Annotated in this window: 52 protein-coding genes and 1 riboswitch (1 of these 53 only partly in view); of the genes, 38 read left to right on the forward strand and 14 right to left on the reverse strand. The window is 36.4% G+C overall.

All coding sequences use genetic code 11. The features are described from left to right. The 10 genes from EGT49_RS00550 to ribH form a co-directional block, all read left to right on the forward strand. Positions 1 to 397, forward strand: partial view of a Cof-type HAD-IIB family hydrolase gene (locus tag EGT49_RS00550; protein ID WP_135371012.1) — the 3' portion only. The gene continues 374 nt to the left of window position 1, outside the view; 397 of the gene's 771 nt are visible here — the last part of the coding sequence; its start codon lies off the left edge, out of view; its stop codon occupies positions 395 to 397. Further along, the gene (locus tag EGT49_RS00555; RefSeq protein WP_135371013.1) at positions 397 to 1,209 is read left to right on the forward strand and encodes a Cof-type HAD-IIB family hydrolase; all 813 of its coding nucleotides are present in this window, start codon (positions 397 to 399) and stop codon (positions 1,207 to 1,209) included. Before EGT49_RS00550 ends, EGT49_RS00555 begins: the two co-directional genes overlap by 1 nt. Before the next feature lie 66 nt (positions 1,210 to 1,275). Beyond that, entirely contained in the window at positions 1,276 to 2,268 is a 993-nt protein-coding gene (dhaK, locus tag EGT49_RS00560; protein WP_135371014.1) for a dihydroxyacetone kinase subunit DhaK, read from the forward strand. 15 nt (positions 2,269 to 2,283) lie between these two features. Further along, on the forward strand, positions 2,284 to 2,868 hold the full coding sequence (gene dhaL / locus EGT49_RS00565; protein WP_135371015.1) for a dihydroxyacetone kinase subunit DhaL: 585 nt from the start codon (positions 2,284 to 2,286) through the stop codon (positions 2,866 to 2,868). 4 nt (positions 2,869 to 2,872) lie between these two features. Continuing rightward, a complete protein-coding gene (gene dhaM / locus EGT49_RS00570; RefSeq protein WP_135371016.1) occupies positions 2,873 to 3,241 on the forward strand; it encodes a dihydroxyacetone kinase phosphoryl donor subunit DhaM in 369 nt (122 codons plus the stop codon). Positions 3,242 to 3,477: 236 nt separating this feature from the next. Continuing rightward, the gene (locus EGT49_RS00575) at positions 3,478 to 4,257 is read left to right on the forward strand and encodes a gamma-glutamyl-gamma-aminobutyrate hydrolase family protein (RefSeq protein WP_135371017.1); all 780 of its coding nucleotides are present in this window, start codon (positions 3,478 to 3,480) and stop codon (positions 4,255 to 4,257) included. Between the two features lie 101 nt (positions 4,258 to 4,358). Next, positions 4,359 to 4,494, forward strand: a riboswitch (FMN riboswitch). Between the two features lie 115 nt (positions 4,495 to 4,609). Further along, positions 4,610 to 5,635, forward strand: a complete 1,026-nt coding sequence (gene ribD / locus EGT49_RS00580; protein WP_135371018.1) for a bifunctional diaminohydroxyphosphoribosylaminopyrimidine deaminase/5-amino-6-(5-phosphoribosylamino)uracil reductase RibD — start codon at positions 4,610 to 4,612, stop codon at positions 5,633 to 5,635. Further along, positions 5,635 to 6,228: a riboflavin synthase gene (gene ribE / locus EGT49_RS00585; protein ID WP_135371019.1), complete on the forward strand. Its 594-nt coding sequence runs from the start codon at positions 5,635 to 5,637 to the stop codon at positions 6,226 to 6,228. Before ribD ends, ribE begins: the two co-directional genes overlap by 1 nt. Beyond that, complete coding sequence (gene ribB, locus EGT49_RS00590) at positions 6,221 to 7,417, forward strand: 3,4-dihydroxy-2-butanone-4-phosphate synthase (RefSeq protein WP_135371020.1); 1,197 nt, start codon at positions 6,221 to 6,223, stop codon at positions 7,415 to 7,417. The genes ribE and ribB overlap by 8 nt, the downstream gene beginning before the upstream one ends. A 1-nt stretch (position 7,418) precedes the next feature. Next, positions 7,419 to 7,892: a 6,7-dimethyl-8-ribityllumazine synthase gene (ribH, locus tag EGT49_RS00595; protein WP_135371021.1), complete on the forward strand. Its 474-nt coding sequence runs from the start codon at positions 7,419 to 7,421 to the stop codon at positions 7,890 to 7,892. A 119-nt stretch (positions 7,893 to 8,011) separates the two neighbouring features. Here ribH and EGT49_RS00600 read toward each other — a convergent pair whose 3' ends face one another. After that, positions 8,012 to 8,857, reverse strand: coding sequence for an aldo/keto reductase (locus tag EGT49_RS00600; protein ID WP_135371022.1), 846 nt, complete (start codon positions 8,855 to 8,857; stop codon positions 8,012 to 8,014). A 148-nt stretch (positions 8,858 to 9,005) separates the two neighbouring features. Between EGT49_RS00600 and EGT49_RS00605 the strand changes: the two genes are divergently transcribed. Continuing rightward, a complete protein-coding gene (locus EGT49_RS00605) occupies positions 9,006 to 10,208 on the forward strand; it encodes a NupC/NupG family nucleoside CNT transporter (RefSeq protein WP_135371023.1) in 1,203 nt (400 codons plus the stop codon). Between the two features lie 109 nt (positions 10,209 to 10,317). On the opposite strand, the gene EGT49_RS00610 is transcribed toward EGT49_RS00605, so the two are convergent. Beyond that, the gene (locus EGT49_RS00610) at positions 10,318 to 11,043 is read right to left on the reverse strand and encodes an alpha/beta hydrolase (protein ID WP_135371024.1); all 726 of its coding nucleotides are present in this window, start codon (positions 11,041 to 11,043) and stop codon (positions 10,318 to 10,320) included. Between the two features lie 137 nt (positions 11,044 to 11,180). Here EGT49_RS00610 and EGT49_RS00615 point away from each other — a divergent pair, with 137 nt between their 5' ends. The 7 genes from EGT49_RS00615 to EGT49_RS00645 all read left to right on the forward strand — a co-directional run bounded on the left by EGT49_RS00615 (position 11,181) and on the right by EGT49_RS00645 (position 17,716). Then, positions 11,181 to 12,326, forward strand: coding sequence for a glycerate kinase (locus EGT49_RS00615; RefSeq protein WP_135371025.1), 1,146 nt, complete (start codon positions 11,181 to 11,183; stop codon positions 12,324 to 12,326). 47 nt (positions 12,327 to 12,373) lie between these two features. Beyond that, positions 12,374 to 12,706 carry a hypothetical protein gene (locus EGT49_RS00620; RefSeq protein WP_135371026.1) on the forward strand — a complete coding sequence of 111 codons (333 nt, stop codon included), beginning with the start codon at positions 12,374 to 12,376 and terminating at the stop codon, positions 12,704 to 12,706. Positions 12,707 to 12,900: 194 nt separating this feature from the next. Continuing rightward, complete coding sequence (locus tag EGT49_RS00625) at positions 12,901 to 13,233, forward strand: PTS sugar transporter subunit IIB (RefSeq protein WP_135371027.1); 333 nt, start codon at positions 12,901 to 12,903, stop codon at positions 13,231 to 13,233. Then, complete coding sequence (locus EGT49_RS00630) at positions 13,226 to 14,449, forward strand: PTS sugar transporter subunit IIC (protein ID WP_135371028.1); 1,224 nt, start codon at positions 13,226 to 13,228, stop codon at positions 14,447 to 14,449. Before EGT49_RS00625 ends, EGT49_RS00630 begins: the two co-directional genes overlap by 8 nt. Further along, positions 14,439 to 14,756 (forward strand): PTS sugar transporter subunit IIA, encoded by a 318-nt coding sequence (locus tag EGT49_RS00635; RefSeq protein ID WP_135371029.1) that lies wholly within the window; start codon positions 14,439 to 14,441, stop codon positions 14,754 to 14,756. Before EGT49_RS00630 ends, EGT49_RS00635 begins: the two co-directional genes overlap by 11 nt. A 419-nt stretch (positions 14,757 to 15,175) precedes the next feature. Further along, positions 15,176 to 15,742 carry a hypothetical protein gene (locus EGT49_RS00640; protein ID WP_135371030.1) on the forward strand — a complete coding sequence of 189 codons (567 nt, stop codon included), beginning with the start codon at positions 15,176 to 15,178 and terminating at the stop codon, positions 15,740 to 15,742. A 24-nt stretch (positions 15,743 to 15,766) separates the two neighbouring features. Continuing rightward, a complete protein-coding gene (locus tag EGT49_RS00645) occupies positions 15,767 to 17,716 on the forward strand; it encodes an isopeptide-forming domain-containing fimbrial protein (protein WP_135371031.1) in 1,950 nt (649 codons plus the stop codon). A 91-nt stretch (positions 17,717 to 17,807) separates the two neighbouring features. Here EGT49_RS00645 and EGT49_RS00650 read toward each other — a convergent pair whose 3' ends face one another. The 3 genes from EGT49_RS00650 to EGT49_RS00660 all read right to left on the reverse strand — a co-directional run bounded on the left by EGT49_RS00650 (position 17,808) and on the right by EGT49_RS00660 (position 21,697). Continuing rightward, positions 17,808 to 18,803 carry an Abi family protein gene (locus tag EGT49_RS00650; RefSeq protein WP_135371032.1) on the reverse strand — a complete coding sequence of 332 codons (996 nt, stop codon included), beginning with the start codon at positions 18,801 to 18,803 and terminating at the stop codon, positions 17,808 to 17,810. Between the two features lie 271 nt (positions 18,804 to 19,074). Beyond that, positions 19,075 to 20,040 (reverse strand): AEC family transporter, encoded by a 966-nt coding sequence (locus EGT49_RS00655; RefSeq protein ID WP_135371033.1) that lies wholly within the window; start codon positions 20,038 to 20,040, stop codon positions 19,075 to 19,077. A 34-nt stretch (positions 20,041 to 20,074) separates the two neighbouring features. Next, complete coding sequence (locus EGT49_RS00660) at positions 20,075 to 21,697, reverse strand: malolactic enzyme (protein ID WP_135371034.1); 1,623 nt, start codon at positions 21,695 to 21,697, stop codon at positions 20,075 to 20,077. Between the two features lie 230 nt (positions 21,698 to 21,927). On the opposite strand from EGT49_RS00660, the gene EGT49_RS00665 reads away from it, so the two are divergent. The 6 genes from EGT49_RS00665 to EGT49_RS00690 all read left to right on the forward strand — a co-directional run bounded on the left by EGT49_RS00665 (position 21,928) and on the right by EGT49_RS00690 (position 26,112). After that, a complete protein-coding gene (locus EGT49_RS00665; RefSeq protein WP_135371035.1) occupies positions 21,928 to 22,797 on the forward strand; it encodes a LysR family transcriptional regulator in 870 nt (289 codons plus the stop codon). Positions 22,798 to 23,372: 575 nt separating this feature from the next. Continuing rightward, complete coding sequence (locus tag EGT49_RS00670; protein ID WP_135371036.1) at positions 23,373 to 23,639, forward strand: helix-turn-helix domain-containing protein; 267 nt, start codon at positions 23,373 to 23,375, stop codon at positions 23,637 to 23,639. Further along, positions 23,639 to 24,091 (forward strand): low molecular weight protein-tyrosine-phosphatase, encoded by a 453-nt coding sequence (locus tag EGT49_RS00675; RefSeq protein ID WP_135371037.1) that lies wholly within the window; start codon positions 23,639 to 23,641, stop codon positions 24,089 to 24,091. Before EGT49_RS00670 ends, EGT49_RS00675 begins: the two co-directional genes overlap by 1 nt. Positions 24,092 to 24,197: 106 nt before the next feature. After that, the gene (locus EGT49_RS00680) at positions 24,198 to 24,743 is read left to right on the forward strand and encodes a PTS sugar transporter subunit IIA (RefSeq protein WP_135371038.1); all 546 of its coding nucleotides are present in this window, start codon (positions 24,198 to 24,200) and stop codon (positions 24,741 to 24,743) included. A gap of 19 nt (positions 24,744 to 24,762) precedes the next feature. Next, a complete protein-coding gene (locus tag EGT49_RS00685) occupies positions 24,763 to 25,464 on the forward strand; it encodes an MgtC/SapB family protein (protein ID WP_179949602.1) in 702 nt (233 codons plus the stop codon). 141 nt (positions 25,465 to 25,605) lie between these two features. Continuing rightward, positions 25,606 to 26,112, forward strand: a complete 507-nt coding sequence (locus tag EGT49_RS00690; RefSeq protein ID WP_135371040.1) for a hypothetical protein — start codon at positions 25,606 to 25,608, stop codon at positions 26,110 to 26,112. Between the two features lie 298 nt (positions 26,113 to 26,410). Here EGT49_RS00690 and EGT49_RS12370 read toward each other — a convergent pair whose 3' ends face one another. After that, complete coding sequence (locus EGT49_RS12370) at positions 26,411 to 26,557, reverse strand: SPJ_0845 family protein (protein WP_167849707.1); 147 nt, start codon at positions 26,555 to 26,557, stop codon at positions 26,411 to 26,413. 99 nt (positions 26,558 to 26,656) lie between these two features. After that, the gene (locus EGT49_RS00695) at positions 26,657 to 27,214 is read right to left on the reverse strand and encodes a hypothetical protein (protein ID WP_135371041.1); all 558 of its coding nucleotides are present in this window, start codon (positions 27,212 to 27,214) and stop codon (positions 26,657 to 26,659) included. Positions 27,215 to 27,386: 172 nt separating this feature from the next. On the opposite strand from EGT49_RS00695, the gene uvrC reads away from it, so the two are divergent. Beyond that, on the forward strand, positions 27,387 to 29,204 hold the full coding sequence (gene uvrC, locus EGT49_RS00700; protein ID WP_135371042.1) for an excinuclease ABC subunit UvrC: 1,818 nt from the start codon (positions 27,387 to 27,389) through the stop codon (positions 29,202 to 29,204). 11 nt (positions 29,205 to 29,215) lie between these two features. Further along, positions 29,216 to 30,052 (forward strand): type I methionyl aminopeptidase, encoded by an 837-nt coding sequence (map, locus tag EGT49_RS00705; RefSeq protein ID WP_135371043.1) that lies wholly within the window; start codon positions 29,216 to 29,218, stop codon positions 30,050 to 30,052. A gap of 57 nt (positions 30,053 to 30,109) precedes the next feature. Here the strand turns inward: map and EGT49_RS00710 are convergent, their stop codons facing one another. The 4 genes from EGT49_RS00710 to EGT49_RS00725 form a co-directional block, all read right to left on the reverse strand. After that, the gene (locus EGT49_RS00710) at positions 30,110 to 31,828 is read right to left on the reverse strand and encodes a hypothetical protein (RefSeq protein WP_135371044.1); all 1,719 of its coding nucleotides are present in this window, start codon (positions 31,826 to 31,828) and stop codon (positions 30,110 to 30,112) included. Between the two features lie 418 nt (positions 31,829 to 32,246). After that, a complete protein-coding gene (locus EGT49_RS00715) occupies positions 32,247 to 34,178 on the reverse strand; it encodes a PTS fructose transporter subunit IIABC (RefSeq protein WP_135371045.1) in 1,932 nt (643 codons plus the stop codon). A 19-nt stretch (positions 34,179 to 34,197) separates the two neighbouring features. Then, entirely contained in the window at positions 34,198 to 35,118 is a 921-nt protein-coding gene (pfkB, locus tag EGT49_RS00720) for a 1-phosphofructokinase (RefSeq protein WP_135371046.1), read from the reverse strand. Then, complete coding sequence (locus EGT49_RS00725) at positions 35,119 to 35,871, reverse strand: DeoR/GlpR family DNA-binding transcription regulator (protein ID WP_135371047.1); 753 nt, start codon at positions 35,869 to 35,871, stop codon at positions 35,119 to 35,121. It abuts the gene before it with no gap. 194 nt (positions 35,872 to 36,065) lie between these two features. On the opposite strand from EGT49_RS00725, the gene obgE reads away from it, so the two are divergent. From obgE to EGT49_RS00760, 7 genes are all read left to right on the forward strand, one after another. Next, a complete protein-coding gene (gene obgE, locus EGT49_RS00730) occupies positions 36,066 to 37,346 on the forward strand; it encodes a GTPase ObgE (RefSeq protein WP_179949604.1) in 1,281 nt (426 codons plus the stop codon). Positions 37,347 to 37,358: 12 nt separating this feature from the next. Continuing rightward, positions 37,359 to 39,287, forward strand: coding sequence for an acyltransferase family protein (locus EGT49_RS00735; RefSeq protein ID WP_135371049.1), 1,929 nt, complete (start codon positions 37,359 to 37,361; stop codon positions 39,285 to 39,287). A 14-nt stretch (positions 39,288 to 39,301) separates the two neighbouring features. Further along, positions 39,302 to 40,228, forward strand: a complete 927-nt coding sequence (gene rnz / locus EGT49_RS00740) for a ribonuclease Z (protein WP_135371050.1) — start codon at positions 39,302 to 39,304, stop codon at positions 40,226 to 40,228. A gap of 14 nt (positions 40,229 to 40,242) precedes the next feature. Further along, positions 40,243 to 41,040, forward strand: coding sequence for an SDR family NAD(P)-dependent oxidoreductase (locus EGT49_RS00745; protein WP_135371051.1), 798 nt, complete (start codon positions 40,243 to 40,245; stop codon positions 41,038 to 41,040). Positions 41,041 to 41,054: 14 nt separating this feature from the next. Then, positions 41,055 to 41,375: a lipopolysaccharide assembly protein LapA domain-containing protein gene (locus tag EGT49_RS00750; protein ID WP_135371052.1), complete on the forward strand. Its 321-nt coding sequence runs from the start codon at positions 41,055 to 41,057 to the stop codon at positions 41,373 to 41,375. An 88-nt stretch (positions 41,376 to 41,463) separates the two neighbouring features. Then, the gene (gene rpmF / locus EGT49_RS00755; RefSeq protein ID WP_135371053.1) at positions 41,464 to 41,646 is read left to right on the forward strand and encodes a 50S ribosomal protein L32; all 183 of its coding nucleotides are present in this window, start codon (positions 41,464 to 41,466) and stop codon (positions 41,644 to 41,646) included. Positions 41,647 to 41,709: 63 nt separating this feature from the next. Then, complete coding sequence (locus EGT49_RS00760) at positions 41,710 to 42,444, forward strand: hypothetical protein (protein ID WP_135371054.1); 735 nt, start codon at positions 41,710 to 41,712, stop codon at positions 42,442 to 42,444. Between the two features lie 82 nt (positions 42,445 to 42,526). Here EGT49_RS00760 and EGT49_RS00765 read toward each other — a convergent pair whose 3' ends face one another. Next, entirely contained in the window at positions 42,527 to 42,724 is a 198-nt protein-coding gene (locus EGT49_RS00765) for a YjzD family protein (protein ID WP_135371062.1), read from the reverse strand. 102 nt (positions 42,725 to 42,826) lie between these two features. Here EGT49_RS00765 and dnaE point away from each other — a divergent pair, with 102 nt between their 5' ends. The 5 genes from dnaE (at position 42,827) to EGT49_RS00790 (ending at position 50,488) form a co-directional block, all read left to right on the forward strand. Beyond that, entirely contained in the window at positions 42,827 to 46,150 is a 3,324-nt protein-coding gene (dnaE, locus tag EGT49_RS00770; RefSeq protein ID WP_135371055.1) for a DNA polymerase III subunit alpha, read from the forward strand. A 100-nt stretch (positions 46,151 to 46,250) separates the two neighbouring features. Continuing rightward, positions 46,251 to 47,210, forward strand: a complete 960-nt coding sequence (gene pfkA / locus EGT49_RS00775; protein ID WP_135371056.1) for a 6-phosphofructokinase — start codon at positions 46,251 to 46,253, stop codon at positions 47,208 to 47,210. 81 nt (positions 47,211 to 47,291) lie between these two features. Further along, entirely contained in the window at positions 47,292 to 49,061 is a 1,770-nt protein-coding gene (gene pyk / locus EGT49_RS00780) for a pyruvate kinase (RefSeq protein WP_135371057.1), read from the forward strand. 122 nt (positions 49,062 to 49,183) lie between these two features. Beyond that, positions 49,184 to 49,981 carry a DUF4931 domain-containing protein gene (locus EGT49_RS00785; protein ID WP_135371058.1) on the forward strand — a complete coding sequence of 266 codons (798 nt, stop codon included), beginning with the start codon at positions 49,184 to 49,186 and terminating at the stop codon, positions 49,979 to 49,981. A gap of 111 nt (positions 49,982 to 50,092) precedes the next feature. Then, positions 50,093 to 50,488, forward strand: a complete 396-nt coding sequence (locus EGT49_RS00790; RefSeq protein WP_135371059.1) for a hypothetical protein — start codon at positions 50,093 to 50,095, stop codon at positions 50,486 to 50,488. Between the two features lie 98 nt (positions 50,489 to 50,586). Here EGT49_RS00790 and EGT49_RS00795 read toward each other — a convergent pair whose 3' ends face one another. After that, positions 50,587 to 51,192, reverse strand: a complete 606-nt coding sequence (locus tag EGT49_RS00795; RefSeq protein WP_135371060.1) for a DNA-binding response regulator — start codon at positions 51,190 to 51,192, stop codon at positions 50,587 to 50,589. Between the two features lies 1 nt (position 51,193). Continuing rightward, positions 51,194 to 51,589 (reverse strand): sensor histidine kinase (locus EGT49_RS00800; RefSeq protein ID WP_342772212.1); only part of this gene is annotated, 396 nt, incomplete at its 5' end.

The raw sequence follows: 51,589 nt of genomic DNA on the forward strand, positions 1-51,589 counted from the left end.
ACGAATGCTTGATCCGGAATTAGGTATTGTAAAGTTTTTGATGCACACAAGAAAGCACAAATTAAATGCATTAGCTGCAAAATTGCATCAAAAATTTGATCAAAAATTCTTTATCGTTATAACGAGTCCACGAGATATTGAACTATTTCCGAAAGATGTTAATAAGGGCCTAGCCTTACAAAAACTAGCTAAGCGTCTAAAAATTAATATGAAGCAAGTATTGACGATTGGTGATTTGGATAATGATGTACCAATGTTGAAATTAGCTGGTATGGGAGTTGCCATGGCTAATTCACCACAAAGGATTAAAGATTTCGCTGATGACATAACGCTTGATAACAATCATAGCGGCGTTGCAGCGGCAATTAAAAAATATGCATTAGATGAGGATAAGTAATGGATTATAAATTGATAGCACTAGATATGGACGATACGCTCTTGACTTCTGAGAAAACAATCTCAACTAAGAATATTTCAGTAATCAAAAAAGCCTTGGCCAAAGGCATTAAAGTTGTTCTTTGTTCAGGTAGAACTCATAACGCTATAACGGGTTATGCCGAGACATTAGGAATCAGTGGATCAGAACAGTATATGATTACTAATGGTGGTGGCATTATTGAAAATATGGACGGTAAAGTCATTTACCAACAAACTTTAAGTAATCAATTTTATCGAGAATTTGTTGATTTTGCACAAAGAAATCGTTTGAATTATAACGTCGTTGATTCAAAAGGTCAGACTTACACTAGTCATTTTGAAAATATTGATAAATACACTATCACCCAAGCTTTTGAAAATGATAATGGACTCTTGATTCGTGAACCAGATGAATTGCCGGGAGATTTTGAAATCGTCAAAGCAATCATTAATGGGAACGAGAAGAAACTCGATTCGATTTCACAAATGGTACACGAACGTTTTGATCAAGATTACTTTGTGGTTAGAACTGGGGTCGGCTTTCTAGAGATTTTCCCGCAACATGTTAATAAAGGCGTCGCTGTTAAAAATTTGGCGGAGTCTCTTGATATTGATCTCAAGCAAGTTATTGCCATGGGTGATCGGGATAATGATATTCCTATGATCAAGCTTGCTGGCGTGGGTGTTGCGATGGACAATGCCACGGAAGGGGTTAAAGAAGTCTGTGATTTCGTAACGGCTGATAACAACCATGATGGTGTTGGTTTAGCAATAGAGAAGTTTGCTTTGTAATAATTTGGGAAAAATTTCCAGAAATAATATAATAAAATTGTATTGAAAACGTTTAGGGAGGTAATTATGAAAAAAATCATTAATAAAACTGAGGATATTGTTTCCGAGATGATTGCTGGTCTTGTCAAAACTAATCCAAAGCTCGTTAAACAAATTGAGGGAACCACAGCGGTTGTCAGAAATGACGTAAAATTCTCACAAACTAAACAAGTTGGTGTCGTCTCTGGTGGTGGCTCAGGTCATGAACCATTGCATGCTGGTTATGTTGGCGATGGAATGTTGAGTGCTGCGGTTGCTGGTGAGGTCTTTACTTCACCAACTCCTGATCAAATTTATGAAGCAATTAAGGCAGTTGATCAAGGTCTAGGTGTTTTATTGATTGTTAAAAATTATTCTGGTGATGTCATGAATTTTGACATGGCTAAGGAAATGGCTGAAGCGGATGACATTAAGATTGAGACAATTGTTGTCGATGATGATATTTCAGTTGAAAATAGTGAATTCACTCAAGGAAAAAGAGGCGTGGCTGGAACCGTTCTAGTTGAAAAGATTGTTGGTGCTGCAGCTCGCTCGGGTATGAATTTGGCCGATTTAGCGGCTTTAGGTCAAAAGGTGATCGACAATACGAAGACGATTGGAATTGCCTTACAGGCTGCCACAGTTCCGGCTGTCGGACATCCTAGTTTTGAATTAAAGGATGATGAAGTCGAGTATGGAATCGGTATTCACAATGAACGTGGTTATTCAGTCGAGAAAATCAAACCTTCTAAGGAACTGGCCCACCAATTGATTGAAAAGATTATCCAAGAATTTTCTGATCAAACTGGCAAATTTGTTGTTCTAGTAAATGGTATGGGTGGCACACCGTTGATGGAACAATATATCTTTGCCAATGATGTTTTGAATGAATTAGCTGATAAAAAGATTCAAGTCGCCTTTAGCAAAGTGGGCAATAAAGTTACTTCACTTGATATGCAAGGTGTTTCGTTAACAATTATGAAGGCTGAAGATAGCTGGATCGATATGTTGGAAGAACCAGTTAATACGATTGGTTGGTAGAAAGGAAGGTTTTTCATGGAATTAAGTTTAGCTGATACTAAAAAATGGATTGAATTATTTGTTCAAAAAGTTGAGAGCGAGAAATCACAATTAAATGAATTAGATACAGCTATCGGTGATGGTGATCACGGTACTAATATGGATCGTGGCATGAAGGCCATTACTGATGCATTTTCAAAAAAAGAGCCTGAAGATATCGTTAGTTTGCACAAAACGGTTGCTTTTGCCCTGATTCAAAAAGTTGGTGGGGCCTCAGGTCCTCTTTATGGCACTGCCTTTTTAGACATGTCGAAGAAAGCCAAAGACGATGCTGATTTAACGACTTTGATCCAAACTGGCTTGGCTGGTTTGAAACGTCGAGGACAATCCGATGTTGGTATGAAGACCATGATCGATGTTTGGGAACCAGTGGCTAATGCCCTAAAAGCTGATGAATTTAACCAGAGTGTGATTGATGAAGCTTTAACTAGCAATAAAGCTTTAGTTGCTACTAAAGGACGTGCCAGTTATTTGGAAGAGAAATCAAAAGGTCATCTCGATCCAGGAGCTCAATCAAGTGCTTACTTATTTGAAGCTTTACTAACTGTGTTAGGAGCATAATTTTATGAAATACGGAATTCTAATAGTATCCCATTCAAAAGATATCGCTATCGGAGTTAAAAAATTAATTGAACAGGCGGCACCGAAATTATCGATCACGACTGCAGGTGGAACTGACGATGGTGAAATTGGTTCATCACTAGAGAAGATTCAAACCGCAGTTGAAAAAAATTCTGGTGATGAAATATTGGCTTTTTATGATCTGGGAAGTTCCAAAATGAATCTTGAAATGATGATAGAAATGACTGACAAAAAGATTCATAAATATGATGTTGCTTTAGTCGAAGGAGCTTACGCTGCAGCGACTTTAGCAGAAATTGAATCACCTTTAGAGACGATTGAAAAGACCTTAGAACCACTTAAAATTAAATAGTTTTGGTCAAAGACACATTCCAAAAATTAAAGAATGTGTCTTTTTTTGTCCAAAATGTCTATAAAATTAGAGCAACTTTAATATTGATTGTATATATTAGCTCGATTATACTAGATAATATATTAAATTATTAGATATTTATTAGTAATTATTTAATAATATTAATAAAACATTTGACAGATTAATTTAGAGTGTTAATCTTACAATTAAAATTATAAAAAGGGGGTTCAATCTCTATGAGCAAATTGATTGGTATTACTGCAGATGTATTTTTAGAGGCAACCGATGTAATCGATCAGAAATTGATGGATTTTGTGCCAAGACCAATTGTTGATGGGGTATTAGCAGCTGGTGGCATTCCTGTAGGTTTACCATACCTACCAGTAGATAAGATCAATCAATTGGTTGAGAAAATGGACGGGATTATTTTTTCTGGTGGTCCAGATATTGATCCTAGCTTTATGGGGGAAGAACCTATCCCACAATTGCGGGTCACGAATCGTGATCGTGATCTATTTGAAATTGCTCTAATTCGGACTGCAGTCGCAAAACAAATTCCAATTTTTGGAATTTGTCGTGGTGCTCAGATGATTGACGTTGCTTTGGGGGGAACGCTGTATCAGGATTTACCAACTCAATATTCGGGTAAACTGTTGAAACATGAACAGTCTGCACCGGGAGATCAACCGACACATTTTGTCCGAGTTGATTTTAATTCAAAATTATACAAATCAATTGGCGATAACGTTTATGTTAATTCACGACATCATCAAGCCATCAAATCAGTACCTGATCATTTGAAAGTCGTGGCTACAGCTTCTGATGGGGTGATTGAAGCAATTGAAAATGAGGATGCGACCATTCAAGCAGTTCAGTGGCATCCCGAAAACCTTTGGCAAAAGGATTCTCGCCAGTTGACACTTTTTAGTGACTTTATTAATCGGACGGCACCAACATACTTTGAAACGACCGGTAATAAAGCCAATGAAAAGTTGCATAACAATTCCGCAGTTTAATTTTTAAAGGAATGATTTCTAATTTATTAGACAGAAATTAATAAAACTTTATTTGTCAAATATTAATTTTTATTGTAATATTTTTCTTGAAAACTGAATATGGATTTCTTCGGGGCAGGGTGTAATTCCCGACCGACGGTAGCAACTTCTTTGAGGTTGGAGCCCGTGACCCACGAAAGTGGTTGATCTGGTATTAAGCCAGAGCCGACAGTAAAGTCTGGATGGTAGAAGAAAATAAAATTTCATGCTATTGATAAGCCTATTTGGCGTCGTCTCGTATGAAGTCTTATTTAGCTTATCTTAAAAGCCTCGCAATTTTTTGCGGGGCTTTTTTTGTGGGGTGAATAGGATTTTGAATAGATTTATGAAACTAGCTTTTACAGAAGCAAGAAAGGGCAAAGACACGTGGAAAAATCCCCAAGTTGGGGCAGTAATTGTCAAAAATCAGCAAGTCTTAAGTTCTGGACACCATGAAACTTATGGACGGAATCATGCTGAGATAAATGCCTTGAAACATTTGTCAGACATTTCCCAAGCTGAGGGGGCAACCTTATACGTGACTTTGGAACCTTGTTCACATTTTGGGAAGACACCACCATGTGTTCAAAGAATCGTTGAAGTAGGTATCAAAAAAGTAGTCATTGCCGAAACGGACCCTAATCCAATCGTTAGTGGCAATGGGATTAAATATTTAGAGGACCACGGTGTTCAAGTTGAGAATTTGCAACAAAAAAATGATTTGAATGTTGCTTATCGATTTTTTCACCAACACAAACGTCCACTAGTAACGATTAAATACGCCATGACTTTAGATGGCAAAGTCAATCAAACTAAAGGTGTACGTTCAATGATCACTAATCAAGAGGTCTTTAGTGACACCCAAGAATTACGTCGCCAATCGCAAGTAATCTTAGTTGGAGAAAATACTTTTAAAGTAGACGATCCTAAGCTGACCGTTCGAGAAAAAGAGAAGTTCCCACCAATTCGTGCAGTTGTCATTCGCGACGTGAATAGTGTCGATTTGAAAATGCAGATTTTTCAAACTAACGAACCGATTTACTTTTTCAGTCAAGAAAAATCTCAACGAGAGCTGCCAGAAAATGTTCAAGTCTTTGTAGATGAGTGGACACCGACTAAAATCGTTCAAAAACTGACAGAACTTGGGATGCAGTCGCTATTAGTTGAAGGCGGTAGCCACATCCAAGCAGATTTTCTCAAGGAAAAATTGTGTGATCGACTAATCGTGTACTTAGCCAATAAAGTTTTTGGCCAAGGGTTGCCAGCAATCAATGGACCGGTAGCTAATTTGAAATTCTCAAAGCCAGAAATTTTATTGTTAGCAGATAATCTAAAAATTACGACGTGGAGGCTTGATTAATGTTTACAGGAATTGTGAAAGATGTCGGGAGGGTCCAACAGATTAAGCAATCACGCGATAATTTATCGTTGGTCATCTCACATCACCTCGGTCAAATTGAACTTGGTGACAGTATTGCCATCGACGGTATTTGTTTGACGGTTACGCAGATTGAACAAGAACAGTTTCAAGTTGACGTGATGCCAGAAACAGTCAAAAAAACTAATATCAATGATTTCAAACTCCAACAGGAAGTAAATCTTGAACCAGCACTGCAATTGAATTCTAAAATTGGTGGTCATTTTGTCTTAGGTCACGTTGATACGACTGGTCAGCTGCTGGCCAAAGAAAGAGCCAAGAATTCGGATCTGTTAACTTTTTCAATTGATACCAAATATTTACCTTATCTGGTTGAAAAAGGTTCGATCACGATTGATGGTGTCAGTTTAACAATTATCAGTGTTCAAGAGGATAAATTCCAAGTGGGAATCATTCCTTTTACCCAAGAGAAGACGGTTTTAGGAGCGTTGAAGCCGGGTGAAATAGTTAATTTGGAGACAGATATCTTAGGAAAATACGTTTATCGCAATTTGAGGGGGAGTCAAAATGACTAATGCAGTAATTAAAAGAGTTGAACAAGCAGTTGAGGACTTGAAACAAGGCAAGTTGATCATTGTCGCCGATTCAACCGAGCGTGAAGCAGAAGGCGATATGATTGGTCTAGCAGATTTTGTCAGTGGGGAAAAAGTCAATTTTATGATCAAGCATGCTAGAGGATTATTGTGTGTGCCAATGAGTTCAGAAATCGCTGATAAATTGAATTTACCACTGATGGCAAATTCTCATGATGCTTTCAATACGGCTTTTACTATCAGCACTGATGCCAAAACTACTACGACCGGTATCTCAGCTTTTGATCGTGCTAAAACAATCAAAGCTTTGGCAACCTCAGCTGAACCAAATGATTTTTATCATCCAGGGCATATTTTTCCTTTGATTGCTAAGGACGGTGGGGTAATTAGCCGTGATGGACATACTGAAGCAGCAGTTGATTTGGCCAAGATTGCTCAGGCCACACCAGTCGCTTATATTTGTGAAGTAGTGCGGGATAATGGTGAAATGGCTCGTCGTAAGCAGCTCAAAGAAGTTGCCGCTGAAAACCACATGACGATGTTGACAATTGCCGATATTATTCAATACCGTTATTTAACCAACTTCCAAGTCTTAGAGTCAGAATCCGATGTAGATTTACCAACTAAGTTTGGACATTTCCGTCTGCACTCTTTCACTTATCAAAATCAACCCTTGTTGGTCATTTATAAAGGTGATCTCAAAAAACAAGATTTACTCCTCCGAATTCACTCTGAATGCTTCACCGGCGATATTTTAGGTTCTAAACGCTGTGATTGTGGTGAGCAATTAGAGACCGCTTTAAGAAAAATTGAAGCTAACGGCAATGGTGCTTTGATCTATTTGCATCAAGAAGGTCGAGGCATTGGTTTGATCAACAAGTTAAGAGCTTATCAGTTGCAAGATTCCGGTCTTGACACCGTTGAAGCTAATGAAAAATTAGGTTTACCAGCTGATGCCAGAAATTACGAGGTTGTCTTGTCCGTTTTGAATTACTTTAAAGTCGACTCAATTGCGTTGATGACCAACAATCCTGATAAGATCAGCCAAGTGCAACAATTAGGTGTCAGTGTTAAACGCGTACCATTGGAGACGGAACCTAATGACAATGATCGACACTATTTAGAAACTAAAAAGAAAAAATTTCATCACTTACTAAACGAGGTAGACTAATATGAACGAAATTAATGGAAATTTAGATGGAACAAATATGAAAATTGCGATAGTTGTCGCTAAATTCAATGAGATTGTAACTAATAAATTGTTACAAGGAGCTTTGGATAAATTAAAACAACTAGGAGTAGCTGATGCGGATATCACGGTAGTTAAAGTACCGGGAGCTTTTGAAATCCCTCGCATGACTAGAATTATTTCCGAAAATCAAAATTTTGACGGTGTGATTGCTCTTGGAGCAGTAGTCAGAGGCGAAACAGCCCATTTTGACTACGTCTGTGCTCAATCAGCCGCCGGTGTGAGTCAACAAACACTAACCGGTAGAATCCCAGTAATGTATGGAATCTTGACAACTGATAATATGGATCAAGCACTCAATCGAGCTGGCGGAAAAGCTGGAAATAAGGGTAGCGAATGTGCCAGCGACATAGTTGAAGTAATCAATGCCGAAAAGAGGGTGGAACAAGCCGGTTAGACACAAACAGATAGCCTAATTTCACGAATTGCACACCAATTTTGTGTGACTTGGGAAATGTAGCTATCTGTTTGAGTTTGGCTTGTGTAACTTTTTTCAGCCATTGAGATTATTTCTATTTAAATAGTTTCTAATGAAGTTGCTTGATTTGGTTTTGGATAATTTTGGTCCAACAGTTCTAATTCATCAGCTGTGAAACTGACATCAACAGCTTCGAGGTTACTCTTCATATGTTCAACTGAAGAGGTCTTAGGGATGCTCAACAAGTCATGATTGCGAATTACCCAAGCAAGTAGTAATTGATGGACGGTAATGTGTTTGGCTTGGGCCATCTCTTTTAGAATTGGTTTGATATTTAAATAAGCTCCACCGTCTGATCCAAAGGGTGAATAACCAATAAATGACATTTGATGTTGTTTTTGCCAAGGTAAGATGTCGTATTCAATCCCACGACTGCCAATGTTATACAAATCCTCGTTGACCCGACAGTTAGTGCCATTTTTTAATTGTGAAAGTTCCTTTAGGTCGTTGAGATCAAAATTAGAAACGCCCCAGTTTTTGATCAAACCAGCTTGAACCATTTTTTCTAGTCCAGTGACGGTTTCAATCAAAGGGGTATCACCACGCCAATGTAACAAATACAAATCTAGATAATCAGTTTGTAAACGTTGGAGACTCTTTTTCAAACTAGTCTCAATCAATTTTTCCGTTGCGTGATAGGGATAAAATTTAGACACTAATTGAAATTTTTCCCGAGGGTAGTCTTTGATTACCTTACCGACCAAAGTTTCGGACAAACCTTCACCGTACATTTCGGCGGTGTCGATTAAATTGATGCCGTGATCGAGTCCATATCTGATAGCGTCCATTTGGTGTTGGCTTTCATTTGGAGTACCTTCACCAATGTGCCAAGTTCCAATGCCGATTGCGGAAGTTTGTTGTTGGTTGAATCTAATATTTTTCAAATTGAGGCCTCACTTTCAAAGATGTTTGTACTACTATTATAAAACGCAAACATTTATTTGAGAAATATTAACTGATAGTACAAAAAGTTATAGACAACCTTTTACACGCCATGTAATATGAAATAATACCAATACAAAGGAGCTTTTTATGTACCTATTAGTTAATGTTATAGGCCTGCTGGTATTTCTAGGTATTGGATTTCTATTTTCGAAAAACAAACAGGGAATACATTGGAGATCGATTGCGGTCATGGTTGTCTTAAACTTAGTCTTGGCTTGGTTCTTGACTAGTTTTGAAGTTGGACGAGCAATCGTTTCTGGTGCAGCGGAAGGTTTTAATTGGCTAGTTCAAGTCGCTTATGTGGGGATTGAATTTGCCTTACCAAGTTTTGTTCACGTCAAGAGTATGGATTTCTTTACGAGTGCACTGTTACCAATTTTATTGATCGTGCCACTATTTGATATTTTAACGTACATCGGCGTTTTACCATTTATTATCAAGTGGATCGGTAAAGGGTTGTCATTTATTACAGGGCAACCTAAGTTCGAGTCATTTTTTGCCGTAGAAATGATGTTTCTCGGTAATACTGAAGCCTTAGCGGTTTCAAGTTTGCAATTGAAGCAAATGAAATCTATGAGAAATTTGACCTTGGCGATGATGTCAATGAGTTGTGTCACGGCTTCAATTATCGGCTCATACATCCAAATGATGCCTGGTCAATTTGTTTTGACGGCGATTCCAATCAATATCATCAATGCTATCATCGTTACGAGTTTATTAAATCCTGTAACGGTGACACCTGAAGAAGATACGATTGCTAAACTAAAAGGGCAAGGCGATGGCAAAAAAGAACCATTCTTCTCATTTTTAGGTGATTCAATTTTAGGCGCTGGTAAATTGATTTTGATCATTGCGGCCAACGTGATTGCGTTTGTTGCCTTAGCAGCCTTGATCGATAAAGTTTTACAATTGGTCAATCCGTGGTTGACCTTGGAACATATTTTGGGGATTATCATGTATCCATTCGCTTGGCTATTAGGCCTTAATCCGAGTGATTCATTCCAAATGGCTCAATATATGGGAACTAAGTTAGTTACAAATGAATTTGTGGTGATGGGTAAAGTTACTAATACGATCAAGGATTTCGACCCCCATTTTCGGGCAGTCTTGACGGTCTTTATTACGTCGTTTGCCAACTTCTCAACTTTAGGGATGATCATTGGCTGCTTCAAAGGTATCGTTGATAAAGAAAAGAACGATTTGATTTCGAAAAATGTTGGTTACATGTTATTGTCAGGAATCTTAGTTTCACTGTTATCAGCTGCTTTTGTTGGATTGTTTATCTGGTAATAGATAACTACTGTCTTCGACAACAGTTTGAAGCCAATTTTAAAAAAAGCTGTACTAATGCATAATTCATTAGTGCGGCTTTTTTGTCTTGCATTACAATGATAGTAATTTATTTTAACCAGTCAAAAACGGTTGAAAGGTACTTGCTCCAAATTTTCCACGAGTGATTTCCATTTACAGGCATCCAGGTATAATTATTTTTGGCGTGAATAGTTAAAAAGTTTTTGAACATGACGTTGTCCTCATGCATGAAATCTTTATCACCACAGAGGGTCAGAATTTTTAGTTTTGGTTGTTCTTTGTTAAAGATATTTGTCAGTTGATTCTTTCTGACAGCTTCGGGATCGTCGAAAATGGCATCGAAGATGTCTTTGTTCATTGGTGAATTGGGATTGTTTCGGAAATGCTCGATGTCGGTGATTGGGGAGAGTGCAGCTACTTTACTGAATTTGTCAGAATTTTTAAAGGCAAATTTTAAAGCTCCATAACCGCCCATGCTGGAACCGACGAGATAATTCTTTTGCCGATCGGTTGATATAGGTAATAATTTTTGCATCTTAGGGATAAATTCATTAATGAAAAATGAATAATATGGTAAAAACTTAGCATCGGAATAAAATGAATTCAAACCGTCTGGCATGATGATGACCCAATTGTACTTGTTGGCTAATTCTTCAATATAAACGTGTTTACTCCAAGCGGTATTGTCACCAGTATGGCCGTGCAACAACCAAACGACTGGATAGTCGCTTTCATCAGTATCAGGAACAGCCACAGTTGCTTTGAAATAGGTGTGTAAGTAATTAGTTCGGTAACTTAAATTCAATAAAGTCATAAATTATCTCCTTATTGCGTGATTTCTAATTATTATTTTAACTGTTTATTTTTATTTGTTAATTTATCTGGTCAATTGGACAAATACTAAGCTTTGTAGCACCATAAAGTTATGGAAAATTCGTTCGAGGTGGAAAAATGAAAATTGTATTAGCACCAGATTCATATAAGAATTCTTTATCAGCTAAAGAGGTCGCACAAGCAATGCACGATGGCTTTGAAAAAGTTTATCCTGATGCTGAGTTTGTCAGTGTACCGATGGCTGACGGTGGTGAGGGTACTGTTCAATCAATGGTCGACGCTAAAAATGGTCAAATCGTAACGGTTGAAGTCACTAATCCTTTAGGAAATCCTACCCAGGCACATTTTGGCTTGATCGACGACGGTAAAGTTGCGGTAATTGAGATGGCTGAAGCAAGTGGAATTCAATACATTAATCAATTCACACAGAATCCTTATATCACTACAACTTATGGAACTGGTCAATTGATCAAAGCGGCGATTCAAGATGGTGCGACAACGATCATTATTGGTATTGGTGGTTCAGCAACTAACGATGGTGGAGCTGGCATGGCGCAAGCGTTAGGGGCTCATTTATTAGATAAAGATGGTCAGGAATTGCAATATGGTGGCGCAATGTTAAAGAAGCTTTCATCGATTGATACTTCTGATATGCTAGAAGGTTTGGATAAAGTAAAAATTATTATTGCTTCGGATGTTAAAAATCCTTTAACCGGTCCTAATGGTGCCAGTCATGTTTTTGGACCACAAAAAGGTGCCAACGAAGAGATGGTCAGCTTTTTAGATGATGCCTTATCACATTATGCTGATATTTTGAAGCGTGATTTGGATCAAGATATTAAAGAAATCCCTGGTTCCGGAGCAGCAGGTGGTTTAGGTGCTGGTTTATTGGCTTTTACTAATGCACAAATGAAATCAGGAGTCGATATTGTAGTCGAATACACTGATTTGAAAAAAGCTGTCATAGACGCTGATATTGTTGTTACTGGTGAAGGTCAAATTGACTTTCAAACAAAATTTGGTAAAACGCCAATTGGAGTCGCTAAGGCAGTTAAAGAGGTCAATCCTAATGCGACTGTGATAGCTGTTGCAGGATCAATTGGTGAAAAAGTTTCTGAATTATATCCTTTAGGAATTGATGCGATTTTTAGCTGTGTTCCTGGAGTGGAAAATTTGTCGGATGCAATCGAAAAAACGGATGAGAATTTACAACAAGTTTGTCAAAATATTGGACGGCTGATTCAAAAACAACGAGAAGTTTAAAGTGATAAAATATTACTGAAGTAGTGATCAATGGGAGTGATTATTTAATGAATAATGAGATCAAGTTTATTATGAGTGAATTAGAAGTTATTTATGGTTTTTATCAAGACAAATTTAGTCTCGAAAGAATTAAGAAATATATTTTAAGTATGCCAGACAAATCTCGGATTGTTGAGGTTGAAGAGGGCATGGTACCAATGTATGATCACAATTTGACTTTACCAATTGGTAAATTTAATGATGAAACTGATTCAGTTAGTTTATTATTAGTCACTCATACGATGGTCCAAACTCGTGATACTAAAATAATTGCTAATGACAGTCACCGTGTGGCCGACTTAGTCAATCGTTTGGTAGAATTGTTGTCACCTAAGAAATAAAAAATTTACAATTTATTTACACAAATTTTACGTTGTAGCTAGCCAATAATTGTTAAGAAAATTAACAAATTATTGGCTATTTTTGTTGGTATCAAAGGATTCTTAGAAAAATTCTAATAATAAAGGTAAATTTGACTTTTAATCGTAACTTCTTTAAATTATTTACTGCAAGTTTGCATTGAGAAGGAGAAGATATGAGTTTAAGAATCTTATTAGTCTGTGGGACCGGTGCTTCCTCTGGTTTCATGGCTGTCAGTATGCGAAAAGCTGCTGCTAAGCAAGGGTTAAACTACCACATTCAAGCCCGTAGTGAAGCAGAGTTAGAGAATTATTTGGAAGAAATCGATGTTGTCATGGTGGGTCCACATCTATCATTTCTTGAGGATGAGATCAAACAGATGGTTGCTGGAAAGGCAATTCAAGTCATGGTCATGGATCCAGATTATTATTCGACTTTAGACGGTGAAAAAGCTTTGGAACATTTACAAAGTGTTATTGGTCAGAATCGAGGCACAGCTGATGAATAATTTTATGGCAGTTTTTAAGGAAAGAGTCGCTCCAAAAATGGACAAGGTCAGTCGAAATATTTGGATCAGTGTTTTAAAGGATTCAATTTTACAAACTTTACCGTTTATCTTGGTCAGTTCACTGATTACTTGTTTGAGTTTATTCAGTAATATTTTTAAATGGTGGCCTAATCTTTGGGGCATCAGTAATTTTACCTTTGGAATCGTTTCAATTTTTGTAGCCTTTTTGATTCCTTTTAACATGATGGAACGTAAGAAATTGGCCAAACAAAGAATCATCGCTGGTTTTTCATCGTTAGGATTATTTCTTTTATTAACACATCCAATCATGGAAAAAGGTAATGCTATTTTCCAATTCAGCTTTTTTGGAGCTGGTGGGATGTTCGTTGCTATAATTTGTGGTATTTTCAGTTCGTTAATTATGGGATTTTTTGGAACTTTTAGTTTCTTTAAAAAAGACACGGCTATTCCCGATTTTGTGACGGCTTGGTTTGATTCAATGTTACCGATTGGCATCGTTGTCGGTAGTGGTTGGCTTTTAGTCGACGTCTTAAAGATCAATGTCTACCAATTGATCATTAATTTCTTTTCACCACTTTCAGGAATTATTGAAACTTTACCTGGGTTTGTTTTAGTAATGTTCATTTATTGTTTGATCTATTCAATGGGAATCTCAACTTGGGTTTTGACACCAGTGACAGCACCAGTTTATCTAGCGGCTATTCAAGCTAATCAAACTAATGGCGCTAGTAATATCGTGACCGGTGAGACGATTTATTCGACTTATCTTTGGATTGGTGGAGTTGGCTGTACGTTACCTTTAGTTTTAATGATGTTAAATTTGGCAAAATCAAAACGCTTGAAAATAATGGGAAAAGCCTTTTTAGTTCCTAGTTTGTTTAATATCAATGAACCTGTGGTCTTTGGGACAATCGTTTGGAATCCGTTTTTAATGATACCGATGTGGATTCAAGGAGTAGTGTTACCAATCATCATTTGGATAGCTCTAAAAACAGGTCTTGGACAAGTACCAACCAAAGTCTTTCAAATGTGGTACATTCCGTTTCCAATCAACACTTGGATCAATGGTGGAACAATTGGTTCCTTGATCTTAGTAATTATTATTTTTGTCGTTTCAAGTGTCATCTGGTATCCATTCTTTAAAGCTTACGACAAGCAATTATTAATTAGTGAGGACAATAATAATGGAAAATAGTGAAGAATTGCAACAAAGCATGCAAATTATCGTTGAGGCCGGAGATGCGCGAGCTTTTGTGATGAAAGCCTTGGATCAGATTGGTGAAGCGAATTATTTTGAAGCTAAAAAGAGCCTCGATTTCGCACATGAAAAACTAAATAAAGCCCATGCCATTCAAACTGGCAAGATTCAACAAGAGGCAAAAGGGATTTCGGTGTCGTATTCGGTTTTGTTTTCACACGCTCAAGATACGTTGATGGCTACTAGTAGTGAGTATAATATGACTAAACATTTGTTAAAGATTTTCCAAGCAAAAGAGCAATAAGAGAGTGGAACAAGAGCGCTCAACTCCCGGAGGATAACGTAATTTCAGGAATTGCTCGTCGTACTTTGCGAGTGATTCCTGAAATTTTGTTATCTCGTAGGGAGTTGCTCTTGTGTAACTCGTTTCAGATAGAGAGCGGGACATAACATGGTCAGCTTTCGAGAATTAAGACAAATAAGCCAAGGTAATTTTTGATTACCTTGGCTTATTTGTTTTAAGAAGAAATTACTATGTTATGTTCCAAGCTCGCTTTTTTGATATTTATTAGTGATGCGTAGGAAATCATTTTACAAAAATATTAGAAGTCAAAATTGGAAAACATTTGTTACATATTATAATCAAAATAGTAAAACGCTATCATTTATAATATAAATTAGGGAAAGAAGCGATAAATTTTTTTGAAATAAGGGGCAATGGTGATGAACAAATTATTTATAAAATTGAGATATATTCTGATACTATTTGTGGCTTTTATTGCGGCGAGTAGTTTCTTTTTGATGAATAATATTCCTGTTCAAGCTGTTACTCAGCAAAATGTGATTGATAATGTAGAGAAAATCGATGATGGAATTACTAATTGGTCAGCAAAAACTTATGCTAATACTAAAAATGAATTAGGTCAGATTCCAATTGGTAAGGGACTTTCCTTGGGGTATACCTTTGGGGCAGCTAGAAATTCTAGTAATAAGGTTGTTAGTGGTGCTGATAGTACTATTTTAACCGACAGTAAAACTAGTGCCACTTCGGTTACTAATTCCAAAATTAATGTTTTTTTGAATAATAACGGCAATTATTATGGAATTCTTCATCAAGGAACTGATTCCTATGCCAATGCTAGTCCGCAAAATGCCTCTGATACTTCCTTGGATTTTGCTTTGGTAACGGCCGGAACTTCAGCTATTAATTATGATAACTATAGTTTGTTAAAACAATTGAAGTATAAAGTTTACTATGTTGGTAGCGATAAAGATGGAAGACAAGTTTAAAAAATTGCCGGTTACGTTAATAATTTGGGGATTTATGCCGAAATCGTTTTGCGACCTTCACCAACTGGAGCACCACTAGTTCAACGTGAATTATATGTCTACAATCCCTCAACTAGTACTGGTACCAAAGATTTCCAAGTTTATTTCGGTGAGGATACCGCACTTGATTCAACCGGCTCGACCGCTAACGATGATGTGCCGATCTATGCGATTGGTAATGGAGAAGGCTTGTATTTATATAGTAATAAGAATGTCAGCCAAGGAGATTCGAAAGTATATGTAACTAATAATGTTGAAGATGGTTTTAATCACTTTATGGGAAGAATCTTTGGGTCACCAGAAAGTTGGGATACGAAAGGAAAGGCTGATGATAGTAGTGCTGGTGAAATTCTTAATCCTAATTTGAATCGTGGTGTAACTACTAAGGATAATATCGGTGATACGGACCGTGAAGCGGGCTCTTCGCTCTTATTTGGTAAAAATAAATATGACCGAGAGTATAAAGTAGTTAACGCTAAAGGACAACAGGATTCCGCTTATACTTTGCGCTGGGAACAAATCTCTTTAGAAAAAAACCAGACAGCTCATTTTTCTTCAACGATGGGAGCTTCGATTTCCGGTTATGCTTTGCCAGAACCAAGTAAGACCTATACTAATCCAAAACAAGATGCTGACGGCTGGAATCATGTTGGCGACACTTTACACTTTACTTTAGATATGACTAATAATGGATTTAAATCTTATTGGGATTACAATCAGATTCAAGATGAAATGCCCACAGGTTTAGAGATTGATCCTGATTCGGTTAAATACGTTTGGAGTGAGATGCAAACTAATGGTAGTGGGACTACTCAAACGGATACTGAAGTTATCAAGAGTTCAGGAAGCGTGAACAGTAGTTTCGTTCAAAATAACACTTTAAATTTTAATCCTAATACGCAGTTAGTTGAAAAAGGTCGCTATAAGATAACTTTTGATGCAACAATCACTCAAGATGCAATCCAAAACTCGGCTGATACTTATTTGACTAATACAGCAAATTTCCGCGGATACAACAATAATACGCCGGGTACGATTGATGCATACACTGATAGTGTCAGTATTCCGGTCAGAAAGCCAAAATTCCAATATCAATTTACCAAGAAATTACGTAATGTAACTGCAGATGCAAATTCGAGTTTTGTCACTGAAACAACTGGTCAAGCGGGCGACATTATTGAATATCAAGTGAGATATTTGGGTAGTGGAACTGATTATCTGAAGTCAGCACGTTTTCTTGATGATTTACCTAGTAGTTTAGAATTAGTACCGGGTTCTGTAACGATGAATGGTACATCGATGGACGGATTAGACTTTAATCTATCAAATGTACAAAATGGTTATTTGGTAAATATTATCTTCCAAGCTAAAGTAGTCAGCACTATTCAAGACAAAGCTTCTAATATTGCTTTGTTCAACAACTTAGTAACGAGTGGCGGGACTACTATTCAACGGGTAGAATCAAATTCAGCTGATTTGAATATTGAAGCACCAAGCGATTCAACGTTTTTTGTGGAAGTTCCTGAGTTGATCAGTTTTGGATCTATCAATACTACAGGAACTCAGAAACTTTTAACTAATACAAGTTTAAATGGGAACTTAATCGTTACTCATACAGCGGATAGTGCTTTTGATGTTTCGGTCAGTTACGATAATGAAGGCGAGGGTGCTTTAACCGCGCAAGGAAACAAATTACTCAATGACGCTGAAAACGTCTTGTCGCTTAATCAAAAGGATAATAGTGGTAATGGGGTTTGGAAAGCTTTGTCCACCAATCCTTTGCCAATCAATCCCGATGGATTTAGTGGCTCGGTAACTGATTTAGATTTGACTGACTATATCGGTTTAAATCAGTGGAAATTGCGTATCCCAGCAGATGCTAAAGCTGGGGTGTACCAAGGAAAAGTAACCTGGACCATGTCAGAATCTTTATAATCAGAATACAAAAAAGCCGTCAACACGCAGAAGTTGACGGCCTTTTCTATTTTAATGGAGGATTTGAAGTGGTTTTAATTGTTTTCAATAATTAGATCAAGTTTGCTAACCGTTTGACAAAATCTACCGGAAGTTCACAACTATTTATGAATTTGTTGAATTGTTTATCTTTTTTAGTATTTGAGAAGTTTGAATTCTGCCATAGATTCAACTGATTTATAAAAAAAACTGAATCCCTTTTGTCTAATACAATTACTAGGGACACCATTAAGGCGAAGAGATCATTGTGACATAAGTTGTTGCTATAATATTCCTCGTTTGAAAATACTTGGACATTTGCAAAAAGTCTTAATCCGTTAATTTTTAAACTTTCTTTTGAATGATAGTGAATCAATCGATTTCCATGTGCTAAATTGTTTCTAAATTGGTAAGCGATTGAGATAATATTTCTGGTAAATTCAATGAGCACAAATTCTTGAGTATCTATCGTTTCATGGAGAAATGCTTGTTTTCTTTCATTCAAATTGAGAAGTTGAATTGTAACATACTTAGACCAATTAAAACGAAAAATGGAGAAAAGCATTCGAGCCTGGCCAAATGACAAATTTGATAACATTATCCATGGTGGGAGATCTCCGTATTCATTTTTGTAATATTTGGTAGGGTTATCCTGACATTTTTCAATAGTTTCATTTAGAAATGTGATAATTTTTTTTGCTTTGTTTACTCTTCTATATCTATTGGGAATTAGATAGTCGGTTCTTTTAACCCCTAATTCTTTTGCTATAATGTACGCCATGGATTCTTTGAAACGCTGTTCAAGATGAATAATTGATTGGAAGAGGATGTTTCTTAATTCATCTTCAATCGTATGATAGTAATAAAGATCGATTAGATGAACATTCTCTTGATATTCCTTTTTCCCTTGAATATAGAACTCTGATTTGTATTTGTTTACTAGACCGTAGTATCCAACAGATTGTAATAATTCTATAGCAAGTTTATCGTCGTCAATAATCATGCCTTTATTGCGTAATTTATTAATCATGTAGTTATAGTCGTGGAATTGAATCTCTTTTTTTGCCAACGAAAAACACCTCACAGTAAATTACTTACCATGAGGCGTTTTAACGACCCGAATAAAAATACAGGCATTTCAACTTATGATTTCATGGTAAATTGAACTTTAAATTTTGTCAATTATTTTTTGCTTTTTTAATAAGTTAAAGAAGGATGAACTGAATTCTTTTACTTGCGGTCATAGTTTAAATTACGAAAAAAAGCCGCCAACACGCAGAAGTTGACGGCCTTTTCTATTTTAATGGAGGATTTGAAGTGGTTTTAATTGTTTTCAATAATTAGATCAAGTTTGCTACTTGCATCAAGATTGGCACAACGATAACGAAGAGAACTGTTGAAGTTGTAACCAAGTTGGTTGCGTAATCGACATCACCATGGGATTGATCGACTAAGATAGGAAGAACAGCTAAACCAGGAGCAGCTGATTGGATAATGAATGAACTGCTTTCTAGTGCTGGTAGGTTAGTACCCATCATTGATTTTCCTAGAAGGATGATGCTGATCATAAGTGCAGGTGCGATGATAAATCTACCAATTAAGGCAAGGATTGTATCACGGTCGAATCTGATTGATTTCAAACCGGCGTCAGCCAAAATGATACCAATGTAGATAAGAGACATAGGTGTAACGATACCACCGACCATGTCTAAGGTTTTATTGATCCATTCGGGAACAGGAATTGCTAATAGTAAGAATACTAATGAAACTAAGAAACCAACTAATGGAGCTGGAAGTAATTTCTTCCAGTTGAAGTCTTTTTTAGCACCTTTTTCAACGGTTGGATCATCACTTGAGATGAAGAAGATACCAACAGCCCAAGTAGAAATTGTGTTCATAACATAGTAAACAAGGAAGTAAGGTAAACTCTTAGTACCAAATAAAGCCATGTTCAAAGGTAAACCAATGAAGATAGTATTAGCATTAACGAACATGTTAATGAAAGTACCACGACGACCTTTTCTGATCTTGAAGACCTTAGTTAAAATCCAAGCTACAATGTAGCCCAGTGTGAAACTGGCAAATGTGAAGACCAGCCCACCGGATAGACTTGCTAATTTGTCTCTGTTCAAGTACTTCAAAACAGAAACGAAGATTGAAGCGGGCAAAGCAATTTTCATAATAATGAATGAGATATTACCCTTAAATTCATCACCTAAGCGACCGGACCCTCTAAGCCAATATCCTAAGGCGATAACTAGTACGATTTCAGCGACACTTTCTAGAGAAGTGATAAATGCAGCCATAAAAAAATTCCCCTTTATTTAACAGTTTTAAAAATTAATATTTAGGTTCCCACTTAGCGTCGGCAACAGCCTTCTTAGCATCAGTAGCTGATGTTAGTTTTTCATCAATAGCTTGTTGAGCAACACCATCGGCAACAGTAATACTAAACTTGTCTAGTTTTGAAACTGGAGGAAGAACAGCAGCACCAGGTTGAGTAGCATCAACGATTCCGCCCAATGAGTGAGCAGCTTTGTTAATCATACCGTCTGAAAGAACTTTAACATTAACAGCCAATGAACCAAGACCAAGACCTGGGTAAACTAAAGCATTGTTTGCTTGTCCAATGTTATAAGTAACACCGTTGTATTCGATTGGATCAACAGGAATACCAGTAGCGATAAGAGCTTTACCGTCAGTCCACTTCAAAAGATCTTCAGCTTTTGCTTCAGCAAGTTTTGTAGGGTTTGAAAGTGGGAAAATGATTGGACGTTCTGTATGAGCAGCCATTTCCTTAACGATAGGTTCTGTGAATGTACCAGGTTGTGTTGAAGTACCAACTAAGATTGTTGGGTGAACTGCTTTAACAACAGCTTCCAAATTAGTTAATTCATCAGCATTTGAAAATTCACTACGTTGTCTTGTGAATGGTTTTTGTTCTGGAGTTAAGTCTTCTGTGTCATCGAACAAGAGACCTTGTTTGTCAACTAGATAGAAGTGTTTCTTAGCTTCTTCTTCAGAAAGTCCTTCTTCAACCATAGCGTCGAAGATTCTCTTAGCAATACCAGCACCGGCAGTACCAGCACCAAATGATAGGTAAACTTGGTCAGTAAGTTTTTGTTTAGAAATATTTAAAGCACCAAGAATACCAGCAAGTGTAATAATACCTGTACCTTGAATATCATCGTTGAATGTTAAAATGTCATCTTTGTATTTGTTCAAGATATTAGCAGCGTTACTTCTACCAAAGTCTTCAAAATGAAGATACATGTCAGGGAACAAGTTTTCAGCAGTTTGAACAAACTTGTCAACGAAGTTGTAATACTTGTCGCCAGTAACACGTTGATGGTGGTTACCCATGTAAAGATCATCAGCTAGAAGTTCTTTGTTGTTAGTACCAACATCAAGGACAACTGGAAGAACTGACTTAGGATCAACTCCAGCAGCAGCTGTATAAACCATTAATTTACCAACAGAGATGTCAACACCTTGGACACCCCAGTCACCAATACCAAGAATACCTTCACCGTCAGTAACAACGATCAACTTGATGTCGCGACCTTTAGCAGCGTTCTTCAATGATGCTTCCATTTCATCTTGGTCATCAATTGATAAGAAAGCAGCATTTTGTGGATCTAAGAAGAAATGACTGTAATTTTCAATTGTGTCAGCGATTGTTGGATCATAAACAACTGGCATGAATTCATTAACATGTTGGCTGAATAACTTGTAGAACAAAGTAACGTTCTCGTTGAAGATATCCATTAAGTAATTTCTCTTATCTAAGAAAGTAGCTTTCTTAGAATAGTTTTCATAAGCTTGTTCTACTTGTTGGTCCAAAGTTTGAACGAATGGTGGAAGCAAACCTTCGATATGGTTTTCTTTTCTTTCTTCTTTAGTAAAGGCAGTACCTTTATTTAAGAAATGATTATTGAGTAAGTCTAAACCCTCAAATTTCATAAATGATTCCTCCTAAAATATTCTTTTATCATATAGATATTACAATGCTTCCATTTTGTATACATATCAGAATTATAAAAATAAAATATCCAATATTGAATAAATAATAATTCACATACAATATATGAAATATGCAATGTCTTTAATTAACTTTCGAATGTATAATAATACTTGATAAAAAATATAGTCAAATATGTGTACTTTGATAAATAAAATTTATAGGTGAGAAAATGAACTTAAAGGATTATCGATATTTCAAAAAATTATCTGAATTAAAGAACTTTTCTGATACTGCTAACTTCTTTGGTGTCAGCCAGCCGACGATAACTTATTCGGTTAAAAGGCTTGAAGAAACTTATGGTCTGTCATTGATCAAACGTAAGAGCTTTGCTAATTCTTTGTCATTAACATATGCCGGACAACAGTTGCTATCACACATTAATCGAATCCTCTTGGAAGATGATTTGATCAGTGATGACATGGAAAGAATCAAACGTGAAAAAATTGTAATGGGGTGGCCACCAATTATTACCAACTATGTGATCCCCAAGGTTTTTGATCGGTTGCGAGATGCCGATTTATTAAACTCAATTATTCCAGTTGCCAAAAGTTCGCGTGAATTATTGACGCAGTTAAAAAATGGTGAAATCGATCTGTCATTGTTAGGGTCAACGATATTACCCCAAGAAAATCATCTTGATTATCAATTGATCAAAGAGCATCATTTTAAATTTATTGCCTCCGCAAAACGTGACGTTTCAAAAATCAAGACAGTAGAAGATTTATTCGATGAGGACTTTATTTCTTTGGACGAAGGATCAGTCCATAGTCGAGTTTTACAGCACATAATTGAACGGTACAATGTCAGTCCTAATACGATGTTTAAAACTTCGGACTATCATTTGATGATGAACTTAGTCAAAGCTGATAAAGGCTTTAGTTTTGTCACTGAGACCGCCATACAAGGAGTGCCAGGTATCCAAACGATTGATATTGATGAAATTCAATTGCCACCATTTTATATTTTGTTTGTTTATCGACATAATATGGTAGGAAACGAAACTTTGGCACATTTGATGCACATTTTCAAAAATATTTAAATCTGCGATATCAAAAAATTGTGGTATACAGGTCTAGTCCAATGATGTAAAATAGTTTTTGCCAATGGGTAATGGCATTATTTGAATAATAGTGAGTAAAAATGTACGAAAGATTTCATATGTGAATGGAAACCTCAAAAATATATCATCAATATTTTAAAAGTATTTACATTTATATTCCATTATTATCAAATTTTATAATAAAAATGAATCAAAAATTATGGGATAGTTCATTATTCGATTCATTTAAAGTGGTAAAGACCATTTATTATGGTCTTTTTACTGTTTTATAAATTATTATTTATAAAAATATGGTGACTTTTGTAAACTGAGGGAAAATGGCAAGTCGTGTGTTACTATTGTTTGTGGGGAATGGTTATGCTGTTGACTAGATCCCCCTGATAATTTCATGATTACAAATTGACAAAATTGTCGGATAAATGGTGGTTCCTCCCTGAGCTACCATTTTTTTTGTGCATTTTTTTACTTGTGGTTCGAAAAACTGCATTAGAGCCAGAAACAACAATATTTTCTATGGTATAATTTTTGTAATAAGCTATTTAGGAGTTTTTAGTATGAAGTACAACGAGGGTCAACAAAAAGAAATTGCACAATATGCGGTAGAACATGACAACAACTATAAAGCTACTGGCGAAAAATACGGAATCTCATATCAACAAGTAGCTGCTTGGGTTAGAAAATACAATAAGAAGACAAAATCTGTCAAAAAAGTTGAGACGAAAAAGGAAACACAAGCCAATGCACTTGATATTTTGAGTCGTAAGGATCCTATTTTGGAAGCACAACTACAAGAAGTTAAGAGACGCTTAGGACTAGAATAATGAAAAAAATTATTTTTGTTTGTTTAGGTAATATTTGTCGCTCGCCAATGGCAGAAATGATGATGCGTGATTTAGTTACTCAAAGGCATTTAGACCAAGTGATTGAGGTAGAATCTCGAGCTACTTCAACTTATGAAATCGGCAATTCTTTACATCCTGGGGCAATAGCTGAATTGAAAAGGGAGAATATTCCGTTAGTACCACATTCAGCACAGCAAATCTCTCAAGCAGATTTTGATTCTGCGGATTTGATTATTGGGATGGATCAACAAAATATCATTGATTTGAAGGCTATGTCACCAGAAGCAGATCGTGATAAGATCCACCTAGCTTATGAAATAATGAATAAGCAAAAAGTGATTGAAGATCCCTGGTATAATCACAAGTTTGCTCGAACTTTTCGTCAATTGTCAGAAGTTTTGCCATTATGGTTAGATAAATTAAGTAATTAAAATAACCAATTTAGTTTTGAATAAATTGGTTATTTTGCTTTTAAATGTGAAAAATTTGGATAAAAAATTGTATGATGAGGGTATTGATAATTGGAGGCGGTTTGTGATGGCTAATTCTTTGTGGAAACGTTTTAAAGATGCTTTTTCTTCAGATGATCAACCTATTCAAACTAATGATGTTCATTCGATGGCTAATAAAAGTCGTGCCCAGGAAGAAGAGAAGTGTGATTTCACACAAATTCTTACATCTGAACATATTTTTACAGAAGAAGACTTACATTCTCAGTCAGAGGTCTTAAAACGATTGAGTCAAGTTTCTGGTGAAAATCAAGAGGAAATTTATGGGGCTCTCTTAGTGCGTGAAAAACAAGCCTCAACTAATTTGGGTGAAGGGATGGCTTTGCCGCACGTACAATCAGAGAATATTTCAAAATTAACAATGATCATTCTTAAATTAGAAAATCCGATTGACTGGGGCAATGACAAAGTCAGTTTAGTGTTTGGTTTATTGATTCCAAAACCGGATTCAGACTTTGAACACGTTAAGTATATGGCTGGTTTATCAAAAAAATTATTAAAACCAAGTTTTGTTTATGCTTTGAAGGAAGCCACTACTGCTGAACAAATTATCAATTTATTAACACAGAGCTAGAGATAATGGAGGGATTATTTTGAGTCAGTTGAGTATTCTGAATGTCGTAATTCGGCTCTTGTTAGCAGTCATTTTTTCTGGAATAATTGGACTCGATCGTGCTTATAAGCATCGTCCAGCTGGTTTGAGAACGCATATTTTGGTCTGTCTGGGTGCTTGCATTATTGCTATGATTCAAAAGAATATTGGCTTTGATGCTTTAGAGATGGCACGTCAATATCCCCAATATAAAGGGGTTATTCGAGCTGACGATGCTAGATTGATAGCTCAAGTAGTCAGTGGTATTGGCTTTTTAGGTGCTGGTACGATTATCGTTGAGCACCATTCAATTCGTGGATTGACTACTGCTGCAAGTCTTTGGGTCGTAGCTTGTTTAGGCTTAGCCATTGGTATGGGAGATTATATTATTGCTATTGTCGGCTTCTTAGTCGTGTATGCAGTTTTAGGATTTCTGAAAAAAATTATCAAGATCAGTCCAGTTCGAAAGCTGAAGATTGAATACAAGCATAAAGTCGATACCAAAAAATTTATTGACGAATTCTTTCAACATCATGATATTACGGTTGAAGGTGTTAGATTCAGTGTTTCAAAAATTGATGATACCAAAGTTTATACGAATGTTTATTCAATAGATTTTGGTAAAAATATTGATTATGTCGATATTGTCGAGGGACTATCGATGAATGAGAACATCATTAAAGTTGAAACAATCAATGTCTAACTCATAAAAAAATATCCCTAAACAAATTTAGAGATATTTTTTTATGCATTAGGATAATGTATATGTATTTAAATAATTAAGTCTATTTAATTCATTGTAATTTGACTAGACCTCTGTTATTTTTACATTCGGGGGAATTAAATGATAAAAATATTACGATCCAAATCGCTCATTGTTTTAATTTGTTTAGTCATAGTATTAATTAGTTATTTACTTCTATCCAAAAACAGTGTCGTTGGGAGTATCTCAGAGACAGAAATTACTTTGACCGCTAATCAGAAAAGAGAGCATAATTCAGATTTTGAAGAACAGAGGAAAGATTATGCTTTTGTTTCTTTTGATAATCTGTATGAAAATACATCGCTTTATTTTGGCTCTAAGATCTACCAAGTTGGTCATATAAAAAAATTAGATTCTGAACATAAATATATGTTAGTAGCACTTGATGGAAACGATGTTTCTAAAATGTGCAAGATTAAATATAATTTAGCAAGTTTTGCACAAAATATCAGTAACTTAAAAGAAGATGATGCGATAAAATTTTATGGAAAAGTTTTATCGGTAGATAATTATGTAAACGAAAAGGGTCGTGAAATGAGCCGACCAGTGATTTCTGCTAATTTTATTCAGATGAAATTACACAAATAGGGGGATAACCATGCCATTATTTAATAGTGTCTTGGACGATAATTTTGAATATTTAATGTATCAAGAATTAATTGATCTAAGAAATATGGAAGATAATCTTGATATTGATTAAGATAATGGGCTAGGAAAACCAGATTGGTTTTCCTGGCCTATTTATTTTGACCAAACAAAAAAACTCTTTGGATTGATCGGATCCAAAGAGTTTTCATTTTAATATCAAAAGGGTTCTTAAAGAAATAGTAAAAATAAATGGCATTCACTTTTTAAAAGTGACATTAAACAAGAGAAGTTTTAATTACTATTTTTTAGATTCTTTTTTATCTTTGACAGATTTTTTATCTGCAGAATCTACGCGTTTTACGTTTTCTTTTACATCATCGGGAAGAGAGGCAAACTTATCAAACAAACTGCCAAAATCATTTTCGCGTTTCACTGTTAAGCCCATCGGTATCAGCCCCTTTCAGGTTTCTATATATCTAAACATATTATAGAACGTTTTTTATTAAATAACAATTGTTCTAGCGGACTAATTGTAACTTATTGACTAAGCTTTAACAATCTTACCTGTAGCAATTGGTAAAGTTGTATGAGCATCGTAACTGCCAACTGCTCCTGCGACTGATGCTGGTAGTTGGAGATCTGAAGGAACACCATGAACGTAAATTACACGTTTATCTAATTCCAAATCATCAGTTCCAAAGACTTCTTTAAATTTCTTTTGAAGTTCCTTTAGTGGAACATCGATTTCATATTTGAAGTGGCCATTCTCATCAGAAGTAGGGTAGTTGTCATTAGGAATGTTCATCTTATGAGGTGCATTATCAAATGGCACCATGGTTGTTCCGGAAACAGCTTCCGTCTCGGGTAGGTCGACTAGTCCGTCGTGATTTGCATCTTGTGCGCTAGTAGCGATTTGAGCATCTTTACCATCAGGAAAACCGTGGAAATGTTCCCAGTGTTCAGTATTCTTAGGTGTATCAAACATTTCAATCTCGATATGAAGAGAGTCATCCGTTTCAGTAAAGTTTGCTGTACCATGAGCTTTGGTGCCGATAAATTCATCATTTAATGGAACGATTTTAGCTAAATATTTTTTTGTCATAATTATTATCTCCTTGTACATTGCGTAAAATTAAATTGTTCAATATACATTATATTCTTAAAATATATTCATGATAAATAATTTGCTCATAGTTAGAAATTACACAAAAGTTGACAATTGTCCAAATTAACTTAATATTAAATAAGTTCGAACTAGATAGGAGGGGATATTTTTGGCAACTGAATATCTTGAACACAAATTGAGTCTCTTACCTCCCAGACCAGGTTGTTATTTGATGAAAGATATCAACTCTAAAATTATTTATGTTGGGAAGGCTAAAAACTTAAAAAATCGGGTTCGGTCTTACTTTAAAAGCTCTCATGAAGGTAAGACGGCACGATTAGTTTCAGAAATTCGTGATTTTGAAACGATTATCACTTCAAATGATAAGGAAGCTTTTTTATTAGAAATCACTTTGATTCAAAAGCATCAACCTTACTACAATATTAAATTAAAACGTGGAACTGGTTATCCGTATATTAAGATCACAAATGAACGTGATCCGAAAATGGAAATTACTGGTTTAGTCAAAAATGATGGTGGTTATTATTACGGACCATATCCCAATGTTTATGCAGCGTCTAATACGTTAAATTTCTTGCAAAAAGTTTATCCTTTGAGAAGATGTCAAGGAAATTTGGGTAGGCCTTGTTTGTATTACCACATGGGACAATGTTTAGGAGCCTGTTTTAAGACGGTTCCCGAAGAGAAGTATGCTCGTCAGATTGAAAAAATTAAAAAATTTTTAGGTGGTAATGTTGGCGAGGTTAAAGGTCAATTAACTAGAAAAATGGAAACTGCCGCCAAAAAAATGCAGTATGAACGAGCAGCCGAGTTACGTGATCAAATTAAATATATTGAAACTACGGTTGAGAAACAAAAAATTATTTCTAATGATAGTACACCGCGTGATATTTTTAATTACTACGTTGAAAAGGGTTGGATCTCGATTCAAATCTTCTTCATTCGTCAAGCTCGGTTGATGAAACGGGAAAAGAAGGTCTTTGCTTGTATCAATACTCCAGAAGAAGAATTATCGACCTTTATTTTGCAGTTTTATAATCGTCGTAACCAGGTTTTACCTAAAGAAATTTTAGTTCCTGATAATTTGGATAAAGATACTTTGTCGCAAGTTTTAAATGTGCCTTTTAGAACGCCACAACGCGGTCAAAAAAAGGATCTAATGGACATGGCAGCTGAGAATTCTAAATTGGTGCTTCAAGAAAAATTCCGTTTGATGGAACTGGACAATCGTCAAACCTATGGAGCTCAACAACAAATTTTTGAAGCGCTCGATTTACCATATGGTCATGTAATTGAGTCGTTTGACCACTCACACATCCAAGGAACTAATCCTGTTTCAGCGATGGTCATGTTCAAAGATGGACGACCTGAAAAGAGTGGCTACCGTAAGTATAAAATTAAAGGTGAGGTTGAACATCAATCTGGTGCCGACGAGGCTGCCAATACGCGAGAAGTTATTTACCGGCGCTATTCCCGTTTGATCAAAGAAGATGATAATCTCCCTGATTTAATTTTGATGGATGGTGGTATCATTGAGTTACGTGCAGTAATGGATGTTTTAACTAATGAATTGGGTATCGACATTCCAGTTGCCGGCATGGTCAAGGATGATCACCATAATACTTCACATTTAATAGTTGGTGAAGATGGAATCGAAGTGCCTTTGGATCGAAAGAGCCAAGGATTTTATTTGTTGCAAAGAATTCAAGATGAAGTGCACCGTTTTGCAATCACTTTTCATCGTAAAACCCGCAGCAAAAATGCTTTATCGTCCCAGTTGGACAACATTCAAGGTGTTGGTCCTAAGACTAGAACGAAGTTATTAAAGAAATTCGGTTCAGTTAAAAAGATGAAAGAAGCTTCGATTGAACAGTTAACTGATTTGGGGATTCCCAAAACAACAGCTCAAACGATAAAGATTACTTTAGCAAGTACTAATTTTCATAAGAAGTATCACAAAGGATAAGGGGAGATAAAATGATTACATTAAAATCAGATCGAGAAATTGAAGGAATGCGTGAATCCGGTAAAATTTTAGCTGGCGTGCATTTGGGACTTAGAGATATTATTAAACCTGGGATTTCAGCATATTCAATTGAAGAATTTGCTAATGACTATATTGTTAGTCATGGTGCCACTCCTTCAGAAAAAGGTTTTGAAGGCTATAAGTATGCCACTTGTGTTGATGTCAATGACGAAGTAGCTCACGGAACGCCTAGAAAAGATTTGATTTTACAAGAAGGCGATTTGGTCAAAGTCGATATGACCGTTAGTTACAAAGGTTATCAAAGTGACTCGTGCTGGAGTTATGCGGTTGGTTCTGTTAGTCAAGAAACTTCTGACTTAATGGAAGTAACCAAGAAATCGTTGTATCTAGGTATTGCTCAAAGTGTTGAAGGCAAACGTTTAGGAGATATTGGTTATGCTATTCAACATTACACTGAAGATGAACATGGCTATGGGGATGTTCGTGAACTTTGTGGTCACGGTATTCAACCAACAATGCATGAACAACCGGATGTTTTGCATTATGGACAACCAGGTCGTGGTTTGCGATTGAAGAATGGTATGACAATTACCATTGAACCGATGATCAATGAAGGTACTTGGGAAATCGTTGATCGTGAAGTCAAAGATCCTAACGATGATTGGATTTATTACGCAAGTGCCGACGGTTCTTGGTCAGCTCAATATGAACATACTTTGGCTATCACACCAGATGGTCCTCAAATATTAACATCACAAGATCCTGCAGAAGATGAAAAATATTTGAAGTGGGCACGTGATTATTTAAAAGAACATAATCAAGCTTAATAAAAAAAGGCCGAAATTTTATTTTCGGCCTTTTGTGTGTAATCAAGAAAGTTGAAACTATTTTACTAATACGTCAGATGCATTGACGAATTCGTGTGATGCAACTCGGAAATGTTTGGTTTCACTGTCACCTAGATAGGCGATTCGATCATATTTCCAAGCAGTTTTGGCAGCTAAGCCGCGGTTGGTAACTTGTTTCATATTACTGTTTACTAGATGTGTGATTTCGGAATTCATCGTTTCGACAATTCCTTTTGTTGGCTCGTAACGGTAAATGTCGCAAGCTTTGACCCATTCATCGGTGGCAATGCGGTAATACTTCTCACCATCGATGATAATGATACGATCAGAACGCCAATCCGAATGTTGTGCTAATTTTTTATTCTTTTCTGCGGTCATTTGACCATCCTTTAGAGAATAGACGGCAACCGTGTCATTCATAGTTCCAACATAGCCGTTGAACTTAGTTGGTTTATTGTTAGGTAAATTGTTGTTGGTTGAATTGTTGTTGCCGGGTTTCTCTCCGGATTGATTATTTTCGCTACCAGTATCTGGTTTTTGAGTTGAGTTTTCGTCTGGATCAGGTTTTTCGTTCGAATTGGAGTCACCATTATTCGTGTCATCCTGATTGATTGACTCATAATAAATTTCCAGGGTACTAGTACGACCAGTAAACATATCACTAACTGGAACTTCATTATCTTCTAATTCTTCGCCGGTAATTCCATAAATTCCAGTATTGAGCATGTTGTTAGTACTACCGTCTCCAATATTGTCAAAATTGCGACCAAAGACACGGTAGAATAGAGCAGCACCAGTTTGGATACCAGTTCCCAACTGAGGTAAGTACTCACTAGTTGAACTATAAGCTGTTTTATATTTGTTCAAGGTGGCAACTGTTGGATCGGGTAATTTTGGTTCTTCTTGGAAAGGAATTGTTCCGTTGAGTTCGCCTTTGACAGTTCTTGATAGATATTCTTTGTTGTCGAGGTAAACTTTAAAATTGATCGTGTAAGGTTTAGCTTTCTTTAAATAAACGGTAAATTCATTATTTTTTTTATTGATTTTTTTTTCGTCGTACTTTTGAATAATTGGGTCGTCGAAATCAACATCAGTTGCATTGTCATTTAAAGGAATGTATTGAGCCAAGCTTTCGAAGTCTAACTCATAAGCATCGAAGTATCCCACGGGATATGGTGCCTCATTGATCTCTTCTAATGGGGTAATGATAAATTCACTTTTGCCTTCAGCATCTGGTTTGAAGGCGTGTTCTTGTTCGTGAACGAAGAGTTCTTTTTTGGTATCTTCGGTGACGTAATGAATTTTCGCCGTACCATCAACTAATTTATAGCTGGGATGGGTGGTTTTTTGACCGTCAGAAATGAGCATCAGGCTTTGACTGGTTTCGTCATAGACTATTTCTGAGTTTTTTGCTTTCGGCGCGTATTCTAAATCTCCACCCCAATTGGATTTTGTTTCGATATTGGGAAGCATGACACTAACTTTGTGGTTATTCTTCAATTCAGACATTTCGCTTGCGTCTAATTCTAAAGTTACATTCTCTAATAATTCATTAGCAGACGAATATGCTTCAATCGAAAGATTAAGTGTTTGAGGAAGACTGTTTAAGTCAACTTTCTCATTTAATTTAATTTCCTGTGAATCGGTTTTGATACTTTGATTCATCTCTGCTGATAAGACAGAAGCGGGTTGAACCAGGGGAGCACTAAAGCCTCCTAAAATAAGACTAGATAACAATAATGCTTTGACCTTCATTGCAAGAAACTCCTTATGTAAATTATTAGTTTTTCAAGTTAATACTTGAAAGTGTTTCCAAGTATACAGAATAAAACTACTAATTTGAACAAGAAAATTAGAAATATATTAACAAACAATGAGGAAATACAAATGATGTTGTTTTCAGTATTTTTCAAAAAAATTATAATTAAATGAAAAAGTAGAGAGTGAAACAAGAGCGTTCAGCTTCCGGAGGATAGCAGAACTTCACGAATTGCACGCATTTTGCGGGCGGTTTGGGAAGTTTTGTTATCTTGTAGGAAGTTGCTCTTGTGTAACTCGTTTCAGTTCGATAGCAGCATATAACAAAAAATAGGTCATGGTAATCAACGATTACCATGACCTATTGTCTTAATGTTCGAGAGTGGACCATGTCCTGTCCGGCTCTCTTATTAGTTTATTTATTGTTTTTAGCAGGTTTCCAAATACCATAGATAACACCTGAAATAATCGCACCAATAACGACAGCTAATAAGTAAAGCAATGGTTTGTTAGCTAGTGGTGTAACGAAAATTCCACCGTGAGGAGCAGGAACATTAACGCCCCAAAGTTGTGTCAAACCACCACTGATAGCTGAACCAATAACACTTGAAACGATAACGTGTAATGGATCTCCGGCAGCGAATGGAATAGCACCTTCAGTAATGAATGATAAACCTAAGATGTAGTTTGAAAGACCAGCTTGTCTTTCTTGTTCAGTAAATTTGTTCTTCCAGAATGTTGTAGCAATGGCGATTGCAAGAGGTGGAACCATACCACCAACCATAACAGCAGCCATTAAAGCACCATCTTGTGTTGCAGTAAATGTACCAATAGCAAATGTATAAGCAGCCTTGTTGAAAGGACCACCCATATCGATTGACATCATACCACCAAGCAAGGTACCTAAGATTACGGCATTACCAGTTCCCATTGATTCTAGGAAGTGAGTAATTGCGGCATTAACAACCGCGAAGACTGGATCGACGATGAAGTACATGATAGCTCCGGTCAAGAGCAAGCCTAGTACTGGATAAATCAAAATAGTTTTCAAACCAGCAAGAGAATGTGGCAAGTTCTTGAGCCATTTCTTTAAGAAGACGATTACCCAACCAGCGATAAAACCAGCTAGAAGACCACCGATGAATCCGGCAGGACTCTTAGAACTAACTACTGAAGCAGTAGCTTGTGAAGCCATATAACCACCAACAAAACCAGGTAGTAGAGCAGGACGGTCACCAATTGAAACAGCGATATAAGCAGCTAGAACTGGAATTAAGAAACTAAAAGCATAGTTACCAACGTTGTTAAAGAATAAGAACCATTGTGATTTAGCACCAACGGAGTTTTCTAACAAGAAGGAGATAGCCATTAGAATACCACCACCGACAACGAATGGAAGCATGTTACTGATACCATTCATTAGATCAGCGTAAATTCTTGACCAAAGTGATTTCTTTTCTTCGGATTCTTCTTCTTCAGAACTTGCGCCACCTTCATCGTGGAAGACTGGGGCTTTTTGTTCAACTGCTAAGTTGATCAATTCTTCAGCTTTATTGATACCATCACTGACAGGACGGTTAACTAAATGTTTGCCATCGAAACGAGGCATTTCAACCTTTTTGTCAGCGGCAACGATAACACCGTCGGCACGATTGATTTCATCAGCAGTTAGTCTGTGCTTGACGCCTTCAGAACCGTTAGTTTCAACTTTGATGTCGACACCCATCTTTTCAGCTTGTTCTTTTAGTGCGGCTTCAGCCATGTAAGTGTGGGCGATACCAGTTGGACAAGCAGTAACAGCAACGACATAAGGCTTTTTCTTGTCGGAGTCAGTTTGGGCAGCGGCTGCGGCAGCCTTAGCCTTTTCTTTTTCTTCGTCAGCCTTATCTTTAGCTTTCATTGCTTCATCGAATAAGTTTTGTACTTCGTCAGCTGTCTTAGCAGCCTTCAAGTTCTTAACTAATTCTGGATTGATCAAAAGTGATGAAAGTGCAGCTAGAGCTTGTAAATGCAAATTGTCAGCACCGTCTGGAGCGGCAATCATAAAGAATAGGTAAGCTGGTTGTCCATCGAGTGACTTGTAGTCAATACCTTTGTCACTCTTAGCGAACAAGACAGTCGCACGTTTAACAGCTTTGTCACGAGCGTGTGGCATAGCGATTCCATCACCAATACCGGTACTTGTTTGAGCTTCACGTTTTAAAATGTCGGATTTATATAAATCTTTGTCATCGATGACGCCGACTTGATAGTACTTATCAACCATTTCTTCAATGGCTTCCTCTTTGGTAGTGGCTTTCAAGTCCATAATCATGGCATCTTTTAACAATAATTGTTTCAAGTCCATTATTAAGAGTCCCCCTCAATTAAACTTCTGTAATATTAATTTGTTTGTAAACTTCGTCAATTTTTTCTTTAACAGCTATATCTTGACTAAAGGCAGTAGCTGAACCACAAGCGGCTCCCATGTGGAAACTTTCGATTGGATCTTTAGTTTCCATAAAAGTTCCCGCAAAACCAGCAATCATTGAATCACCTGCACCAACTGAGTTGATGACTGTACCCTTAGGAGCATTAGCTTTATAAGCTTTGTCCTTAGTTACTAGAAGGGCACCATCACCAGCCATGGAAATCAAAACATGCTTAGCACCTTTTTCTAGTAATTTACGAGCATAAGTAATTATTTCTTGTTGGTCTTTGAATTCAACGTCGAATAACTCAGCTAATTCGTGGTGATTAGGTTTAACTACTAGTGGATGTAGTGGCAAAGTATCTAACAATGCTTGACCAGTAGTATCAATAATAAATTCAGCACCTTGAGCCTGAATTTTTTTAGCAATATCTAAATAAAAACTTGCATCAAGATTTTTACAAAGGCTTCCAGCCATCACGACAATATCGCCATCACCGACCCCATCTAATCCATCAATAAATTTTTGACGTTCATCGGTGGTAATGGCAGGGCCGGCACCATTGATCTCTGTTTCTTCTTTTTGATCAACGGCGTTGATCTTGACGTTGATTCTGGTGTCTTCACTAACTTTTGTAAAGGCTGTTTTTAAGTTGTGTTGAGCTAGTAGTTCTAGAAACATCGAACCAGTGGCACCACCAACAAAGCCTAGGGCAGTTGAATCAATTTTCAATTCCTTCATAATTCGGGAAACGTTGATTCCTTTTCCACCGGGAAGTTTGACATCGTTTTGGGTACGATTGACCTCACCAGTATTTAAATTCTTCAATTGTAAAACATAATCGATTGAAGGATTGACTGTAATTGTATAAATCAATTAGATTGCCTCCGTAATCTTGGTATATTTAGTCAAAGTGTTGGCTTCTTTTTCTGACAGTTTGCTAGTTATTAATGGAACCTCATCTAAAGTAGCAAAACGACTGAAACTAACTTGCGAAAACTTGGAACTATCAGATAAAACGTAAGATTGATTGGATTGTTTAATAGCTAAACTCTTGATTGCTGCTTCCTCAGGATCTGGTGTAGTGTACCCAGTATCAATCGAGAAACCATTTGCTCCTAGAAAAGCACGATCAAAATGATACTTTTCTAGAGTTTGAATGATATTTGAACCAACCAAAGCCTTAGTAGATGACTTTAATTTTCCCCCCGGAATAAATGTGTTCACGTTATAATCAGCCAACATCGAAGCGTTATCGACACTATTGGTAATGACTAACAAGTCTGTATGTTCAATTAAATAAGGAATCATGAAAGAAATCGTTGTTCCTGAGTCTAGGAAGATGACTTCATGATTTCGAACTAAGTTTGCAGCTGTTTGACCGATCATTTTCTTTTCATTAATATGGACAGCTGCTTTTTGGGAAAGAGCTGGTTCCTCATGTAATGAAATAACGTTTTGAGCACCGCCGTGGATCCGTAATAATTTATGACAATTTTCCAAATCTTGCAGATCACGACGCAAGGTGGACTCGGAAGCACCAGTCAGTGGAATCAAATCGTGGAGTTTGACAATATTGTGTATTTTTAGTTGTTCTAAAATAATTTGTTGTCTTTCTTCGGTAAGCACTTTCATCACCTCGCAAGAAATATAATACAACCATTATCGGTCAAAATCAATCAAAAAATCTCAAAAACGGTCAAAATCTTTCAAGCAATATTATCCAATTAATAAAAAACTGGACAATTGACCATAGTTCCAAGTATTATGAAGTCTGATTTTGTGCTAAAATTTAGAAATGATAATTAAGTTTAGAAAGGGGGATTTTAATGTTTGTAGATAACGTTAAAATCACCGTAAGATCTGGAAAGGGTGGCGACGGCGCTGTTGCCTTTCGTCATGAAAAGTATGTTCCCCTCGGTGGACCTTCGGGTGGTGATGGAGGCCGCGGTGGAGATATTATTTTAAAGGCTAATGAAGGTATGAATACCTTGATGGACTTTAGATATAAGAGAATTTTTAAAGCTCAACCTGGTCAAAATGGTCAAATTAAAGGAATGTATGGTCACAAAGCTGATCCAGTTTACATCGTGGTTCCAACAGGAACTTCTGTTTATGATGAGGATTCTGGAAAATTAGTTGGTGATCTTACAGAAAATAATCAAGAATTAGTGGTAGCAAAAGGTGGAAATGGTGGACGAGGTAATATTCATTTTGCCAATTCCAAGAACCAAGCACCAGAAATTGCTGAGAATGGTGAACCTGGCCAAGAGAAACATCTAAAATTGGAATTGAAGTTGATTGCAGATGTTGGTTTGGTTGGATTCCCTTCAGTAGGGAAATCTACCTTATTATCAGTTGCAACTTCAGCTAAACCTAAGATTGCGGCTTATCACTTTACAACTTTGTCACCTAATTTAGGGATGGTTAAGCTAGAAAACGGTCAAGATTTTGTTATTGCCGATTTACCAGGTTTGATCGAAGGTGCATCAAACGGTGTTGGTTTAGGTATCCAATTCTTGCGTCACGTAGAAAGAACACGTGTTATTTTGCATTTAGTCGACATGGATCCCAATAATGGTAGAGAACCGTATGAAGATTATTTGGCTATTCGACAAGAATTAGGTAATTACGATGAGAACGCTTTGAAACGTCCTGAAATCATCGTACCAACAAAATTGGATATTCCTGGTTCAGAAGAACGTTTAGCTGATTTCAAAGAAAAATTGGGTAGCGATGTTGATATTTTCCCAATTTCAAGTATTCAACATACTGGTGTCAAACAGTTGATGAATCATACGAGTGAAGTATTGTCCAAAGCAGAGCCAATTCACTTTGACGTGCAAACTGACGATGCTAAAGAGTACAACTTTGAACCTGAACAAAAAGCCTTCACGATCGAAAAAGATGGTGACCATAGCTTTGTTGTTAAGGGTGCTAAAGTTGAATTATTGTTGCAAAGAACTAATTTGGATCATCAAGATGGAATTATGCGATTTGCTAGACAACTAAAATCAATGGGAATTGAAGATGCATTGATTGATGCAGGAGCCGAATCTGGAGACTCAGTTACAATTCTCGATTTCAATTTTGAATTTATTTAGGGGCTATAAAATATGAATAAATCACCGAAAAGAAGATTTATTACTGGATTTGATGGACTACGTACTTTAGGAGTTATCGGTGTTATCATGTATCACTTGAATCCTAACGTTTTTTCCGGCGGATATTTGGGTGTACCAATCTTTTTCCTAATATCGGGTTACTTAATCACAGATCATTTCTTTAATACTGTTGATTATGGTGGTTCATTCTCATTAAGTAATTTTTATGTCAAAAGAATCAAAAGACTTTATCCGGGGATGCTGTTTGTTTTACTAGCTTCCGGGGCTTATATCGTCTTGTTTTTAAAAGATTTGCTCTATCATTTTGATCAAATCGTTGCGACAAATATTTTAAACGTTTATAACTGGTGGCAAATTTTTAATGGTCAATCTTATTTTGAAAGATTCGCCAATAATGAATCACCGTTTACTCACTTATGGACACTATCAATTGAAGGCCAATTTTATATTGTTTGGCCAATTCTTTTGATCCTGTTTAGTAAGTTTCATGTCAAAAAGAGCCGCATCTTTGGCTTTGCCATGGTAGTTTCAATTGCTTCCGCAATCTGGATGGCAATGCTCTATAAGCCAGGTGTTGATCCAAGTCGTATTTACTACGGAACTGATACAAGATTGTATTCAATTCTTTTGGGCTGTGGTTTGGCACTGATTTGGCCAGCTGAAAAATTAAAGTCTGGCCTGCATAAGAGTGATAAGTGGAAATTAAATCTCATCGGCTTACTTTCATTTGCCTTAATGATTTTAATGATTTTTACAATTAAAGATTCAGATCCAATCCTTTATCGCGGTGGAATGTTTATTTTCTCTGTAACCACATGTATTTTCATTGCGGTCGTGGCTCATCCAGACTCAATTTGGAACGGTTTGTTATCAAACAAAGTTTTCCATTACGTCGGCTCAAGAAGTTATGGCTTGTATCTTTACCAATTTCCAGTCATGATTTTCTTTGAATCAAAATTCAAGAATATTGCTGATCATCCGATTTTGTATCCAGTAATTGAAGTGATTTTAATCGTTCTTGTAACCGAATTTTCGTTCAGATTTGTTGAACAACCATTAGCACATGCCAAGTGGAGTGATGTGAAGAATTTCTTCCGTTCATCATCAAGTTTGCAACGTGTCTTGGCTTTAGTAATTGCTATCATTGGAATTACCGGATGCTACGGCGTGGTTAAAGCAGTGGATGCACCAAATCCAAATGTTAATCACAGTCAATTGGCTAATAAGATCAATAAGAACGAAAAAGCTAATAAAAAGAAGAAACAAAAAGCAATTGAGAATTTGAAGAAGAACAAAGAGAAACAAAAGAATGTCACAGGTAAGATGTCTGATGCTGATTACGAACGTTATAAGAAAGCAGCTAAGGATAATCCAATCAATACCGAGTTCGAAAAGTATGGTCTAACTCAGATTGATTTACAACGCCTAAAGGATGTTCCTTTGACAGCGGTTGGAGATTCTGTCATGGCTGATGGATCGGACAATTTCTTGAAGTTGTTCGATGATAAAAAAGTTATTGTTGATGCTGCTGTCAGTCGTCAGTTAACTGCTAGTTTGGATATCTTACAAAACTATAAGAGTCAAGGTGTCTTAGCTCAAAATGTCTTAATTGGCTTAGGAACTAATGGTCCTTTCAATATGCAACAAATCGGTCAAGTTATGGATATGGTGGGTCCAAGTCGACATGTATATTGGATCAACGTTCATGTGCCAACTAGACCATGGGAAAAGACTGTTAATAGCGTCTTAAACGAAGCTGCAGGGAAGTATAAGAACCTAACAGTGATTGATTGGTATAGTATGTCACAAGACCACGCTGATTGGTTCTACAGTGACAATGTCCATCCAAATCCTGAAGGTTCAATGTATTACACTTCTTTTGTTGCCAAAGAAATTTTGAAAACATTAGATAAAAAGTAGAATAGGAATTATTTATGGAATTAGAATTTTTAGGAACAGGCGCTGGAGTCCCCTCAAAAGGACGCAACGTTTCTAGTACAGCTTTGAAAATGTTAGACGAAAGAAATGAAGTCTGGCTTTTCGATGTTGGTGAAGCTACACAGCATCAAATATTAAGAACGGCAATTAAACCACGTAAAATTACAAAAATTTTCATTACACATTTACATGGTGATCATATTTTTGGCTTGCCAGGTCTGTTGGCTAGTCGCTCAAATCAAGGCGGCAGTGAACCCTTGGAAATTTATGGCCCTGTTGGAGTAAAACTGTTTGTTGAAACTTCATTGAAGGTAACTGGTAGTAAATTAAGCTATCCAATTAAATTCATTGAATTGAAAACAGGCGGTGAAATTTTCAATGACAGTACTTTTAAAGTTTATGCGGGCGAACTAAAACATCGAGTAACTTGTTTTGGTTATCGAGTAGTTGAAAAACCACGTGTCGGTGAATTATTAGTCGATGATTTAGCCAAGTATCACATTCCTAATGGTCCTATCTTTGGTCAATTGAAGGCTGGTAAGACAGTCACTTTGGAAGATGGAACGGTCATTAATGGTCAAGATTTCATCGGTCCAGAAAAACCAAGTAAGATCGTCACGATTATTTCTGATACTCGCTATACACCAGAAATTGATAAGTTGTGTGAAAATGCGGATGTTATCGTTCATGAATCGACTTTTTCAAATGATGAAAAGAAATTGGCGTACAATTACTTTCACTCGACAGCGACTCAGGCAGCCGAAGTAGCTAAAAGAAGTCATGCTAAAGGGTTGATTCTAACCCATATTTCTGCTAGATATACTGGTAGAGGGGCTTTAGTATTGCAAAAAGAAGCTCAAAAAATCTTTAAGAATACTAAAGTAGCTAAGGATTTTGATTTGTTTGAAGTACCCTTTAAATAGAAAAGAGGATGATTATGGTTAATTTATTGAATCAAACAGTTGTTGTCACTGGTGCATCTTCCGGAATTGGTAAAGATGTTGCGGTCAATGCCGCAATTTCTGGAGCTAATGTGATCTTGATTGCTCGTAATCAAGATAAACTCTTACAAGTTAAGAATGAGTGTATTCGTGTTGGTGCAGAGAGTGCTCAGCATGAATTCATCAGTATTGATATGAGTGATCCGGAACAAATCAGTTCAGGCGTTGAAAAAATTTTTAACCTCACAGATGATGTTGATGTGTTAGTCAATGCTGCTGGCTTTGGAGATTTTTCGAATTTCTTGGAGACTGATTTTGGTAAAATCGAAAAGATGTTTCGAGTTAACGTTCTTGGCTTGATGCTGTTGACGCGTTTAGTGGCTGAAAAGATGATCGATGAAGGTCGGGGACACATTTTTAATGTTGGTTCAATGGCTGGTAAGATTACAACACCTAAGTCTGCTGCTTATGCAGCAACTAAAGCAGCTGTAATCGCATTTTCAGACGGTCTAAGGCTCGAATTAAAGCCAATGGGTGTTTGGGTAACAACTATCAATCCAGGCCCTGTAGACACTAATTTCTTCAGTGTGGCTGATCACAACGGAACCTATCTCGAATCAGTGAAGAATTTTGTGCTTGATCCAAATAAATTAGCTTGGGAAATCGTAAATACGTTTAATAAAAATAAACGTGAGATCAATCGTCCAAGAATTATGGAATTAGCAGCCGTGTTGTACAAATTGGCTCCAAGTTTAGGGGATTACTTTGCTGCGACACTTGGAAATCGTAAATAATCGAGGATAAAAATATGAATGGTAATGGGAAACAAACAAGATTTGTCATAGGATTAGTCATTGCACTGATTGTAGTAATTTTTGCAGTGTTAAATGTGAATCCAGTTACAGTCAGCTTTGGATTCACGCGTGTGAAATTACCGTTGATCATTTTGATTATTGTTTCATTGTTATTAGGGGCTCTTATCACTTTGCTATTGGCAAGTACTGGTAAGAAAAAAGATGACAAACTAAATCGTCATGCTCAGAAACAAATTTCGAACGTAAAAGTTTCTCATGACAGTCAAATTGCTGATGCATTGAAAGAAAATAATGCAAAAAAGCAAACAAAATAGTAATTTTGCTTGCTCAAACGTTTTTATGATAGTATTATATTAAACGTTAGATTTGATTAAGTAATACAAATAAAGGAGTTTTTTAAATATGGCAGTTCCAAAGAGAAAGACATCAAAACAAAGAAAACGTCAAAGACGTGCACATCTTAAATTAAGTACACCAAACATGCAATTCGACGTTGCTACTGGTGAATACCGTTTAAGTCATCATGTTTCACCATCAGGTATGTACAAGGGTGAAAAAGTTATCAGTGATAACAAAGAAGCTTAATTAAAAGTCAAGTCAATTGGTCTTGGCTTTTTTTTAATATTTTAAACGAGTGGGGAAATAACTATGAGAAAACTAAAATATTTATTTTTGTTGGTTATTCCACTATTCTTTTTATTGCTTACAGGGTGTTCAGAATTAAGCTTATCAACGACGAAGAAATCATACAGTGCTGATGGTTTAGTAGCAATCGTTAAAGGACGCGCTGCCAACTATCAGAAGTTGACTTATACCGTTAACGGAACGACCAAAAAGGTTGCAGTTGACGGTGGACATTTTGCTATTTCAATTCCAGTTTCCAATAATAATCAAAATGTTCGAATTAAAGCGGTCAATGGGAAGAATACTGAGACAAAATTGGTTAAAGTTAAAAAGGCTAAGGCTTTAACGGATTACCTAACTTTTGCTCAAACGTATAACTACACGATGTTGTCAATGGGGCAATCAAATGATCAATTACAGTTGATTTCTAAAAATGGCATCACGACCCATAAAAAGAATGATGGAACGAAATGGTGCTTCAACGTGCAAAACAATCAGTTAATGGGCGTTGCCACTAAGTTTTCATATAAAGATTTGAAATCAAAATCTGGTCAAAAGAATATGGCGACTGATTTGATGATCGTATCTAAACTTTTGGGTGCTGATGGTGAGAAGGTTCTGAAAGAATTTGGTAAGCAAACGAAGAATGCTGATAAAAATTCTACCAAGACCTCAATGAGTCAGATCACTTCAAATGGTGTGAATTACAATATTAATTTAACAACTAATGAATTTTATTTGTATATCACAAAATACTAAAAATAGACCAGGATAATCAGATTACGGTTATCCTGGTCTATTTATCTTTATATTGAGAACAAACAAAAAAACGCCTAAATCACTAAGCGTTTTTTTGTTGTTTTTCATCTTTTACAGAACTGTCAAGAATCAATGGAATGACACTGAAGATGACAGCGAATACTATACTAATAATGATAGAATAATTCATATTGTAAGTTTGTTGGTTCAAAGCACCACCGATAAAACCGGCAACTTGACCAAGCATGATTGACCAGAAAATTACAGCAATATATCTCATTTCTTCCATCTCACTTTCTCAAGTAGTTTAGCACAAAAAAGGATTTTACCCAATAAACTTCTACTTGATTTTGATATAATTTTAACTAAAGGGGGCGGTAAATTGCAAGCACAGCTACAAGTGATGAGTAGTTATAGTCTACTGCACAGTCCCGCAAAACTGACAGAACTTTTGGATGAAGCTAAAAAAAGAGGCTACACGGCCTTGGCTTTAACCGATTTGAATAATTTGTATGGTTCAATTGACTTCTATAAGTATGCTCAAAAGATTGGAATCAAGCCAATTATTGGTATAACGATTGAAACATTAGGCTTGATTGATACCGAAAATTCGTATCCATTGATACTTTTAGCGAAGAATCAAAGAGGATATCAGAATTTGATCAAGATTTCATCAATAGTCATGTCAAATGAGACCGTGACTTTGGAAAAATTGAAATCGTACTTATCAAATTTATTTGTTATCACGCCAGCCAGTGAAACTGAACTTTTGACGATTGTCGAAAAGCAAAGCTATTTAGACAGTTTAAAAAGTTTAGTCGATGCTGAGTCATTATTTTTGGGAGTAGGTATTTACTCACATCAAATTGAAAATGTTAAAGTAATTCGAGCCGCCGGAGAAAAGAATAATTTGCCGGTAGTTGCCCTAGGTGATGTTCGTTATTTGAATGAGGACGACCATTTATCGTATCAAGTGGTTAATTACTTACGAACTGGACAAAGATTTGAAAATTTAGCCCAAGTTGTTGAACAAGGTGATCACTACTTGCATTCAGCTGAGGAGTTCACGAATGATTTTCTTCAGGTTGATTTGAATGAAGCCATCCAAAATGCTGATTTAATTGCTGAGAATTGTAATGTCGAAATTGAATTTAAAGAAACGCAATTACCTAAATTTGAAACGCCACATGCAGAACCGTCAATTAACTTTTTAACAACTTTAACCCAAAAAGGATTAGCCAAACGTCTGGATAATCAAGTTTCAAAAGATTATGTGGAGAGACTGAATTATGAATTGTCTGTAATCGATAAAATGGGCTTCTCAGACTATTTCTTGATCGTTTGGGATGTTATTAAGCATGCACATGAAATTGGCATTAAAACCGGTCCAGGACGTGGGTCAGCTGCTGGTTCACTGGTTTCGTATTGTTTAGGGATTACTCAAGTTGATCCAATCAAGTATGATTTGCTCTTTGAACGTTTTTTGAATCCTCAAAGAGTAAATATGCCCGATATTGATTTGGATCTACCAGATGACCGCCGTGATGAGATGGTCATGTACATGCATGAAAAATATGGTTCTGATCACATGGCACAAATCATTACCTTTGGCACCTTGGCTGCTAAAATGGCCTTGAGAGATATTGCCAGAACTTTTAGTCAGACCCAATTTCAAATGTCCCAGTGGTCCAATGCTATTCCCAGAAAATTAAATATTACTCTTCAAGAATCTTTTGATGAATCTAGTTCACTACGTAATTTAATCAATGAATCACGCGAGAATAAATTAATTTATCGAGTGGCTACTAGACTTGAAGGGATACCAAGACATTATTCCACCCATGCGGCGGGAATTGTTTTGAGTAAAAAACCGATGACTGATATCGTGGCTGTTCAATTAGAAGACGATGGCATCAATTTGACCCAGCAAACTAAGAACAACGTTGAAAGTGTTGGCCTATTGAAGATGGACTTTTTAGGTTTGAAAAATTTAACCATCCTTGATTCAGCAATCAATCAAATTTCTAAAGCTTATGGACGAGAGTTTGTTCCTGAGAAGATTCCTTTGAATGACCCTGCCACCTTGAAGATTTTTCAACGAGGAGCAACTGATGGGGTATTTCAATTTGAATCTGATGGTATTCGGAGCGTGTTGCGTCGTCTAGTGCCGACTAAATTTGATGATATAGTTGCCACTAATGCCTTGTATCGACCCGGTCCAATGCAAAATATTGCAACCTTTATTGCGCGTAAACATGGGCAAGAACCTGTCACTTATCCAGACGATTCACTGAAGAAAATCTTGGAGCCGACGTATGGAGTTTTAGTCTATCAAGAGCAAGTAATGCAAGCTTCATCAGAAATGGCACATTTCACTTTGGCTCAAGCTGATATTTTGCGGCGAGCAATCAGTAAAAAGAATGAAAAATTAATTGAGGAGAATCGTCAAAAGTTTGTTGATGGTGCAGTTACTCATGGTCATTCCAAAGAAGCAGCTGAGAAAGTTTATCAGTATATTGAAAAATTTGGTAATTATGGATTTAATAAATCTCACTCGGTGGCTTATTCCATGATTGCCTTTTGGTTAGCTTATATCAAAGTTCATTTTGCAGATATTTTTTACAGTCGTTTATTAAATTCGAATTTAAATAATGAATCAAAAGTTGCAACTTATATTCAAGATGCAAAGGATCAACAAATCAAAATTTTGAATGTTGACATCAATCAAAGTGACTTGGAATTTCAATCTGAGAACAAGTCAATTAGATTTGGACTTTTAAGTGTCAAAGGGATGCGCCGGGATCTAGCTCGTGATATCGTCGACCAACGTCAAAAAAATGGATCCTTTACGAGTGCCCTTAATTTTTTACAGAGAATTGATACGAGGTTTGTCAAAAATGATTATTTGGAACCCTTGATTCTAGCAGGAGCCTTCGATTCGTTTAACCGTAACCGCAAGGAATTGCTATATGATTTTCGCGACTTAATTGAGAGTATTCAATTAGCTGGCAGCAACTTGTCACTGTTCGATGTCTTAGATCCCAAAAAGCATGAAGTCGATGATTTTACTTTGACGGAACGCCTAAATCAAGAGAAAGAATATCTTGGTGTCTATGTCTCTGGGCATCCAGTTGAGAAATTTCGTGACAAAATGCTAGAAACGAAGACTACTAAAATTTCCGAATTGAGTAATTTTCAAGGAATTTCTGTAAAAGTACTCGGCTTAATTAAGAATTTGCGCGTAATTCGGACTAAAAAAGGTCAAAGAATGTGTTTTATGACGATAGAAGACGAAACTGGTAGTATTTCAGTTACAATTTTTCCGCGTGTTTTTCAGAAAATAGAAAATATGGAACTGGATGGCAAGATTTTTCTATTCTTTGGTCACAGTAATATTGGACAACGAGGCGACCTAGAATTTATTGGTGATCGTTTAGCTGATCCAAAACAATTTACGATCCAACTGCCGGATGAAAAATTATATTTGAAAGTGGCTAAGAATCTTGATACGCCAGAAAATCTGGCTAAACTATATCGTCTGATCGAGGAGTTTCCCGGTAAAATGCCGGTAATTGTCTATCGTGAGAAAAATCGTCAGGCATTACTGTTGAAATCTAGTCGGTGGATAGGCTTTAATAGTAATGTGCAGAGTCGTCTAGAGAACTTTTTAGGGAAAAGAAGTGTTTTTGTAAAAAAAGAGCACTAAATTCAGCTAAAAACGTTTTCAGCTCTACAAACTAACCTATAAAAATGTTATATTTGATTAGGTTTTGTTTTAGAAACAAATAATTTTGGAGTGTGAACAAATGAAGCGTATTGGTATTTTGACCAGTGGTGGAGATGCCCCTGGCATGAATGCTGCTATTAGAGCAGTTACACGTAGAGCCATTGATAAAGGGCTTGAAGTGTATGGTATCAATTATGGATATGCAGGACTTGTTGCTGGTGATATTTTCCAACTAACAAGTGATGACGTATCTGACCGTATTCAACGTGGTGGAACATTCTTGCATTCCGCAAGATATCCTGAATTTGCTAAGGTCGAAGGACAACTTAAAGGTATTGAACAATTGAAGAAATTCGGTATTGATGCCTTGGTTGTTATCGGTGGTGATGGTTCTTATCACGGTGCTTTGCGTTTGACAGAACATGGTTACAATGCTGTCGGACTACCAGGAACAATCGATAATGATATTCCTTTCACTGACTTTACAATTGGTTTTGATACAGCTGTATCAACTGCTGTTGATGCCATTGACAAGTTAAGAGACACTGCTTCTTCTCACGAAAGAACTTTCGTTGTTGAAGTAATGGGTAGAGGTGCTGGTGACGTGGCTCTTTGGGCTGGTGTTGCTGGTGGAGCACAAGAAATTGTTGTTCCAGAACGTAATTTTGATATTAAAGAAATTGCTGAACGTGTCAAAGAAGGACGTGAAAAGGGCAATAAGAATATGATTATTGTTCTTGCTGAGGGTGTTATGCATGCTCAAGACTTCATGAACGAATTGGACAAGTACGGTGATTTCCAAACACGTGCAACTGTTCTAGGACATGTGCAACGTGGTGGTTCACCAACTGCTAGAGATCGTGTTCTAGCAAGTAAAATGGGTGCCTATGCCGTTGACCTTCTTCTTGAAGGCAAGGGTGGTTTAGCTATCGGTATCGAGGACAACAAGATTACTTCTCACAATATCCTTGATCTATTCGATAGCAAGCACAAACCAGATTTATCTCTATATGACTTAAATCAATCTATTAACAGATAATAGATTATTTTCATAAAATTTAAGCATATTTTCGTAATGTTTGTTACAATAAACGATGAAAACAAGAAAAGGGGATTCTCGATGAAAAGAACAAAAATTGTAAGTACACTTGGACCTGCAAGTAACGATGTTGACACAATCGTTAAATTGATTGAAGCCGGAGCTAACATCTTCCGTTTCAACTTCTCACACGGTGACCATGCAGAACACAAAGCTCGTATGGAAATGGTACACGAAGCTGAAAAGATTACTGGAAAGACTGTTGGTATCGTTCTTGATACTAAGGGTGCTGAAATCCGTACTACAGTTCAAGAAGGCGGCAAGTTTGAAGCTAAGATTGGTCAAACAATCCGTATCTCAATGGATGACTCATTGACAGGTACACCTGAAAAGATTGCTTCAACATATCCTGGACTATACGATGATACACATGTTGGTGGTCACGTATTGATCGATGATGGTCTTGTTGATTTGAAGATCACTGAAAAAGATGACAAGAACCGTGAATTGGTTACAGTTGTTCAAAACGAAGGTATGATCGGCTCAAGAAAGAGTATCAATGCTCCTGGTGTTGAAGTTCGTCTACCTGGTATTACTGAAAAAGATTCAGACGATATTCGTTTCGGTCTTGACGAAGGTATCAACTTCATCTCAGCTTCATTCGTTCGTAAAGCACAAGATGTCTTAGATATTCGTGAAATCCTAGAAGAAAAACATTGTGAATATGTACAAATCTTCCCTAAGATTGAATCACAAGAAGGTATCGACAACATTGATTCAATCCTTAAAGTTTCAGATGGTTTGATGATTGCTCGTGGTGACATGGGTGTTGAAATTCCTTATGAAAACGTACCATTCGTACAAAAATCATTGATCAAGAAGTGTAACGCTTTAGGTAAGCCAGTTATCACAGCTACACAAATGCTTGACTCAATGCAAGAAAACCCACGTCCTACACGTGCCGAAGTTACTGATGTTGCTAACTCTGTTCTTGATGGTACAGATGCTACAATGCTTTCAGGTGAAAGTGCTAATGGTGACTACCCTGTAGAAGCTGTTGCTGCTATGGCTCGTATTGACGAACGTACAGAACAACAATTAGACAAGACTAACTCACTTGCTATCCAAAGATTCGAAGATTACAAAGGTTCAAACGTTACAGAATCAATCGGTGAATCAGTTGTTAGAACTGCTGAAGAACTAAACATTAATACAATTGTTGCTGCTACAAAGAGTGGTTACACTGCACGTATGATTTCTAAGTACCGTCCAAGTGCTGATATTCTTGCTATCACATTTGATGAAAAGACACAACGTGGTTTAACAGTTAACTGGGGTGTTGATCCAGTTGTTGCTGACAAGCCAGAAAACACTGATGAAATGTTTGACTTAGCTGCTAAGAAAGCTCAAGAACTTGGTTTTGCTAAGGAAGGTGACCTGATTCTTATCGTTGCCGGTGTTCCTGTTGGTGAAAGTGGTACAACAAACGTTATGAAGGTTCAATTGATCGGTTCAACATTGGTTAAAGGCCAAGGTGTTGGTGAAGAATCAGTTGTTGGTAACGTTGTAGTCGCAAACTCAGCTGAAGAAGCAAACAAGAAGGTTAACGAAGGCGACATTCTTGTTACAAAGATGACAGACAAGGATTACCTACCAGCTCTTGAAAAAGCTAGTGCCGTAGTTGTTGAAAATGGTGGTTTGACATCACATGCAGCCGTTGTTGGTATTGCTATGGGTCTACCAGTTGTCGTTGGTGCTAAGAATGCTACATCACTTGTTAAAGATGGTGACACTGTTACTGTTGATTCAAGACGTGGTGTTGTATACAAGGGTGCTTCACGTTCACTTTAATTTTTAAATAAAAATTAAATCTGTTTTAAAATATAAAAAGACTGAAAGAGACTGACGAGTTTCTTTCAGTTTTTTTGTGTTTGCGTTATTATCATATTAATTAAAATTTTTGAGGTGGAAGATTGTCGAATAAAGATGTACTTGTTTTTGAGATCGAACAAGCTAAAGGAAAACCTAGGGATGTTGAAAAGAAAAAGGATTACTGTCCATTTTGTGACACTAAGAATCTGACTAATATCATTGAACAAAAGAACGATATGATTTGGCTGGAGAACAAATTCAAGACTTTAAAAGATACTAATCAGACTCTGGTTATTGAATCTAGTGACCATCAAGGGGATATTTCCAACTACTCGGTTAAAAAGAATCAGGAAGTATTTGAATTTATTTATCATTGCTGGAATGAGATGATTCAAAGTAAGAAATACGAAAGTGTATTAATGTATAAGAACTTTGGACCAATGTCTGGTGGCTCTTTGCGTCATCCACATTTTCAAATTATTGGCTTAGATAAAGTTGATGGCTATAAACACATTGAAGAAGAAAATTTTACTGGGTTGGATGTTTTTAATTCTAAGCATATCAATGTGAATGTCTCGGAAAAACCAATTATGGGATTTGTTGAATTCAATGTCGTGATCAATAATCCTAAGTATATTGATGATTTAGCAGAGTTTACTCGGGTTACCGTGAAATACGTTTTGGATGATCTGTATGGCGGTAAATTTGATTCCTATAATATTTTCTTCTATAAAATTGGTAAGAAAATTATCTGTAAAGTGGAAGCTAGATACGTTGTTTCACCTTATTTTGTCGGCTATCGCTTGTCCCAGCGTGATGGAGATAAGCAAGTTAAAGGTATTGCTGATATTTTATTAAAAAGATTACAGGAGAATGCACAGAGTAAAGAAATCAAGTAGATAAAAGGTATAAGTAGAATTTAGTCGAGCAAAAGTCGATGTTTTATGTTATACATGTTATATATGGTTGTTTAGCGAACCTCATAAATTTAAATTTGGAGGGTTACGGTAATGGATAACATTAGTAAAAAAAGACATTGGGGACTGTTGGGACTTTATTTTCTACTGTTGCTTATTTCTTCACTGATCCAGCAATTTAAATATTTTGGCACAAGGATTTTTCTACCAATTGTCATCATTCTTATTATATTGATTGGATTGTGGAGGTACTTACTTTCTCATAAGATAATAAAAGTAACTTGGACGAGTATGACTTATGAACCTAATGCACATAAAAGTGAGCGAATGTTTTTATTCAGTCTCGTGACAGTAGTGGCACCGGTGCTTAGATTTCATGATCTAACTAGCTATGATGTTATTATTTCCGTGATAGCTATATTGGTGGGAGTTATTGGCTTTGAAATGAATGAACATAGATTGAATAAGAGGGTACAGAAATATAATTAAGGTGTAAAGTGTTTGTCTTAGTGCAGACACTTTTTTTATATGTACAAAATTGTGTGCAACTTGTTTAAATTAATGTTATGTAACCTTTGATTTGAAATTTAAATCCAATCGTTTTTCTTAGCAATATTTAAGGCTTCGATTCGTGAATGAGCTCCAGTCTTACTGAGAATGGAAGAGATATAATTTCTAACAGTTCCGTACGATAAAAACACAGCTTCTGAAATTTCTTGAGTACTTTTACCTTGAGAAAATTCTTTCATGATCTTTAACTCTTGTTTTGTTAGGGGATTTTTAGAAGCTGTCAGGATGGTGGAAACTAAAGCGGAATCATAAATAGTCTTACCACCTAAGATCTGATGAATAGTTTGCACTAGGACATCTGTTGGACTGTCCTTTAAAAGATAGGCATTTACCTGATTACTCACGGCAGATTCAAAATAATCTTTTCGAGCAAAGGTCGTTAGAATTATCAGTTTAATGTCTTGCTCAATAATTCTAAGTTGTTTAGCGACTTCTAGTCCGGTCATTTGGGGCATCTCAATATCAAGTATCGCAATATCTGGTTGTAAATTGATAATTTGTTGGAGAGCGGTTTGTCCATTGGTCGCCGAACCAATAATTTTTAAAACAGTTTCTAAATCTAAAATAGCTGAAAGCGCTGAATTTAACATTTCTTGATCTTCAGCAAGATAAATTGTAATCATATTAATCCTTTCGCGGAATCGTTATTTTAAGTTTTACACCGTGTTGAGAAATCACTTCTAACTGACCATCGAGATCAATTAAACGTTTTTTCATACCTTCGATACCAAATGATTGATTTGTTTTATCGTTTTTAAATCCGATTCCATCATCAGAAATTTCAAGAAAAAAGTTGTTATCGTCTTCTCGAAAGCAGAACCTCATGTTATTAGCTTGACTATATCTGAGAACGTTGGTTGTAGTTTCTTTAATAATCGAGGCTAAAACGTGCTGAATATTCTTGGCGAATTTTATAATCAAGTTAGCCACCTTAAGAAAAACTAAATAAAAAAACACCAAGACGTAAAAATCAGTTATCATTGGAGTTCCGACACTAACAATGAAAGAGGTTTTTCGTCT

It is taken from the genome of Companilactobacillus suantsaicola (assembly GCF_004745525.1).
GTDB lineage: Bacteria > Bacillota > Bacilli > Lactobacillales > Lactobacillaceae > Companilactobacillus > Companilactobacillus suantsaicola.

Coding starts and splice junctions, on each gene's coding strand:
- EGT49_RS00555 (WP_135371013.1), top strand. CDS start 397: ATGGATTATAAATTGATAGCACTAGATATGGACGATACGCTCTTGACT.
- dhaK (WP_135371014.1), top strand. CDS start 1,276: ATGAAAAAAATCATTAATAAAACTGAGGATATTGTTTCCGAGATGATT.
- dhaL (WP_135371015.1), top strand. CDS start 2,284: ATGGAATTAAGTTTAGCTGATACTAAAAAATGGATTGAATTATTTGTT.
- dhaM (WP_135371016.1), top strand. CDS start 2,873: ATGAAATACGGAATTCTAATAGTATCCCATTCAAAAGATATCGCTATC.
- EGT49_RS00575 (WP_135371017.1), top strand. CDS start 3,478: ATGAGCAAATTGATTGGTATTACTGCAGATGTATTTTTAGAGGCAACC.
- ribE (WP_135371019.1), top strand. CDS start 5,635: ATGTTTACAGGAATTGTGAAAGATGTCGGGAGGGTCCAACAGATTAAG.
- ribB (WP_135371020.1), top strand. CDS start 6,221: ATGACTAATGCAGTAATTAAAAGAGTTGAACAAGCAGTTGAGGACTTG.
- ribH (WP_135371021.1), top strand. CDS start 7,419: ATGAACGAAATTAATGGAAATTTAGATGGAACAAATATGAAAATTGCG.
- EGT49_RS00605 (WP_135371023.1), top strand. CDS start 9,006: ATGTACCTATTAGTTAATGTTATAGGCCTGCTGGTATTTCTAGGTATT.
- EGT49_RS00610 (WP_135371024.1), bottom strand. CDS start 11,043: ATGACTTTATTGAATTTAAGTTACCGAACTAATTACTTACACACCTAT.
- EGT49_RS00615 (WP_135371025.1), top strand. CDS start 11,181: ATGAAAATTGTATTAGCACCAGATTCATATAAGAATTCTTTATCAGCT.
- EGT49_RS00620 (WP_135371026.1), top strand. CDS start 12,374: ATGAATAATGAGATCAAGTTTATTATGAGTGAATTAGAAGTTATTTAT.
- EGT49_RS00625 (WP_135371027.1), top strand. CDS start 12,901: ATGAGTTTAAGAATCTTATTAGTCTGTGGGACCGGTGCTTCCTCTGGT.
- EGT49_RS00630 (WP_135371028.1), top strand. CDS start 13,226: ATGAATAATTTTATGGCAGTTTTTAAGGAAAGAGTCGCTCCAAAAATG.
- EGT49_RS00635 (WP_135371029.1), top strand. CDS start 14,439: ATGGAAAATAGTGAAGAATTGCAACAAAGCATGCAAATTATCGTTGAG.
- EGT49_RS00640 (WP_135371030.1), top strand. CDS start 15,176: ATGAACAAATTATTTATAAAATTGAGATATATTCTGATACTATTTGTG.
- EGT49_RS00655 (WP_135371033.1), bottom strand. CDS start 20,040: ATGGCTGCATTTATCACTTCTCTAGAAAGTGTCGCTGAAATCGTACTA.
- EGT49_RS00660 (WP_135371034.1), bottom strand. CDS start 21,697: ATGAAATTTGAGGGTTTAGACTTACTCAATAATCATTTCTTAAATAAA.
- EGT49_RS00665 (WP_135371035.1), top strand. CDS start 21,928: ATGAACTTAAAGGATTATCGATATTTCAAAAAATTATCTGAATTAAAG.
- EGT49_RS00670 (WP_135371036.1), top strand. CDS start 23,373: ATGAAGTACAACGAGGGTCAACAAAAAGAAATTGCACAATATGCGGTA.
- EGT49_RS00675 (WP_135371037.1), top strand. CDS start 23,639: ATGAAAAAAATTATTTTTGTTTGTTTAGGTAATATTTGTCGCTCGCCA.
- EGT49_RS00680 (WP_135371038.1), top strand. CDS start 24,198: ATGGCTAATTCTTTGTGGAAACGTTTTAAAGATGCTTTTTCTTCAGAT.
- EGT49_RS00690 (WP_135371040.1), top strand. CDS start 25,606: ATGATAAAAATATTACGATCCAAATCGCTCATTGTTTTAATTTGTTTA.
- EGT49_RS12370 (WP_167849707.1), bottom strand. CDS start 26,557: ATGGGCTTAACAGTGAAACGCGAAAATGATTTTGGCAGTTTGTTTGAT.
- EGT49_RS00695 (WP_135371041.1), bottom strand. CDS start 27,214: ATGACAAAAAAATATTTAGCTAAAATCGTTCCATTAAATGATGAATTT.
- map (WP_135371043.1), top strand. CDS start 29,216: ATGATTACATTAAAATCAGATCGAGAAATTGAAGGAATGCGTGAATCC.
- EGT49_RS00710 (WP_135371044.1), bottom strand. CDS start 31,828: ATGAAGGTCAAAGCATTATTGTTATCTAGTCTTATTTTAGGAGGCTTT.
- EGT49_RS00715 (WP_135371045.1), bottom strand. CDS start 34,178: ATGGACTTGAAACAATTATTGTTAAAAGATGCCATGATTATGGACTTG.
- EGT49_RS00735 (WP_135371049.1), top strand. CDS start 37,359: ATGAATAAATCACCGAAAAGAAGATTTATTACTGGATTTGATGGACTA.
- rnz (WP_135371050.1), top strand. CDS start 39,302: ATGGAATTAGAATTTTTAGGAACAGGCGCTGGAGTCCCCTCAAAAGGA.
- EGT49_RS00745 (WP_135371051.1), top strand. CDS start 40,243: ATGGTTAATTTATTGAATCAAACAGTTGTTGTCACTGGTGCATCTTCC.
- EGT49_RS00750 (WP_135371052.1), top strand. CDS start 41,055: ATGAATGGTAATGGGAAACAAACAAGATTTGTCATAGGATTAGTCATT.
- rpmF (WP_135371053.1), top strand. CDS start 41,464: ATGGCAGTTCCAAAGAGAAAGACATCAAAACAAAGAAAACGTCAAAGA.
- EGT49_RS00760 (WP_135371054.1), top strand. CDS start 41,710: ATGAGAAAACTAAAATATTTATTTTTGTTGGTTATTCCACTATTCTTT.
- EGT49_RS00765 (WP_135371062.1), bottom strand. CDS start 42,724: ATGAGATATATTGCTGTAATTTTCTGGTCAATCATGCTTGGTCAAGTT.
- pfkA (WP_135371056.1), top strand. CDS start 46,251: ATGAAGCGTATTGGTATTTTGACCAGTGGTGGAGATGCCCCTGGCATG.
- pyk (WP_135371057.1), top strand. CDS start 47,292: ATGAAAAGAACAAAAATTGTAAGTACACTTGGACCTGCAAGTAACGAT.
- EGT49_RS00790 (WP_135371059.1), top strand. CDS start 50,093: ATGGATAACATTAGTAAAAAAAGACATTGGGGACTGTTGGGACTTTAT.
- EGT49_RS00795 (WP_135371060.1), bottom strand. CDS start 51,192: ATGATTACAATTTATCTTGCTGAAGATCAAGAAATGTTAAATTCAGCG.